Raw genomic sequence first — 57,671 nt, 5'->3', positions numbered from 1 at the left:
CGAGGTCGGACACGCGTTCATGCACGGCGCGTCGTAGCAGAAATAGCAGCGATCGGATTCGACCAGCGCCTCATGGTGATCGAGCGGTGGATGCAGGTCGGAAAAATTGTCCGCATACTGGTCGGCCTGAAGGCGGCCGCCGGCAATACCCTCTTTGAACTGGCCTTCTGGCATCGTCAGTTCCCCATGTTTTTCGTTTTGGGGAAGGCTAGCACGTTTTATTTTTTTATCAATTGGTCAATTTTCGGCGCAAGAGACTGAAAAGGCTGAGTAATAATATGATTTTTTTACTCATGTTATGACTTGAGTGGCTGCTCTTGCCGGATGACCGAGCTGGCTGGATCGAGGGCCCGAGCATGGATGATCCGGACCTCGTCCGCGACCAGTTCCTGCAATCGCCACAGATTGCGATCATGAATGCCGAACGCTTCGAGATGGCTGACGGTATTGTAGAGATATTCGGCTCCCGAGCCGATATGCCCACAGGCCCTGGCCAGCACGCTTGCCACCCTGTCCAGCGGCTGGCTCAGCGACGTACCTCTGCCCTTCACGCCGACCCAGAAGCCGAGCGCCCGCAGCGCGCCTTGCGGCGTATGCACGGGCAGCCACCTGACAGAGCTGACGCTCTCATGATCATTGATCTCGCGCCGCAGCAGTCTTTCGATCTGAGCCGGTTTCTCGCCCTCCGGCAAGCGGCAGATCACGCCGTTGCAGCGTCCGCCCCGTTCGAGCGCCATCATCAATCCCGGTTGCGCGGCGCTGCCGCGCCAACGCACCATGTCGAGACAGAACGAACGGTGCCAGCCATAGGCCGTGGCGAGCCGTTGTTCGACGGATTCGAATTCCGGTTTCCAGATCAGCGACCCATAGGCGAACACCCACAGCGGTCCCTCGTCCGCCTCGTCGGAGAGCCGCAAGGCAAGGGTCCGGAAGTCACCGTCGTTCATCTCGGTCCAGCTCGGATCGGGACCCGGATCGGCCTCTTCCCGATGGCACAGCGCGACAAGCTCGGGCGTAAGCGACATAAGGCGCATGGACGACAACCCCCTCGTCACCGCAGAGAAATCGAAAACCGCCGGATGCGCAACCGGGGAACGCCTGGCATCTAAAGACATTGTTGTTCGGGCGGGTGTCGGATTTCCGTCGTGAAGATCGTCCTAGGATGGATCGGACGACGATCGACGCAAAGGTGAGGAGACCCGAAATGCCAAAATCCCCGATGCCCTTCTTCTGGTACGAGTTGATGACATCAGACCTCGATGCAGCCGAGGCCTTCTACACCAAGGTTGTCGGCTGGACGGCGCAGCCCTTCGACGCGGCTCCCGGCATGCCGCGCTACATCGTCATGAATGTCGGTGAGCGTGGCGTCGGCGGCCTGATGACGCTGCCCGAGGATGCGGCCAAGATGGGCATGCCGCCGGCCTGGCTCGGCTATATTCATACAACGGATGTCGATGCCTCCACGGCATCGCTGGAGAAAGCAGGCGGCTCCGTTCATCGCCAGCCCGACGACATTCCAGGCGTTGGCCGCTTTGCCGTCGTTGCCGACCCGCAGGGCGCGACCTTCATGTTCCTGCAGCCGAACGGCCCCGACCAGCCTGTCGTGCCGGCCAGCACGCCGGGCCATATCGGCTGGCACGAGCTCTACACCAGCGACTGGAAGGCGGCGTTCGATTTTTATTCCGACCAGTTCGGCTGGGCCAATGCCGGCGACTTCGACATGGGTCCGATGGGTACCTACCAGACCTTCACGGCCGGCCCCGAATCCGGCGGCGGTATCATGAACAAGCCGCAGCAGATCCCGGTGCCGGTCTGGCAGTTCTATTTCAACGTCACCGGCATCGACGCGGCGGCCAAACGCGTCACCGACAATGGCGGCAAGATCCTGATGGGGCCGATGGAGGTCCCCGGCGGCAGCTGGATCGTGCAATGCCAGGATCCGCAAGGCGCGCATTTCGCACTGATGGCGCCGGTACGGTAAGCGCTGCATACGGAAACTTGCCAACTTCTGAAGGCTAGCACCCCCTTGTTGCCCCCTCTGTCCTGCAGGACAGAGGGGGCACTGTCCCGCAGACTCCTGCTATTGTTGAACGACCTTTCGTAAGGTCACTCCGGCGTCAGCACCGCAACCTTCAACTCAGCCTTTTTCGCTCCGCTGAACTGCACGGTGGCCGGACCGGGCGTAAGCTTGAAGCGCACGCTCTTGCGGATGGCGGGGCAGGTTTTCACGCCACTATAGCCAGCCGATTTGATGGCGTGGCCGTCCTGAATGACATCGACCCAGGCCTCGCCCGACAGGCTTATCTGTATGACCCCGTCCGGCGGCACCTCCACGCTGGCGACAGCGCCGAACGTGCCTTGTGCCGGGGCACGTTCGGGCGGCAGCGTAAAGCCGGCCTTCTCGACCGGCACCAGCCCCAGGTCCGCCGCGGCACCGACCGCCAGGGGCGCGCCTGAGGGTATCGCAGGTGGCGCGGCAAACAGCGCCTGTTCCCGCGTCACCGGCCATTTGAAGGCCTCGCAGCCGGCGTCCTCGGCCATGGCGAAGCTGGTTCCTGCAAGGAGAGCGAAGAGGCTGACGACGACTTTTTCCATGGCAAAGGGAACCCTCATTTTTACACTGTTCACGCTAATACAACCATGGCGATAGGAATGCAACCCTTGCGGGAACAATATGAAGGATCAAACTGGGGAACATTACCAGTCACCCATTGTTGATGGCGTGCCACGGGAAGTGAATGGTTCATCGCCGGCTGATAATCTATGGCCGGGCGGACTGAAAAATGGAGTCATCATGAAGCTTTTCGAAAGCCTCTCCAGATACCAGCGGCAGGCGCTCGGCGTGTTGCGCATCATGACCGCCCTGCAGTTCATCGAGCATGGCAGCCAGAAACTGTTCAACTTCCCAGTCAGCGCCGATCCCCACGCCCTCTCCGGGCTGTCCACGACCGCCGCCATCCTCGAATTCGCCGGCGGCATCCTGCTGGCACTCGGCCTATTCACTCGGCCCGTTGCCTTCCTCCTGGCCGGCGAGATGGCGATCGCCTATTTCATGGCGCACATGCCGCGCGATTTCTTCCCGGTCAACAATGGCGGCGATGCGGCGATCTCCTTCTGCTTCATCTTCCTCTATCTGTTCTTTGCCGGCCCCGGCGCGTTCGCGTTGGACAATCGCCGCAACGCTTGATGCGCGACAAGGGGGTGGATTTCACCCCCGCATCCGCTCGAAATTCGCATCGAACAGCGGCGTGGCCTGCATGCGCGCAGCGTGGCGCTTGCCCAACAGCTCGATCTCGAAGCCGTCACTCTCCTCGGCGATCTCCTTCGGCACATAGCCGACGGCGACCGACTTTTTCGAGTGATGCGCATAGCCGCCCGACGTCACCCAGCCGCGCACGGCACCGCCGAACCAGATCGGCTCGTCGCCGATGACGTCGGCGTCGTCGGCATCGACGATGAAGGCGCGCAGCCGCAACTTGCCGCCTTGCTTGCGCTCGGCCAGCGCCGCCGCCTTGCCGATGAAGTCCGCCTCCTTGCCGTAGGCGACGAAGCGGTCGAGCCCGGCTTCCAGCGGTCCGTAGATCGGCCGGTATTCGCGCCCCCATGAGCCGTAATTCTTCTCCAGCCGCAAGGCGTTCAGCGCCCGCGAGCCGAACAGGCCGATATCGAATTCCTCGCCGGCCGCCATCAACGCGTTGAATGCGGCACGCTGGTATTCCGGCGCCACCCAGATCTCGTAGCCGAGATCGCCGGTGTAGCTGACGCGGCCGACCAGGCACGGCGCCATGCCGATATCCATTTTTGCGACGGCCATGAACGGAAACGCCGTGTTGGACACGTCGGCGCGGCTGACCTTGGCCAGCACATCCCTCGCCTTCGGCCCGGCAATCGCAAGGCCGGTGAGTTTCGCTCCCTGCGCCTCGATGCGAACCGAACCATCCCCGGGCAGATGCGCCTCGAACCATCGCATGTGATACTGCTCGGCAATGCCGGAGCCGGCAAGGAACCAGCCATCGCCGCCCAGATTGGCCAGCGTGAAATCGCCGATCAGCCTGCCGTCTTGCTTCAGCATCGGCGCCAGCGTCATGCGGCCGGGTTTGGGCAGTTTGCAGGCAAGCATGCGGTCGAGCCATGCGGCCGCCCCCTCGCCGGTCACCGTGTATTTGGCGAAGCTCGAAATCTCCGACAGTCCAACGCCGTCGCGAACCGCGGCGACTTCGCCGGCAACATGGGTAAAGTCGCTGGAACGCCGCCAGGAGAACTCGTCCTTGACGCCTTCAGGCGCATACCACAGCGGCACCTCCAGCCCGTAGGCAACGCCAAACTGCGCGCCCTTGGCCGACAGAAGGTCGTAGACCGGCGTCGTCTTCAGCGGCCGCCCGGCCGGCAATTCCTCATTGGGGAAGCGGATCGAGAAGCGCCTGGAATAGTTTTCGCGCACCTTGGCGTTGGTGTAGGCCATCGTCGCCCAGTCGCCGTAGCGCGCGACATCCATCGCCCAGATGTCGGCGCCGGGATCGCCCTCGATCATCCAGTTCGACAGCGCCAGGCCGACACCGCCGCCTTGGGAGAAGCCCGCCATGACACCGCAGGCAACCCAGAAACCGGGCAGGCCGCGCACCGGCCCGACCAGCGGGTTGCCGTCCGGCGCGAAGGTGAAGGGGCCATTGATGATCTGCTTGATACCGGTGTTCTGGAAGGCCGGGAAATGCCGGAAGCCGACTTCCAGCGACGGCGCGATGCGATCGATATCCGGTTCCAGCAACTCGTGGCCGAAGTTCCACGGCGTCTGGTATTCGGACCAAGGCTTGTTGGCCTTCTCGTAGGTGCCCATCAGCATGCCGCCGCGCTCCTGGCGCAGGTAGAGCTCTCCGTCGAAATCCACTGCATGGATGATTTCGGTGCCGGTTTTCTGGTTCCATGCGGCGACCTCCGGCATGTCCTCGGTGATCAGGTACATGTGCTCCATGGCCAGTACCGGCAGCTCCAGCCCGACCATACGGCCGACCTCGCGCGCCCACAGGCCACCGGCATTGACGACATGCTCGGTCACCACCTCGCCCTTGTTGGTGATGACGCGCCACATCCCGTCGGGCCGCCGCACGATGTCCTCGACCTTGGTGAAGCGCTCGACCTCGGCGCCCAGCTTGCGCGCCGCCTTGGCATAGGCGTGGGTGACGCCCGAGGGGTCGAGGTGGCCATCCTCCTTGTTGCGGACGGCGCCGACGAACTGCTTTGGGTCGAGCAGCGGCATCAGTTCGGCCGCCTCTTTAGGCGAGATTTCCTCGAGATCGATGCCGAGATAGCGGCCCTTGGCAACGACACCGCGCAGCCAGTCGAGCCGCGCCTCGGTCGCCGCCAGAAGCACACCGCCGGTCAGGTGCACGCCGGTCGCCTGGCCGGAAAGCTCCTCGATCTCCTTGTAGAGGTTGATCGTGTATTTCTGCAGCTTGGCGACGTTGGGATCGCCATTGATGGTGTGCATGCCGCCCGCCGCATGCCAGGTCGAGCCCGAAGTCAGTTCGTCGCGCTCAAGCAGCACCACATCGGTCCAGCCGTGGCGGGCAAGATGGAACAACATCGAGCAGCCGACGACGCCACCGCCAATGACCACGACCTTTGCATGCGATTTCATGGGTTTTCTCGTAATTTCAATGGATTGAAGAGACAAAGTGAATCGAAAAGGCAGCGCCGCGCGCCGATGTTGACAAAATCACGGTTCGCCCTGCCCGATCGCTTCCTTGCGCCTGGCCACATAGGCCTCCAGCGCCTCGCGCACGGCGATATCCATCGCCGGCTCGACATAATCTTCCAGCGCCTTCTTCCACAGCCGCGTCGCACGCGCGGTGGCGTCGAGCCCGCCGGCCTCCTGCCAGGCTTCGAAATTCTGCCAGTTGGATAGCATCGGCTGGTAGAAGGCCGTCGCATAGCGCTCCAGCGTATGCGGCTCGCCGAAGAAATGGCCGCCGGTCGGCACCGCGCCCAGCGCCTTGATGGCAAGCTCGGCCTCGTCGACCACGATCGGGCGCAGGAACTCCATCATGTGCTGGATCATCTCGACATCGATGATGAACTTTTCGAACGACGCCGTCAGCCCGCCCTCCTGCCAGCCAGCGGCGTGGTAGACGAGATTGCCGTGGCCGAGGACCGCGCCCCACAGCGCCATCAGCGTCTCGTAGGCGCCTTGCGCGTCGGCGGCGTTTGAGGCCGAGCCCGGTGTTGTGCGGTATGGCAGCCCATAGCGCCGCGCCAACTGTCCCGAGGCGATGTTGGCCTTGGTGTTCTCCGGCGTGCCGAAGGCCGGCGCACCCGACTTCATGTCGACATTGGAGGTGAAGGCGCCATACATGACCGGTGCGCCGGGACGCACGAGCTGAGTCAGGACGACACCGAACAGCGCCTCGGCATTCTGCTGCGCCAGCGCGCCGGCCAGCGTCACCGGGCTCATCGCCCCCATCAGCGTGAACGGCGTCACCGCCACCGACTGGCCGAACTCGGCCATCGTCATCAGCCCCTCAGCCATCATCTCGTCGAAGCGTCGCGGTGAGTTGACCGAGATGATGGTGGCGATGCCCGGGTCGTCAGCCATCTGGTCCAGCGTCAGCCCGCGCGCGATTGCCATCATCTCTATGCCGTCCAGCGCCCTGCCCCGGCCGATCGCCGAGACATGGAAACTCTTGTCGGTCAGGGTCAGATTGGTGAAATAAGTGTCGAGATGACGCGAATTCGCCGGCAGCTCGACCGGCGCGCAGACCTGGTTGCCGAGCATGTGGACACAGTTGAAATGCTGCGCCAGCCGTGTGAGATCCGCATAGTCGCGCAGATTGCCCGCCCGGCGGCCACGCTCCATGTCATGCACATTGGGCGGCCCCGCGACGAGTGTGAAATTGATGGTATTGCCGCCGAGATGAATGGCATTGGTCGGGTTGCGCGGTGTCAGCGTGTAGCTGGATCTCGTCGTCCTCAGCGCTTCGTCGACCATGCCGCGATCGATGCGGACATTGGCCGAGGCGTGGTCGACCCTGGCGCCGGCTTTCTCGAAAAGCGCCAGCGCCCGCGGGCTCATCACCTCGATGCCGAAATTCTCCAGTATATGCATCGAGGCCTGATAGATCGCCTCGATCTGGTCTGGAGACAGCAAGGCCATAGGCGGATAGGGATTAACGACGCGCCTGAGCGGCAACTGTGGAATGGGCGCCGGCCCCCGGTTGCTAGTGCGCTCGGCGCCGCGTTTGCGTCTTGGTTCGTTCATGCCGGCATCAAAGCCTCGGCAAACCGGCCAAGCTGTCAGAAATACGCCGTTTGCGGGCGTGATTTTAGCCAAGGCGGCATTGCTGCAATAGGAATTTAGAAAAAGCGACAGAACAAGTCGGATTTTCAATATGGCATTTTCCGAAGCGCTCGCGCCGATGAGGCGTTAACGGACACAGCAAGATTCCCTTTATGATTTCGGCCTATTGATCTGCCGATGGGCAGGTCGAGTTTTAGTAAAATTGTAGCGATTGGCGTGCTGCTGGCGCTTTCGGCCTGCGCGACGGCGCCCAGCCGCATCAACAATGTCTGCGCCGTCTTCGACCAGAATGACGGGTGGTTCGACAATTGGCAGTCGGCGGCCGAGCGCACGCAGCAGAAATACGGCGTACCCGTGCCCGTGCTGATGGCGACGGTGCGCAAGGAATCCGGCTTCAAGAGCAACGCCCGGCCGCCACGCACCAAGCTTCTCGGCTTCATCCCGTGGAAGCACGTCTCGTCCGCCACCGGCTTCTCCCAGGCGCTGGACGGCACCTGGTCGCAATATCAGAACGAAACCGGCAACTGGGCGGCACGGCGGACGAAATTCGCCGACGCCGTCGATTTCGTCGGCTGGTACCATTCCAAGACCGCCGACACGTTCGGCGTCGCGCGCAACGACACCTACAATCTCTATCTCGCCTATTATCTCGGCTGGACCGCCTATGGCCGCGGCAACCGTGGCGACGCCGGCGTCCAGGGCTATGCCCGGGCCACGGAGAAAATGGCCCGCGATTACGCCGTTCAGTTGCAGCAATGCGGCAATTGACTTTGCCGGGGCATTTCACGGCCAAGTGAAATCAGCTGCCGCTACGGAAAAGCGAGATTGCCCTGGGGTCGCGATAGACCTCAGCGATTCATTCGCTCGGGATCAGATGGAGGATCGTATTGCCTCCCTTTACCGCCGCCGTCGACAGCTTTCGATCAAAGGTCGCCAATTTGCCGCCGCGCGCCTTGGCCAGCCCCAGCAGATAACTGTCTGTTACTTGTGCCGAGGTTAGGATCCTGGATGCATCAATGTCGCTGAAGCTGACGAGGCTGATGTTGTCCGCCCAGAACTGATGTCCTGCAAGGGCATGCAACTTGCCCACAATCTGCGCAACGACAGCGGGCGAACCCGGAGAATTGGGGTATTTCGGGTTGCTCAAAATCCTGATGACACCATTTTCGGTAATGGGACATGTAGCCCATGACAAATGCCCTGTGGATTGGAACCACCGATGGGCATCTTCATGCGCGACATGAGCCGGATCGATCAAGGCAATCAAGACATTGACGTCGAACAGGAAGGTCACGGCAGTTCGTCGCGAAGCGCATTGACCATTTCGAGATCGACTATCGGGCCGTCGGACCGCGACGAAAGTAACGGGATACCGTTGCGTTCGCCGCCAGCCTGCGGCCTGCGCAGCGAGTGGCGAGCCAGATCGGAAATGACCTCGCCAATGCTGCGATCCTGCTGCCGCGCCATGGCCTTGGCTGCAAGGAGGACATCGTCATCGATTGCAAGCGTCGTTCTCACAATACGTCTCCTTGCCGCGCATCAAACATCACGCATCACATAAGGCAGTGGACGGAGATATTCAAGGGAACGTCGCCTGTCGTCCCTTGACACATATGAGATGTGACGAAGCTGCGGAGCAATGCACCAGCAAGCGATATTGCCCCTGTGCTGGTCAGCTCGGCTTCTTGCCGCGCGGACGCTTCGGCGGCGTGCCGGCAAATCCTGGACCCTCGCCATGCGGCGCGTCGTCCGGAACGCCTTCGTGGGCGGCATGTTCCTTGTCGAACTTGATCACCGGCTCCATCGTCGCAAGCACATCGTCGGAAAGCCAGCATAGGCTCATATGGCCATCGCCCAGATGCTTGACCGGCGGTACCTTGGTCTCGCACAGATTGTCCGGCACCAGCTTCTTGTAGCCGCAGCGTGTCTGGAACGGGCAGCCGGATGGCGGGTTCATCGCCGACGGGATGTCGCCTTCGAGTACGATGTGCTTCTTGATCACACTTGTGTCGGCGATCGGGATCGCCGACAGCAGCGCCTCGGTATAGGGATGGTAAGGCGGCGCGAAGATCTGGTCGGTCGTGCCTTGCTCGACGATATAGCCCAGATACATGACGACGACGCGGTCGGCGATGTAGCGCACCACGGAAAGATCGTGGCTGATGAACAGCATCGTGGTCTTGTTCTTGCGCTGAATGTCCATCAAGAGTTCGGTCACCGCCGCCTGCACCGACACGTCGAGCGCCGACACCGGCTCGTCCGCCACCACCACCTTGGCATCGCCGGCAAAGGCACGCGCCACGCCGATGCGCTGCTTCTGGCCGCCCGAAAGCTGGCGCGGCTTGCGCGTCTCGAAGGCACGCGGCAGCTTCACCAGGTCGAGCAGTTCCAGCATGCGCTTGCGCCGGTCGGCGACCGTCTTGCCGACATTGAATTTCTCGAGCGTGCGGATGATCTGCGAACCGACCGAATGGCTGGGGTTCAGCGTATCGAATGGGTTCTGGAACACCATCTGGATCGAGGACACGGTGTCGACGCTGCGGCTCTCGATGCCGGTCGACTGGATTTCCTTGTTGCCCAGCGTCACGCTGCCGGAACTCGCCGTCTCCAGCCCGAGCAGCACCTTGGCCAGCGTCGACTTTCCGCAGCCGGACTCGCCGACGATGGCGACGGTCTCGGACTCGCGCGCCATGAACGAGATCGTCTCGTTGGCCTTGACGACACGGCCCTCGCTCGAGCCGAACACCTCGCTGCCGCCGACCTTGTAGTATTTCCTGAGATCCTCGATCTTGAGCACCGGCGCGCCGGGCACGACGCGCTCGTTGACCTTCTTGGCGCCGGGCGGCAGGGCTTCCCAGTCGATTTCGTTGAAGCGCACGCAGCGCGAGAAATGGCCTTCGTGGCCCGCGACCTCGACCATCGGGATTTCGGCCGCGTTGCAGACGCCCTCGACGAAATGGTGGCAGCGCGGGCCGAAATTGCAGCCCTTCGGCCGCTCATGCGGCAGCGGCAATTGTCCCGGGATCGAGATCAGCGGCCGCGAATTCTTGTCCGCACCCGGCAGCGGGATCGAGCGGAACAGCCCTTGCGTATAGGGATGGCGCATCCGGTCGAACACATCCTTGATCTTGCCGGTCTCAACCGCCTCGCCCGAATACATCACCGTGATGCGGTCGCAGGTTTCCAGGATCAGGCCAAGATTGTGCGACACGAAGATCATCGAGGTGCCGAACTTCTCGCCCAGCCCCTTGACCAGATCGACGATGCCCGCTTCCACCGTCACGTCGAGCGCCGTGGTCGGCTCGTCGAGCAAAAGCAGCGCCGGCTTCGACAGCAGCGCCATGGCGATGACGATGCGCTGCTGCTGGCCGCCTGAGAGCTGGTGCGGATAGGAGCGCATCATGCGCTCGGGATCGGGAAGCTTGACCGAGCGCACCATTTCCAGCGCGCGCTTATAGGCCTCTTCCTTCGACACCTTGTCGTGGATCAGCGGCACTTCCATCAGCTGCTGGCCGACCTTCATTGCCGGATTGAGGCTCGCCATCGGCTCCTGGTAGATCATGGCGATCTTGTTGCCGCGGATGGCGCGCAGCTCCTCGTCGGAGAGCTCGCCCATGTCCTTGCCCTGGAACTTGATCTTGCCGCCGACGATCTTCCCGATGTTGGAGAGGTCGCGCATGATGCCGAGCGACACGGTCGACTTGCCGCAGCCGGATTCACCGACGATGCCCATCGCCTCGCCGGGCATGACCGTGCAGGAAAAATCCATGACGGCCGGTATCTCGCCCTTGCGGGTGAAGAAGGAGATCGACAGGTTCTCGATCTCGATGATCGGCCCGTTGGTCGGATTAGCCGGATTTCGAACTGCCTCGTTCATGGGTCGCTCCAATCCTAGTTCTTAGCCAAGTGGGATCTGGGATCCCACCGTCAATCCTTCATCGATTGCTCACGCAGGGAATCGGCGAGCAGGTTGAGCCCCAGCACGAAGCTCATCAGCGCGATCGTCGGCGGCAGCGCCGGATGGATAAAGGAGCGCAGCAGCCGGCTGGCATCCTTGATCGCCGTGCCCCAGTCCGGGCTCTCGGGTGCAAGACCGAGGCCAAAATACCCCAGCGTGCCGAGCAGGATCGTGGTGTAGCCGATGCGCAGGCAGGCATCGACGATCAATGGTCCGCGCGCATTGGGCAGGATTTCCCACAGCATGATGTACCAGGGCGATTCACCGCGCGTCTGCGCCGCCGCCACATAGTCGCGCGTCTTGATGTCCATCACCAGGCCGCGCACGATGCGGAACACGCCGGGACTGGAGGCGAACACCACGGCCACGAATATGTTGAGCTGGTTGGGATCGATATGGACGATCTTCAGCGGATCCCGGTCGAAGACAAGGCCGAGATAGATCCAGCCGCCTATGATGAGCGTCAGCCCGAGCAGGATGTAGATCCGGTCCGGCCGGTTCTTGTAGCGTGTCCAGAACAGCACGCTGAAAAAGATGATCGGAAACAGGAAGAAGACGCCGGCCAGCGCATAGGGGATCGGCGTGTCCATGATACCCGGCGTCACCAGCAGGTAGAACAGCAGGATCACCGGGAAAGCCAGCACGAGGTTGGCCAGGAACGACAGGATGGAATCGATCTTGCCGCCGTAATAGCCGGCCGGCAGCCCGAGCGTGATGCCGACCATCAGCGCGAACCCGGTCGCCGCGGGTGCGATGATCAGCACGATCTGGCTGCCATAGACCATGCGCGAGAACACGTCGCGCGCCAGCTTGTCGCCGCCGAACAGATAGACGAGACCTGACTGCGGTTCGATGGCGCCGGGCAAAGTGTCCTTCATGATCGGGATTTGGCCGAGCGGATCGAAGGGCGAGATGGTCGAGGCGAAGATCGCCGTGAACAGCCAGAACAAGCAGATGAAGACGCCCGCGATGCCGACGCCGCTATCGAACAGCTGGCCGTAAAGGGCCAGCTTCTTCTTGTAGAGGAAGCTCGCCCCCATGACGATGACGAGCGCGACCCAGACCGGCCAGAAGCGCCAGAGCACTTCGAGGATGATGGTGGAGGCGCCGATATATTGAGCTTGCATTGCGCCTTCTCCCTACTGAACCCGGATGCGCGGATTGAGGAACGCGTAGCCGACATCGGAAATGAGCTGCGTGATCAGGACGATGAACACCGAGACCAGCGAACAGCCGAGCAAAAGGTCGATGTCGTTGTTGCCGGCGGCCTCGACCAGCGTGTAGCCGAAGCCCTGGTAGCGGAACATCACCTCGACGATGACGACGCCGGTGAGCAGCCAGGGAAACTGCAGCATGATGACGGTGAAGGGCGCGATCAGCGCGTTGCGCAGCGCATGCTTGACCACCACGTTGCCGAACGACAGGCCCTTGAGCCGGGCGGTGCGGATATATTGCTGCGTCATCACCTCGACCATGGAGGCGCGCGTCATGCGCGCGATGTAGCCGATGCCGTAGATCGCCAGCGTGATCACCGGCAGCGTGAAATTATAGAAGGTGATGCCCTGGCTCGCCGATGCCGCCGAACCGTTCAGCCAGCCGAGCCACGAGGCGAAGATGACGGTGAAGATGACGCCCGACACATATTCAGGCGTTGCCGTCGAGGCGATCGAGGCGACCGAAAGCACCCGATCGGTGCGCGAACCCTCGCGCATGCCGGCGAGAATCCCGATCAGCAGCGAGACCGGCACCATCACGACCAGCACCCAGAACATCAGGATGCCGGTGGCCCCGAGCGCCGGAAACAGCTTGGCCGCGACCGTGGTCTTGAATTTGGTCGAACAGCCGAAATCGCCCTCGATCACGCCCGAGAATGTCGGCACGGCGGGGTCGTTGCAGAAGGAGAAACGCTGCGTCGTCTTGCCGGTCGCCGGGTCCGTGATCGGCTGCTTGGGCAGCACGCCCAGCCACTGGCCATAGCGGACGAAGAAGTTCTGGCGATAACCGTGATTGACCAGCCAGCTTTCGAGTTGCTCGGCCGATGTGTGCATTTCGGTCTGGCTGATCGCCAGCTTCTTCAGATTGGGTTCGAGATTGACGAGGAAGAAGACGACCAGCGTCAGGCACAGCATCGTGAGCAGAATCGTACCGACGCGTCTGATTATGAATGAGAACATTGTGCCCCCCTGCCGGCCGGGTTGGGGTCAGATATGGTCAACCCTGTTTCGAAAACCTTGCAACGTCACGCCGCCGCTGCACGAATGCAACGGCGGCGATCCCGCGAATGCGAGGGGCGGTGCGCCCTTCGCATTCGTCAAGCTGTGGGTCACGCCTGATCGAGCCAGACCTTGCCGAAATCGTGCTCGTAGGTGGGGTGCATCGAGTGGTTCTTCACCTCGGGCTTGATGTTGATGTAGAGCTTGCGCCAGTAAGGCTGGATGATGATGCCGGATTCCTGCAGCATCGTCTCGATTTCCTTCATCACCACCTTGCGCTTCTCTGCATCGGCGATCCCGAGCGCCTCGTTGACCTTCTTGTCGAAGTCCGGATTGGCGTAGGCCGTCTCGTTCCAGGCTTCGCCCGAGCGGTAGGCGATGGCGATGACCTGGATGCCAAGCGGACGCATGTTCCAGTTGGTTTCCGAGAACGGATACTTCGTCCAGTCGTTCCAGAAGGTCGAGCTCGGCAGCACGGTGCGCTTCACCTTGATGCCGGCCTCGCGCAGCTGGGCCGCGATCGCGTCCGTGGTGTTCTTGTGGTAGTCCTCGTCGTTGCTGATCAGCTCGTGCTCGAAATCGATCACGCCAGCTTCGGTCAGCATCTGCTTGGCCTTGGCCATGTCGCGCGGAATCTTGGGCAGCTCGACGTATTCCGGATGGATCGGTGCGACATGGTGGTTTTCCGCCGGCGTGCCGGCATTGCCGTAGCCTAGCTGGAGCACCACCGAATTGTCGACGGCCAGGCACATCGCCTGACGCACCTTCTGGTCGCCGTAGGGCTTGGCATTGACGTTGAAGCGCGAGACCACGGTCGCCGCGGTCACCACTTCCGAAGCCGGCGCGCCGACGTCCGAGATAATCTTGACGTAGTCGGCGGTCGTCTCATGGTTGGTCTGCACTTCGCCCGACTCGAACGCCGAAACCGTAGCAGCCGGATCCGTGCCGTAGTCGATGAACTCGACACCATCGAGGAAGGCCTCGCCCTGCCACCACTTGCCGGTCGTGCGGCGCTTGTAGACGACCTTCTGGCCGACATCGTAGGAAACGAGTTCGAACGGGCCGGTGCCGATCGGGCAGTTCTTGAAGTTCGCGCCCTTCTCGTCGAAGGTCTTGTGCACGATGAGGCCGGGATAATCGCACAGGTTCGGGATGATGGCGATATCGGGCTTGGTCAGCTTGAGCTTGACCGTCATGTCGTCGACCTTGACGACCGAACCTTCGCGCAGCTTCTTGGTCGTGTCGTCGACGAGACTGCCAAGGCGTCCCGGCATCGAGTTGCCTTCCGCCGACTTGTCGGCCCAGCGGGTGAAGTTGTAGATCACGTCGTCGGCGGTGAACTTGTCGCCGTTGTTCCACTCGACACCAGGCCGCACATGCAGCGTGTATTCGGTGGCGTCGTCATTGATATCCCAGCTCGCCAGCAGATACGGCGCGAAGGTGTATTCCTTCGTGTATTTCACCAGCGGCTCGAGCGCCTGGCGTTCCGCGTTGGAAATCTCAGACCAGTCGGCGGTGCGCGGATCCTTGGGATCCTTGACCGACATGGCGACTTTCAGCACGCCGCCCTTCTTGCCCTGCACGTCCTCGGCCTTGGCCGAGGTCGGAGCGGCAAGGCCGAGCAGGCCGTAAGCCATGGCCGTCGACGCGCCGAAGACGCTGGCAAGCGCCAGGAATTCGCGGCGATCCACCGTTCCTGCCTTGGCTTCTTTGGCCATGGCCAGGATGTGATCCGGAACGCTGTCGCCATTACTCTTATAGATTGTCATGACTAACTCCCATTGTTGGCTTTCCGCCGATTAACATTCCGCATCCAGGCCATGATGTCAAAGACGGCTTGGATTGGGAACATGTTAGCGAATGTGCAACTTTGAAAAGAGAGCGGTACGCGCGATAGCGACAGTCTTGACGCAAAATTGCTAGTGCGCCCAGATTCCGCCAAAATCTCTTCGGGCGATTAGACTGAGACATTTGCCTCGCTTCTGACAGCGCCAGTCCTGGCCACGGTGAAGGGCCAGACCGTCAGTATTCCTTCTCATAGAAGATGCCGCCCTTGGCTTCGCCGGCGTCCGTCGCCTCGCCGCGCAATTTGACGCCGCGACCGACATTGAGGTCGATGGTCGCCTTGCCCGAACCTGGCTTGTCGCCCTTCTGGATCGTCACATAGGTGCGGTCGTTCAGGTACTTGCCTGCGGAGACAGCGGTGCCGCCCTTGTCGTCGGTGGTGACGTCGAGATCATCGACGCCAATGGCGCTGCGCAGGTTTTCAAGCAATGACGTCGAGCCGCCGACGCCGGCCAGTTGCCCCGCCGCTTCAGCCAGCTGCGCGATCTGCAGCGGCGACAGGTTCGACATCGAGCGACCGAAGATCAGTTGCGCCAGCACCTCGTCCTCGGGCAGCGCCGGCACCGAGGAGAAGGTGAATTTCGGATTGGTCGCCTCGCCCGACACCACGATGGTGACGGTTGCGCCGGTCGTGGTCGTTGTCGCGGTCAGGTTGAGATAGGGCACCAGCGAGCCGGAAAAGCCGACCGTGCCTTCGGTGAAGGTCAGTCGCTTGCCGAGTATCGAAAGCCGCCCGCGCTGCAGGGTGAAGGTGCCGATCGCTTGCGGCGACGAGGCCGGGCCGGTGAGCTTGAGCGAGCCGCCGAGTTCGGCATCGACGCCCCTGCCCTGGATGAAGATCTGGTTTGGCGCGCTGACGGTGACGTCCAGCGCGAGGCCGCTGCCGCCGCTCTTGCCGCTGGTCGTCGCCGGGCGCAGCGCCTTGTCCTGCGCCCGCACCGCACCGGGGGCGTTCTTGTGCTTGACATCGAGCGCTGCGAGCGAGCCCGGCAATTTATCCGGAACCGTGATGACGGTCTTGGCGAGGTTGACGGTGCCGGCGATCGCCGGAGCGGAAACGAGCGGCCCCTTGATCGTCAGGTCGCCGCCCAGATTGGCGGTCACCACGCGCCCGTCCGTGTAGCGGCCGTCGGTGAGTTTGATCGACAGGTCGGCCGGAAAGCCCTGCGCCGGATTGATGCCGACCGTGCCGCTGGCCGAAAGGCTGCCACGCGTCGACAGCGTTCCGGTCAGCCGGTTGATCCTGGCGAGGCCGCCGCCGATCGAGATGTCGGCCGCGATATCGTTGACGGCAAGGCCCGAGCGCGCATCGACCAGCCGCGCGCCGGAGGTGCTGACGCTGCCACTGATGACAGGCGATGTCGCCGGGCCGCGCACCTGGACTTTGACGTTGGCGGTTCCCGTCAGCGACAGGCCTTGCGCGGCAAGCTTCTGGCTGAGGATGCCGAACGGCACGCCGCCATTGAAATCGAGCGCCAGCGCCGGCGTGCCCGCCGTCGTCACCGTGCCGCCACCCTTGAGGCCAAGCCCGGCGCCGTCGCTGACATTGGCATTGAAGGTCAGCTTGTTGCCGGCAAAGGTGCCGGACGATGAAACGCTCACCGCACCAACACCCGCGCCGCGGGTCTGCGACGTCTGCACGCCGGCCGCGTCGATGTTGAAGGCGACAGCCGGGCTGGCTGGGGCACCGGTCACCTTGACCGTGCCCGAAATCGACCCGGCGGCATCGAGCCCGGGCGAGAAACTGTTGGCGAGCGACATCGGCACCCGCGCCAGCGCCGCGTTGATGTCGAGCGCTTGCCCAACCTTGCCGGTCACCGTTGCCGTGCCGCCGCCGAGGTTGAGCACCAGCCGGTCCAGCGTCGTCGTGCCATTGGCGATACTGACCGTCGAGGCCTGGGCGATGGCTGCCTTGATGCCCTGCACGGTCGCCTGGCCGGAAGCGAGTTCGATGGTCGTCGTGCCATTCGCCACTTTCACCCGGCCGGCGGCCTTGGCCGGAATGCCCTTCACCGTGGCCCCGCCGGAAAAGCCGGTCCAGTCGCCGTCGCGCTTCAAATCGACATCGATGCCGCTGATGACGGTGCCGCCCGAGGTGACGGTGTCAGCGCGAATCTTGCCCGAGATCACCGGAGCGGCGAGATAGTTGGCGATCAGCGCATCGATGGAAACGGCTTTCGCCTGGAGATCGCCGCGCGTGATCGAGGCGGTCGTCGCCTTGACGGCGACCTGGGGCGCTGCGCCGTTCTTCGAGAAGGCGATGGTGCCCTGCACATCGCCTTCCGCCTTTTCCAGCGCGAGTGCGGCGAGCGGGCCGATATCGGGCAGGTCGAGCGAGATGGTGCCTTCAGGCACGAACTTGTCGTCCAGCGCCAGATCGCCTGAAATCCTGTTCTTGCCCAGCGACAGGAGCAGGCGGTTGATGGCGCTCTTGCCGTCCGCCGTCGCCAGCACCGCACTGCCTTGCAGGGCCTGACCCGCGACATTGCCGGTCAACTGCACGTTCGCCGCCGGATTGGCGGCATCCGCCTTGCCGGTGGCCGTGAGCCTCAGCCCAGTGATCTCGCGCGCCGCCACCGACAGCCTGTCGCTATCGACGGTCAGTGACAGGTCGGGTGCGGTGGCCGGCCCCTGGGCGCTCAGCCCGAAGGCGATGGCGCCCCTGGCATCCTTCGACAGCAGCGAGATGTCGCTCAGCGCGCCCTTGATGTCGGCCGCCACCCTGTTGTCGGCAAGGCTCGCCTGCCCGCCGGCGGTGAGCGCGCCAGAGGTCAGCTTCAACGCATCGATGTTTATACTGCCGTTGGGGTCGCGTTTCAGCGTGGCGCTGATTTGCGCACGTTCGCCAAGCATGCCGCGCGCCGCAGCGGGCAAGGCCGATGACGGGGCGTCCGCATTCAGCTTGAGGTCGACGGCGCCGTCACGCAGCGATACCTGGCCGGCGACCTGGCTGTTGAGTGCATCGCTCTCGAGCGAACCGCTGTCGATGGCGACGGCATCCGATGTCAGCCGGGCACTGAGGGCGGCCGTGATCTTGCCGGCGATCAGCGGTGCGATCATGGGATTGTCGAGCCCGACCTTGTCCGCCGACACCGTGCCGGAAACCGGTCCGGCGCGGTTCTTGAGATCGAAAGCGTCCGAGTGCAGCGCCAGCACAAGACCGTCCACCTTCGCCGGGCTGGTGGCGATCGAAGGGACGATCGCGGACACGTCGAGGCGGGCTTTCGTGCTTTCCCCCGCAACTTTCGCCGACAAGGACCGGATCTCGATCCTGACCGGGCTTTCGGTGCTGCCGACTGTCAGCGGCAGGCTGGGGCCGGATGAAGTGAGATCAAGCGCAAAATCGCTGGCGCCGTTGGGATTGATGGTGCCGGAGGCCGTGCCGGAAATCTTGTCGCCGGAAAGCGTGGCATGATCGAGGGCGACGCCGTCGGCCATGGTGTAGGCGCCCGCTGCATCGACAGCGAGCGGTCCGAGCCCGGCCTGGCGGGTCTGGCTGGTCTCGACGCCGGCAAGCTGCGCGTCGAAGTGGACCTCTGGAGCAGCCGGCGTTCCGGTCACCTGCGCTGTACCGCCGAGCGTACCCACGGCATCGAGCCCGGGCGCAAAATCATTGGCAAGGGCGGCAGGCAGCGCGGAGAATTGCGTTGTGAGATCGAGAGTCTGGCCGGCGCTGCCCGACAGCGTCACCGAGCCGCCGCCGATATCGAGCGCCAGTCTTTCGATGCTGGCCGTGCCATTGGCGATGGTCAGCGCCGAGGCCTGGGCGATGGCCGCCTTGATGCCACGCACCGTGGCCTCGCCCGAGGCGACCTCGACGGTCGTGGTACCCTCGGCGATCTTGACCCGTCCTGCCGCGGTCGCCGGGATGCCTGCTATCGTCGCGCCGCCGGTGAAATTGGTCCAGTCGCCGTCACGCTTCAGGTCGACGCCGATGCCGCTGATTTCGGTGGCTCCCGAAGTCACCACCTCGGCCTTTATAGTACCCGAGATCGCCGGCGCCTTGAGGTAGTTGGCGACCAGCGCGTTGACGGTGATCGCCTTGGCCGTCACCTCGCCTCGCGCGATCGACGTGCTCTTCGCGTCGATCGCGACGGACGGCCCGTCGCCCGCCTTGGCGAGGTTGATGGTGCCGTTGATGTCGCCGGTTACCGCTTGCCCGGCGAGTGCCGCCAGTTGGTCGATTGCCGGCGCGGCGAGCGTCAGCGTGCCCAGGGGCATGAACTTGTCATCCAGCGCCAGGTCGCCCGAGACCTTGTTGTCGCCCAGCGAAACCAGGAAGCCGTTGATCGAACGCTTGCCCTCGCTCGTCATCAGTGACGCCTTGACGTCGAGCGGCTGGTCGTTGACGGCACCGGTCAGCGAGATATCGGCGGAGGGGTTTGCTATGTCGGCTTTGCCGCTCGCCGTCAGCTTGATCGTCTTCACCGTGCGGCCCGAGGCGGTCAGGCTGTCGCTGTCGGCGGAGACGGTGAAATCCGGCGCGGTCAGGGCGCCACTTGCCGACAGCGCGAAACCAACGCCGCCAGCGACCGGAACGCCGACCGTCGGCGACAGCACCGAAACGTCGCCCAGTTTGCCCTTGATATCGGCCTGGATGTCGGTGCCTTGCATGCTGGCGGTGCCGCTGGCGCTGAGCGAACCGGACGTGAGCGAGATCGAATTGGCGGCGAACGCCCCTTGCGGATCGCGCGTCGCGGCGGCCGAGAACTTCACGCGTCCACCGAGCACCGAGGCGATCTGGGGCGGGAAAGCTGTCGCCACCGCATCGGCATTCATCTTGAGCTGCATCGACAGATCGGCGAGCGCCACCGTGGCCGTCAGCGACGCGTTGACCGCATCGGAGCGCAATGTGCCCTGATCGATGGCGATGGCGTCCTTGCTGACCGACCCGGCCAGGTCGACATTGACCTTCCCGGTGATCAACGGCGCCAAGGTCGCGACGTCGGTTTTCAAGCCGCCCGCCTCCAGCCTGACCGTGACCGGCCCGGCGCGGTTCTGGATGTCGAAACCGTCGGAATGTACCTGCGCCGCCAGATCGTCCAGCCGCGTGCCGCCGACGACGATCGAAACGAAGGAGGCGCCGATGTCGACGATCGGCGCCTTGCCGTCGCCAAACGCCCTGGCGGTGGCATTCTTGATCGCCAGTGTAATCGGTTGCGCCTTGCTGCCGACGCTGATCACCACGGGCGGCCCCTTGGCGGCGAGTTCGACGGCGAGATCGCTGGCGCCGGCGGGATCGACGATGCCGGTCGCCGTGCCGTGCACGGCGTCGCTCTCGACATTGGCCCGGTCGACACTGAGACCGCCGGCCGAAGTGGCGGTGCCCGCCACGTCGAAGCTGGTCTTGCCGGCAAATAGCGGCTTCAGGTTTTCCGGCAGGAAGGAAGCGAAGTCACCGTCACCCTTGGCTTCGAGGTGGTGGCCCTTGTCGGTCAGCTGATGGCGGCCGGTGAGTTGGGTGACGATCTGATGATCGACGAGGAAGGTGCCGACACCGCTCCAGTTGGCCAGCGGCCCCGTGCCCGAAACGACGATATCGACCGGCGGCGCATCCGGCAGGTTGAGCAGATTGGCGATGATGCCGCCGGCCGGCTCCGATGCCTTGAGGTCGAGGTCGAGCTTGTTGTCGGCCGGAGCGAAATGGACTTTGGCATCGACATTGCCTTGCTTGCCGTCATGGCGGGTGACGTTGAGCACCGTGTCGACCGCCAGCGGCGCGGCATCGGCCTTGACCGACCCCTTGGCCGCAAGCTCGGCGATGCCGCTGCCGGCCAGTTGCTCGCCGAGCGCGATTTCCGGCAGGTCGATCTGCTTGATGTCGATGGACACCGGCAGCGTCGTCGTGCCGCTCGGCGCCGGCTGTTGTTGCGTGCCGGCCACCGGCAGGCGCGCCAGTTCGATGCGCTCGGCCGCGATGCGCTCGGCGCTGAAGCTTTTCGACAAAAGCGCCGTCGGCGACCAGTCGACGGCCACCTTGCGCGCCACCAGCCAGGCGCCGTTGCGGTCTTCCAGCACGACATGGTCGACGCTGAGACTGCCCGACCAGATGCCGTCGATGCCGCTGACGGTGACCTTGCGCTCGTCGCTCGAGGCGAGCCGCGAGATGATGCCGGCGAGATTGTCGCGGCCGCGCTCGGTCTTGGTCAGCACGACGAGCGCACCGATTGCGCCCGCGACCACGATCAGCAGCGTGTAGAGGACAATGCGAAGGATGCGCCAGACCGTCTTCATGTCAAAACGCCTGGCCAATGCCGGCATAGATGCCGAAACGCGGATCGCCGGGGTCACGGTTGAGCGGCACGGCCGCGTCGATGCGCAGCGGCCCGAACGGCGTCACATATCGCAGGCCGACGCCGGCGCCGACCTTGACGTCGGAGAAGTTGGGAACCGACTTCTCCGATACCGTGCCGGCATCGACGAACGGCACGATGCCGATCGTGTCGGTGATGGCGATGCGCATCTCCACCGAGGTTTCGAAGAAGGACAGGCCGCCGATCGGCTGGCCGGTGAAGTCCTTGGGGCCGATGCCCTGATAGGCATAACCGCGCACCGAGCCGCCACCGCCGGAATAGAAGCGCCGGTCGGCCGGGACGTTCTGCAGGCTGGTGCCGACGATCGAGCCGATCGCGACGCGTTCGGCCAGAACGAATTTCGAAGCCGTATCCAGCGACTGATAGGCCGATCCCTCGCCCTTGAGCTTGAGGAAGGCGGCACCGCTCAGAATATCGTAGCTCGGCTCGGCATAGGCCAGCACCCGGAAGCCCCTGGTCGGGTTCAACCGATTGTCCCTGTTGTCGTAGACATATTGCAGCGGGATGCTGGCGATCAGGTATTTGTGCTTGCCGAAGGCATCGTGGATGCGTGAGTAGTCGAGCGCGAACTCGGCCGACACCGTCTGCTTCTTGGTCAGCTCGTAGGACAGGCCGGTGCTGCCCTTGATCGAGAAATGGTCGTAGGCGTCGGGATGTTCGAGCACCGTCTTGATGCCGGCGAAGAATTTCGACGCCGGGCCGATCACGCCGGGTTTCTCGAACATGATGCCGGCATTGTAGTTCAGCTCGGACAGATCGTTGCTACCGATGCCGCTGATGGCGCCGTCGATGCGCAGCTTCTCGGCGTGACCAAACAGGTTGCGATGCCCCCAATAACCTTCCAGGCCCAGCCCCTCGGTGTTGGAGAAGGTGCCGCCGAGGCCAAAATAACGCGGTTTGCGCTCGCTGACCTGGACGCCGATCGGAATGTTGCCGTCGGCGTCGAGCTTGTCGGCTTCCTTGAACGTCACGCTGTTGAAGACCTCGAGCGCAAGCAGCCTGTCGCGCGCGTCGCTGATCTCCTGCGGCGAGTACTGCTTGCCGCGCTTCAGCCCGGTCATGTATTCGGTGAAGTCGCGGTCGACCTTCTCGGTGCCTTCAACCGTGGTCGCGCCATAGCCGGCGACCGGTCCGGCGGCGACCGTCAGCGTCACGTCGAGCGTCGAGGTGGCATGGTCGGCGACGATCTGCCGGTCGGTCACCGTGGCCAGCGGCCTGCCCTGCTCCTTCAGCGTCCGCACGATCAGCGCCTCGGCCTTCAGCACCGCACCGGACCCGGCGTCGCCGCCCGCGATCAGGCCGTAATCGGCGCTCATCAGACCCGCCGCGTCGCCTTCAAGCCTGATCGTGCCAAGGGTGAATTTGGGGCCGGCGGCGATGTTGACGACCACCGGAATGGGCTGCGGGCCCTTGAATTCGGCGTCCGGCGGCAATTCGTCGAGCGGCTTGCCGTCGATGGTGATGGTGACCACGCCTTCGTAGCGGGCATCGGCATAAAGCGCGGCGACGAGCTGTTCGCGGTCGCTGCGCGCCTTGGCCATCAGCCCAAGCGAGCCCGAGACCGGCCGATCCTCGTCGCTTTTCAGCGCCGAGGCGTTTTCGAGCTTCTTGACGAGATCCTTGTCGGCATCGGGGGCGGAGATGGTCACGGCGTAGCGCAGCGGATCGACGATATCGGCGTCCTCGTCGTTGGAGGAACCCCACAGTTTGATGCCGAAAAGCTCGAACGCAGCCGCGGATCTTGATTCGGCGACCAGCGCGGTCGAGCACATCATGGCGAAAAGCAGGGCGCGCGGAAGCACGCGCCCTGGCGCGATCCTTCCTGACATCTGCCTTTCATGCGCCGGCATTAAAACACCCTAGTTCACAAAACTAAAATTGGAATGAAGTTCTGAAGCGCTCGTAAAGGGGCCACAATCCAATTGTCTGAAATAGGACGGGCTTGGAATTCACACCTTCTGCGTTTCCGCAAGAATGCGTGATCCCCTGTCCTATGGAGATTACTGTCCCGCATACCGGTCCTTGGCCGGAAAATAAACCGTTGGCAGGCGGAACCTGCCGCGTCCGCGCGTTGACAAGCCTGGCTGAAGCTTGAACATGCCCGGACGTCTGCAATTGTCTGGAGGGGTGTTATGGCAATGCGCGCGGCTCGTGGTCTGTCGATTCTTCTGCTTCTCTTCTTTGCCTGGGGCAATGCCCTCGTCTGGAACGACCCCGCGCAAGCGGCCGAAGCGCGCAGAATCGCAACGACCGACAATTCCGACTATTTCGGTTTCGATCTCAGGTCCGACCAGAATGTCACGCTCGACCAATGCAAGACGACGTGCCTTGGCGATCCGGCCTGCCGCGCTTTCACCTACAACACCAAGGCCAAATGGTGCTTTCTCAAATCCGACTACAACCAGATGAAACCGTTCAGCGGCGCCGTCGCCGGCAAGGTCGTCAACATCGACGGCGACCCCGATATCGGCGCGCCGCCGGAACTCGCCTTCTTCCCCAACTGGATGGCCGACCAGGCCCAGCAATACCGCACCAAGCTGCTCGGCCCGGCCTATGACAAGCCGGCCGAGGGCATGGCGGCACTGACGAAGGCCGCCGAACAGGCCGTCCAGACCGGCGACCATCGCTCGGCCATGCTGAAATACGAGGCCGCCGTCTCTGTGATGCCCGACGATGGCCAACTCTGGCTCAACCTGGCGCGCGAAACCTTGGCCGTGCAGCCCACGGCCAGCACCGCGGAAGTCTCCACCTTGCCCATGAACGGCACGTCGGCTGCTTTCAACGCCTATAAGCTCTTGCGCACCACCAAGACGCGCGCCGACGTGCTGGCGCTGCTCGGCAACGGCCTCGACAAGCGCGATCTCTACCGCCCCGCCCTGCAGGCCTATGAAGCCAGTCTTGCGCTGATCGCCTCGCCGGCGGTCCAGGCGGAGTATGCCGACCTCAAGGCGCGCAAGGGTTTCCGCGTCGTCGACCACAGTGTCGATGCCGACACCAGCGCGCCGCGCATCTGCGCTCAGTTTTCCGAGGATCTGGTCAAGACCGGCGTCGACTACGCGCAGTTCGTCACCGTCGACAACGCCCCGCCAAAGGGCGTCGAGGCCAAGGACAAGCAGATCTGCGTCGAAGGCCTCGAACACGGCCAGCACTACGATGTCACCTTCCGCGCCGGCCTGCCGGCGGCGATAGGCGAAGTAACCGCCGCCCCCGTGGTGCTGTCGATCTATGTGCAGGACCGCGCTCCGTCCGCTCGCTTCACCGGCGACAGCTTCGTGCTGCCGGCCGGCGCGCGCCGCGGCATCCCGGTCGTCACCGTCAACATGAACGCCGCCGAGATGAAGCTCTATCGCGTCGGCGACCGGTCGTTGGCGCAGCTTCTGTCGGGCTACCAGTTCCTGCACCAGCTCGACGGCTATGACATCTCCAACATTTCCGAGCAGATGGGCGCGCCGGTCTGGCAGGGCCAGCTCGACATCTCCAACGACCTCAACAAGGAGGTCACCACTTCCTTCCCGGTCGATGAGGCGCTGCCACAACGCAAGCCCGGCGTCTATGTGCTGACCGCCCAGGCCGTCAACGACAAGAGCGACGACTATGGTTCGATGGCCACGCAGTGGTTCGTCGTCTCCGACATCGGCCTGTCGACCTATACCGGCCAGGACGGTCTCAATGTCTTTACCCGCTCGCTGGGCAGTGCCAAGCCGATAGCAGGCGCCGAACTGACGCTGGTTGCCCGAAACAACGAGGTTCTCGGCACCGCGACATCCGATGCCGACGGCCATGCCGTCTTCAACCCCGGCCTGACCCGCGGCGACGGCGGCATGGTGCCGGCAGTGCTGATGGCCAAGCAGGGCGACAATGATTTCGTCTTCCTCGACATGTCCAAGGCCGGCTTCGACCTGTCGGATCGCGGCGTCACCGGACGCGCCGCGCCCGGCGCGCTCGACGTCTATGCCTGGACCGAACGCGGCATCTACCGCGCCGGCGAGGATGTCCATGTCGCCGCCCTTGCCCGCGACGGCGCCGCCAAGGCGGTCGAGAACCTGCCGCTGACCTTCATCTTCTCGCGCCCTGACGGCGTCGAGGACCGACGCATCGTCAGCGACGGCGCCTCGGCCGGCGGCCATGCCGTCGACCTGCCGCTCGAACCCAACGCCATGCGCGGCACCTGGTCGGTGTCGATCTACACCGATCCCAAGCAGCCGGCGGTCGCCAGCCAGATGTTCCTGGTCGAGGATTTCGTGCCGGATCGCATCGAATTCGACATGAAGGCCGACAAGCAGGAGATCGCGCAGGGCGAAACCGCCAACATCAACATCGACGGCCGCTTCCTCTATGGCGCGCCGGCGGCGGGGCTGGCGCTGGAAGGCGAACTGACGCTGTCGACGTCCCGCGACTGGGACCGCTTCCCCGACTTTGCCTTCGGCCTCGCCGACGAGCAGTCGGCCGAGCCCACGGTCACGCCGCTCACCGGTCTGCCGGTGGTTGGCGATGACGGCAAGGCGACCTTCCCGGTCTCCGTCGATCAATTGCCATCGACCACCAAGCTGGTCGACGGCAAGGTGACGGTGCGCATGCGCGAAACCGGCGGCCGTGCCATCGAGCGCTCGCTCAACATCGGCATCCGCCCGCAAGGCCATATGATCGGCATCCGGCCGGATTTCACCGATGGTGAAGTGCCTCAGGGTGGCACTGCGAAGTTCAGCCTGATCGCCGTCGATCCGGACGGCAAGCGCGAGGCGCTGAAAGGCGCGCAGTGGACGCTGGTCAAGGTCGAACGCAATTACCAGTGGTACCGCTCCAACAATTCGTGGAACTACGAGCCGGTCACCTTCACCAAGTCGATCGCCAACGGCCAGGTCGACCTCGGCGCCGATGGCGACGCCACGGTCTCCGTACCGGTGGACTGGGGCCAATACAGGCTCGAAGTCGAGACCTCGGATCCCGAGGGACCGGCGACCAGCTACGAATTCGACGCCGGCTGGTATGTCGCCTCGACCACCACCGAAACCCCCGACGGCCTGGAAATGGCCCTCGACAAGGACAATTATGCCGCCGGCGAAGTGGCCAAGCTGAAAATCTCGCCGCATTTTGCCGGCGAGCTCCTGATCAACATTGGTTCCGACAAGCTCTTGAAGACCATCACGGCGACCGTGCCGGCCGGCGGCAGCACCGTCGACATCCCGGTCGGCGACGACTGGGGTGCCGGTGCCTATGTCACGGCAACCCTGTTCCGGCCGGGCGATGCGCAGGAAACGCGCATGCCGGCCCGCGCCATCGGCGTGAAATGGCTGAAGGTCGATCCGGGCTCGAAGAAGCTCGCCATCACCTTGACGCCGCCGGACAAGACCATGCCGCGCCAGCAGCTGTCGATTCCGGTTTCCGTGGCCGGCGTGCAGCCAGGCAGCAATGCCTATGTCATGGTTGCCGCCGTCGATGTCGGCATCCTCAACCTGACCAACTACAAGGCGCCGGATCCCGAGAACTGGTTCTTCGGCCAGCGCATGCTGGGCATGGAAATCCGTGACATCTATGGTCGCCTGATCGACGGCTCGCTGGGCACCACCGGCAAGCTCAGGACCGGCGGTGACGGCGCCAACATGCAAGCGCAAGGCAGCCCGCCCACTGAAAAGCTGGTTGCCTTCTTCTCCGGCCCGGTCGAGCTCGACGCCGACGGCAAGGCACGGATCGACTTCGACATCCCGCAGTTCAACGGCACCGTGCGCGTCATGGCCGTCGCCTGGACCAAGGATGCGGTCGGTCAGGCCCAGTCGGATGTCATCGTGCGCGATCCCATAGTCATCACCGCCGGCCTGCCGCGCTTCCTGGCGCCTGGCGATGACGCCGTCATGCGGCTCGACGTGGCCGACACCGACGGCCCGGCCGGTGACTATGCGCTGTCGATCGACACGACAGGCGACCTGTCGACCGGCGACAAGCCCCTGCCCCAGAAGCTGACGCTCGCCCAGGGCAAGCGCCAGACGCTGACCGTGCCGCTGATCGCAAAGACGGCAGGCAACGCCTCGCTTACCATCAAGCTCGCCCATGCCGACGGCACCAAGGTCGAGCAGACGCTCTATGTGCCGGTGCGTCCGGCGCAATTGCCTATCACCACACGCCTCGTGGTCGACCTCAAGGGCAATGGCGGCGCGCTGCGCGTCGACAAGGAACTGTTGGCGGCAAGCCTGCTCGACGGCGCTTCCGTCAGCGTTGGCGTTTCTCAAGCCGCGGCCTTCGACGTGCCCTCGCTCTTGATGACGCTCGACCGCTACCCCTATGGCTGCGCCGAGCAGACGACCAGCCGGGCCATGCCGCTTCTCTATGTCAATGACATGGCATCGGGCATCGGCATGCAAAGCGACCCCGATCTGCATGGCCGCATCCAGGATGCCATCTACAAGGTCCTGAGCTATCAGTCCTCGAGCGGCAGCTTCGGCCTTTGGGGTCCTGGCTCCGGTGATCTGTGGCTCGACGCCTATGTCAGCGAGTTCCTGACCAGGGCGCGCGAGCAGAAATACGACGTGCCGGCGCTGGCCATGAACCAGGCGCTGAGCAATCTGCAGAACTCGCTCGGCTACGACCAGAGCGTACAGGACCGCGGCAGCGAGATCGCCTACGCCCTCTACGTCCTGGCCCGCAACAAGAAAGCCTCGATCGGCGACCTGCGCTACTACGCGGATACCCAGCTCGAAGCCTTCTCGAGCCCGATGGCCGTTGCCCAGCTGGCGGCGAGCCTGGCGCTCTACGGCGACACCCAGCGCTCGGAAGCGACGTTCAAGACCGCGCTGCAGCTCGCCAAGTCGGCGACCGACTACGACTACTACCGCTCCGATTACGGCTCGCCATTGCGTGACGGCGCGGCGATGCTGGCGCTGGCGGCGGAATCGAAACCGGTGTCGACGATCGTGCCCGAGCTGATCAGGCTGGTGACCAGGGAACGCGCCGAAGCCCGCTGGACCAGCACCCAGGACGATTCCTGGATGCTGCTGGCGGCCCGCGCGCTGAAGGAGGGCAATGATTCGATCACGCTGACCGTCAATGGTGCGCCGCATTCGGGCGGCTACTCCAACCAGGTCAACGGCTCCGAGCTGGCCGACAGCCCGCTCGAAATCGCCAACACCGGCACGACCCCGCTGCAGGCCGTCGTCACCACCGTGGCGTCGCCGATCGAACCTCTGCCGGCCGGCGGCGACGGCTTCACCGTCAGCCGCACCTACTACAAACTCGATGGCACCGAAGCCAATGTCACCGAGGCCACCCAGAACGAACGCTATGTCGTCGTGCTCAAGGTCACCGAACAGAACAGCTGGCCGTCGCGCCTGCTGGTCACCGACCTTCTGCCGGCCGGCTTCGAGATCGACAATCCCGGCCTGGTCTCCAGCGCGCAATTGTCGAACTTCTCCTGGCTCGCACAGACCGACGCCGCCCACCTCGAATTCCGCGACGACCGTTTCGTCGCGGCATTCAATCCGGCCGACGGCGACCACGACCACAATCTGACGCTCGCCTATGTCGTGCGCGCCGTGACGCCGGGCACCTACGCCCATCCGGCCGCAACGGTGGAGGACATGTACCGGCCGCAATATTCGGCCCGCACCGCCACCGGCATGATGGAGATCAAGGCGCCGTAAGGCGCCGATGGTGGCGATCATGAAAATGGCGATTGCGCTCATGACAGCGTCCTTCTCCCCGTCTCTATACGGGGAGGTGAGCCGTGGTCCGCGCAGCGGACGAAAAGCCAATTGCTTGGCTTTTCGAACGGCGAACGCCCGAAGGGCCGTCGTGCCGGCAGGCGGATGAGGGGCAGCGCCATGCTCTCAAGAAAATTCGTCCGCCGCACCGCCATCGCCGCAGCTTCCTGCGCCGGCGTCCTCGCTCTCGCCGCAGCCACCCTCTGGGAACTCGACCGCGCCTTCCCGCCCCCACTCCCGGCGGAACTCACGGTCTCCACAGAAGTCCAGGACCGCGACGGCCAGCTGTTGCGCGCCTTCGCCACGCCGGACGGCTACTGGCGGCTCGAAACCCGGCTCGACCAGGTCGACAAGCAGTTCGTCGATATGCTGGTGACCTATGAGGACAAGCGTTTCTGGGACCATGAGGGTATCGACGTGCTGGCGCTGGCGCGTGCCGCCGGCCAGTTCGCCACCAGCGGCCACATCGTCTCCGGCGGCTCGACGCTGTCGATGCAGCTTGCCCGGCTGATCGAGCCGCGCGAAAGCCGCAGCCTTGGCTCCAAGATCAAGCAGATGCTGCGCGCCATCCAGATCGAGCGGCGGCTGTCCAAGCGCGAGATCCTCGAACGCTATCTCACGCTGGCACCCTATGGCGGCAACCTCGAAGGGGTGCGCGCCGCCTCGCTCGCCTATTTCGGCAAGGAGCCGAAGCGGCTGAGCGTTTCCGAGGCCGCCCTGCTCGTCGCCCTTCCTCAATTGCCGGAAAAGCGACGGCCCGATCGCAACCTCGGGATTGCCCACGCCGCCCGCGACCGCGTGCTGACCCGCATGGTCTCGTCGGGGCTGCTCGGTGAACGCGAGGCCGCGCGCGCCGCTTTGGACGATGTGTCGGGCCTGCGCCGCACCTTGCCGGCGCTCGCCGCGCATGCCGCCTATGCGCTGCTGCCCAAGGCGGTTCCCGGCCAGCCGCTGAAACTGACGATCCGCAAAAGCGTGCAGGAAGGCCTGGAACAGGTGGCCAGGGATGCCGCCACCAGGCTCGGCCCGCGTCTCTCCGTCGCCATGGTGCTGGCCGATGCCCGCACCGGCGACATTCTGGGCGAAGTCGGCTCGGCCAATTTCTTCGACGCCAGCCGCTCCGGCTGGATCGACATGACCAAGGTCGTGCGGTCGCCCGGTTCGACGCTGAAGCCATTCATCTATGGCCTTGCCTTCGAGCAGGGGCTGGTGGCGCAGGAAACGCTGATCGAGGACAGCCCGGTCGATTTCGGCGGCTACCGGCCGAAGAACTTCGACATGGGTTACCAGGGCGATGTCAGCATCCGCCAGGCGCTGCAACTGTCGCTCAACGTGCCGGCGATCCGTGTGCTCGATGCGGTCGGGCCGGCGCGGCTGACGGCGCGCTTCCGCCAGGCCGGCGTGAACCCCATCCTGCCGGTCAACCAGGCGCCGGGCCTGGCCATCGGCCTCGGCGGCGTTGGCGTCACGCTCCGCGATCTGGTCCAGCTCTATACGGGGCTCGCCAATGGCGGCAAGACGCACACGTTGCGTGACGGCACCGAGCCGGCCAATGCCGAAAGCGCGACCACCACCATCCTCAACGACCAGGCGAACTGGCAGATCATCGACATATTGTCCAGCGTCAAGCCGCCCGAGGGCGCCTTGCAGCGCGGCATCGCCTATAAGACCGGCACCTCCTACGGCTACCGCGACGCCTGGTCGGTGGGCTTCGACGGCCGCTATGTGCTGGGCGTCTGGGTCGGCCGGCCCGATGCCGGCGCGGTACCGGGCCTCTCCGGCTACGTCTCGGCGGCTCCCATCCTGTTCGAAGGCTTTGTCCGCTCGGGCCTTGCCACGGTGCCGTTGCCGGGCAAGCCGCCGGGCGTTTTCAGCCCCAAGCGCGAGGATCTGCCGGTGACGCTCGCCCGCTTCGGAGCCGGCGCGGACGGCCTGGTGCAGGCGGCACCGACCGAACCAGCGCCGACCATCATCTTCCCGCCGAATGGCGCGCGCGTCGATCTCGGCACCAACTCGGCCGATGCATCGCCGCTGGTGCTGAAACTGCAGGGCGGCCGCGCGCCGTTCCGCTGGCTGGCCAACGGCAAACCGCTGGTGGGCATCGACCGCCGCCGCACCGCGACCTGGCAACCGGACGGCGCTGGTTATTCGACGCTGACCGTGATCGACGCGGCGGGGCGGGCGGCGAGTGTGAAGGTATTCGTTGAATAGACCGAGCCAAACGATTCATAGAATTGGTCTTCTGAAAACTCAGCGAATAGCGAGATATACCTTCTGATGCTAGTCGCGAGGCGCCCCCCTCTGTCCTGCCGGACATCTCCCCCTCAAGGAGGGAGATTGGATGTCCTTGCCGCTTTCGCCAATTATCGATGGTTGAGCAAGACGCCAAAGCTGCCAATCTCCCCCCTTGCGGGGGAGATGTCCGGCAGGACAGAGGGGGGCGCCTCGCCCAAGCCTCGACTGCCAGTAGCCTCAATGCTGGCAGCAATCCTCGTCGCGACAATCCCTCTCCCCGCACACGCCGGCCCCCTCCCCGCTGGTTTCGTCCGGCTCGCCGATGTCGATCCCACCATCGGCCAGGACATCCGCTACGCCGGCCACGAGAACTTCCTTCACCGCAAGGCGAGCGGCTATGAAGCGCCCGTCTGCATCCTGACCGAACAGGCAGCAAACGCACTCTCCGGCGTCCAGAAGGCAATTGCCGCCGATGGCCTGACGCTGGTCGTCTTCGACTGCTACCGCCCGGCGCAGGCCGTCACAGACATGGGCAAATGGACCAGAGAGGGCGGACCACCCGATCCGCAATGGTATCCGAAGCTCAAGCGTAGCGACCTCATCGCCAAGGGCTATGTCGGTGAACTGTCCAGCCATTCGCGTGGCTCGACGCTCGACGTCGCCATCGCGCGAGCCGACGGTCCGTCCGCGTCGAAACCGGCCTGCGGCGCCATCGATGCGGTTACACTCGATTTCGGCACCGGCTTCGATTGTTTCGATCCGTTGAGCGAGACGTCGCACCGCCCGCTCGGCCGCGAAGCGGCGGCAAACCGCAAATTGCTTGTCGATGCCATGCGCGCCGGCGGCTTCAAGAACTATGCCCGCGAATGGTGGCACTTTACGTTGGCGAATGAACCATTCCCGATCCAGCGCTTCGATTTTCCGGTCAGCGCCAGGTAACTTGCCGGATCGTCCAAAGCGCTCTTGCCTAGCCACCATGCATCTCTAGATAGCCGGATGGCGGGGATCAGAGGGCCTTGAGCGTCGAGAGGAAGAAATTTCTCCGCAGCCCGAAATCTCATCTAATATTTTCTCCAGGAGGACGAAAAAGGCAACATTCAATGCATCTAATTTCTATCAATTCGGTAGATTTGGCGCGGGTTCAACGGAGGCAGAAATGACCAAACCTCATTTCAAGAAACTGCTCGGCGTACTGGTCGCCGCATCTGTCCAGTTCGGCACGCTCGGTTTCGCGTTTGCCGACACCACCATTCTCAACGTGTCCTACGATCCGACACGCGAGCTCTACAAGGCCTATGACGAGGCCTTCGTCGCGCACTGGAAGGCCGAGACCGGCGAGACGGTCACCATCCAGCAGTCGCATGGCGGATCGGGCGCCCAGGCGCGCGCCGTGATCGACGGCCTCGAGGCCGATGTGGTGACGCTGGCGCTCGAGGGCGACATCAACGCCATCGCCTCGAAGTCGAAGAAGATCAATCCCGACTGGCGCAAGAAATTCGAAAACAATTCGGCGCCCTACACCTCGACCATCATCTTCCTGGTCCGCAAGGGCAATCCCAAGGGCATCCACGACTGGAACGACCTCGTCAAGGACGGCACCCAGGTGATCACGCCCAACCCCAAGACCTCCGGCGGCGCCCGCTGGAACTATCTGGCGGCCTGGGCTTACGCCAACGCCAACGATGGCGGCGACGAAGCCAAAACCAAGGCATTCGTCGGCAAGCTCTATGCCAATGCCCCGGTGCTCGACACCGGCGCGCGCGGCTCGACCGTGACCTTCGCGCAAAAGGGCATCGGCGACGTGCTGATCGGCTGGGAAAACGACGCCTATCTGGCGCTCGATGAGTTCGGCGCCGACAATTTCGAGATCGTCTATCCGCCGACATCGATCCTGGCCGAGCCGCCGGTGGCGATCGTCGATGCCAATGTCGATGCCAAGGGCACGCGCAAGGTCGCCGAAGCCTATCTCGGCTGGCTCTATTCCAAGGAAGGCCAGACCATCATCGCCAAGAACCATTATCGTCCGGCCAAGCCCGAACTGGTGGCGCCGGCGGATCTGCCCAAGACCCCCGATATCAAGCTGATCTCCATCGACGATCCGCTTTTCGGCGGCTGGAAGAAGGCACAGCCTTATCATTTCGGCGACGGTGGTATATTCGACCAGATCTACAAGCCGGCCCAGTGAGGTTCGGTAGTGCCGAAGAAGCCCGCGAATGGGCTTCTTCGAAGTCTGGCTGAGTAAGAAGGGACGATCCAGAACTCCATGACCACAGCACCCGCGCAGGCGGGGTGGCGGTTCAGGCAGCCGAGCGTCATTCCGGGTTTCGGATTGACGCTCGGCTTGTCGCTTGCCTACCTCACCCTCATCATCCTCATCCCGCTGTCCGGGCTGATCTGGCGCTCGGCCGCGCTTGGCTGGACCGATTTCTGGGCGATCGCCACCGACCGCCGCACCATCAACGCGCTGGAGATCAGCTTCGGCACCGCCTTTGTCGCGGCGATCGTCAATGTCGTCTTCGGCACGCTGGTCGCCTGGGTGCTGGTGCGCTACCGCTTTCCCGGCCGCCGCATCGTCGATGCCATGGTCGACCTGCCCTTCGCCCTGCCGACCGCGGTCGCCGGCATCGCGCTGACCACGCTCTATGCGCCGAACGGCTGGATCGGCAAGCTCCTGATGCCGCTCGGCATCAAGGTCGCCTACACGCCGCTCGGCATCGTCATCGCCCTGGTCTTCATCGGCCTGCCCTTCGTCGTGCGCACCGTGCAGCCGATCATGGAAGAGATCGACAAGGAGGTCGAGGAAGCCGCCGCCACGCTTGGCGCCAGCCGCTTCCAGATCATCACCCGCGTGCTGTTCCCGGGCCTGGCGCCGGCCATCATCACCGGCTTTTCGCTGGCCTTTGCCCGCGGCGTCGGCGAATACGGCTCGGTCATCTTCATCGCCGGCAATTTGCCTTACAAATCCGAGATCGCGCCGCTTTTGATCGTCATCCGGCTCGAGGAATACAACTATCCGGCGGCGACCGCGATCGCGGCGATCATGCTGGCTCTGTCGTTCGTCATGCTTCTGGTCGTCAATCTGGTGCAGACATGGAGCCGCAAGCGCTATGGCTGATCCCGAAATCAAATCCTGGGAACCCTACCATGAGAGCCGCTCGGCGGCGGTGACCGAAAGCCGCCCGGCGCAGGCCGTGCTGATGGCGATCGCCTTTGCCTTCCTCGGCGTCTTCCTGCTCTTGCCGCTGATCATCGTCTTCCATGAGGCGCTGGCGAAAGGCGTCGGTGCCTATACGCAGGCCCTGGGCGAAGCGGATGCGCGCTCGGCCATCCACCTGACATTGCTGGTCGCCGCGATCTCGGTGCCGCTCAATGTCGTCTTCGGCATCTCCGCCGCCTGGGCGATCGCCAAGTTCGAATTCAAGGGCAAGGCCTTCCTGACCACGCTGATCGACCTGCCCTTCTCGGTCTCGCCGGTGATCTCGGGCCTGGTCTATGTGCTTTTGTTCGGCGCGCAAGGGTTGCTCGGCGAGTGGCTGAAGGGACATGGCATCCAGATCCTGTTCGCCGTGCCGGGCATTGTGCTGGCCACCGTCTTCGTCACCTTCCCGTTCGTCGCCCGCGAGCTGATCCCGCTGATGCAGGAACAGGGCAATGGCGATGAGGAGGCAGCGCTTTCGCTCGGCGCCAATGGCTGGCAGACCTTCTGGTTCGTCACCTTGCCGAACGTCAAATGGGGCCTGCTCTATGGCGTGCTGTTGTGCAATGCGCGCGCCATGGGCGAATTCGGCGCGGTGTCGGTGGTGTCGGGCCATATACGCGGCCTGACCAACACCATGCCGCTGCATGTCGAAATCCTCTACAACGAGTACAACGCTGTCGGCGCCTTCGCCGTCGCCTCGTTGCTGGCCGGGCTGGCGCTGGTCACGCTGGTCTTGAAAACACTGCTCGAGATGCGCTACGGCGCCGAACTCGCCGCGACGCGCGGGCATTGACAATGCATGTCGCCCAAAAGTGGAATCCGGTTTTGGGGCAACGACATGCATGAACCAAAAGATATGTCGCCCAAAAGTGGGAACCGGTTTTGGGCTGAAGACATGCATCCATTACAAAGGGGCTGTTGATGGAAGTTCGCGTTGCCAATGTGCGCAAGGAATTCGAGCGGTTTCCCGCGCTCCACGACGTGTCGCTCGACATCAAGTCGGGCGAGTTGATCGCGTTGCTGGGGCCGTCCGGCTCCGGCAAGACGACGCTGCTCAGGCTGATCGCCGGGCTGGAGCGGCCGACGCGGGGAAAGATCTTCTTCGGCGACGAGGACGCCTCGCAGAGATCGATCCAGGAGCGCAATGTCGGCTTCGTCTTCCAGCACTATGCGCTGTTCCGGCACATGACGGTGGCCGACAATATCGGCTTCGGCCTCAAGGTCCGGCACGGGCCATCGCGGCCGCCGGCGCGGGAAATCCGCCGCCGCGCCTCCGAGCTTCTCGATCTCGTCCAGCTCTCGGGCCTGGAAAAGCGCTATCCGGCACAACTCTCCGGCGGCCAGCGCCAGCGGGTGGCGCTGGCACGCGCCATGGCGATCGAGCCCAAGGTGCTCTTGCTCGACGAGCCGTTCGGCGCCCTCGATGCGCAGGTGCGGCGTGAACTGCGCCGTTGGCTGCGCGAGATCCATGATGCCACCGGCCACACCACCGTCTTCGTCACCCACGACCAGGAAGAGGCGCTGGAGCTTGCCGACCGCGTCGTGGTGATGAGCCAGGGCCGCATCGAGCAGGTCGGCACCGCCGACGACATCTACGACACGCCGAACTCGCCCTTCGTCTACGGCTTCATCGGCGAATCGAGCTCGCTCCCCGTCAAGGTCGAGAACGGCGAGATCTGGCTCGCCGACCGTCCGATCGGTCTTGCCGCGCCGCACGCGCCAAAAGGCGAGGCGACGCTCTATTTCCGCCCGCACGATGTCGAACTGCTGGACGGCTGCAGCGGCTGTATCGCCGGCACGGTGGCCGCCAGCCGCCGCGTCGCCGGCACGCGGCGCGTCGAGCTCGAGATCGGCGGCGAACGCCGGCGGGTCGAGATCGAGTTGCCGGTCGATCACCCGGCGGCGCAGAAGAGCCGGGTGGCTTTCCGGCCGGGGCGTTGGAAGCTGTTCCCGGCCGCTTGATCCCTAGGGTCAGGCGCTATTGTGCACAGGCGGATCGTTAATCGCGGGAAAGTCGTCTTCAGGGCCGAGCGGTGGCTCTTTCGCCCATTGGGCGAGCAGCGCGGTAAGCCCGGCTTTGACAAGGCGGTTGCCTTCGCGACTGACCATAACCTTACCGCCGGGCAGCCCGAACTCGACAGGAATGCGCACCGCCTGGCCGCAGTTGTTGCGGGACAGTTTCGCCTCCTTCGGTGGCGTTGTTGAATGACCATGCCGGGGCATGATTGCCTCCTTGTATGCCATTTGTAAATGCTGCCCGACGCTGCAATGCAAGAAGGTAGAAACCGAAGGCAAGAGGGGGCTGACTGGAACAGAATTCCAATGAAAGGCGTTTCTGACGATGTATTTTCGCACAGCAATGCCATCGGTCGCCTCGCATGCCTCGCCGCGCACCGTGCGTCGCGGCTATGGTCGGGCTATTACCGCATTGCATCGGAGCCTGTTTTCATGAAGCGATTTTTCCTTGGCGTTGCCACCGTCGCCGGCCTGTTCCTCGCATCCTCCCAAGCGTGGTCGGCCGACAAGCTGCTCAACGCCTCCTATGATGTTGGCCGCGAACTGTTCGCCCAGGTCAACAAGGCCTTCGTCGAGAAACATCCGGGCGTCGCCATCGACCAGTCGCATGCCGGCACCTCGGCGCAGGCGCGCGCCATCGCCGAAGGCCTCGGCGCCGATGTCGTCACCTTCAATCAGGTCACCGACGTCGATTTTCTGGTCAAGAAGAACCTCGTCTCGGCCGACTGGCAGAAGGACTTTCCCGACAACGCCTCGCCTTTCTATTCGCTGCCTTCGTTTCTCGTCCGCGCGGGCAACCCCAAGCACATCAAGGACTGGAATGATCTGGTGCGCGACGACGTGCAGGTGATCTTCCCCAACCCGAAGACGTCGGGCAATGCGCGCTACACCTATCTGGCGGCAACCGCCTACGCCAAGGAAGCCTTCAAGGGCGACGACGCCAAGGTGAAGGAGTTCATCGCCAAGCTGTTCAACAACGTGCCGATCTTCGACACTGGCGGCCGCGCCGCGACCACCACCTTCGTGCAGCGCGAGATCGGGGACGTGCTGATCACCTTCGAGTCCGAAACACGCGGCATCCGCAAGGAGTATGGCGACGACAAGTTCGAGCAGGTCACGCCTTCGGTCAGCCTGCTTGCCGAATTCCCGGTTGCGATCGTCGACAAGGTCGCCGACGAGCACGGCACGCGCGATCTGGCCAAGACCTATCTCGACTTCCTCTACACGCCCGAAGGCCAGGATATCGCCGCCCGCAACGGCCTGCGGACCCGCGATGCGGCCGTGGCCGCCAAATACAAGGCCGATTTCCCCGATATCCGCCTGCTGACAGTGGAAGATGTGTTCGGCGGCTGGGACAAGATCCAGAAAGAACACTTCGCGGCCGGCGGCCTGCTCGACCAGGCCTATGGCAGCCGCTGACGGTTACAGGATCTGAACGCGATGAAAGAGCCGGCGCCTTGCCGGCTTTTTCGTTTTTGCGCCGGCGAGCCGGTTTCCAGCACAATATCGGCGACCTTCGTGCAAAACGTTACAAAGAATCAACGCGTTTGTGCCTAACGTGCCATTTGGCGTCTTGTTGTCGCCAAATACTGTCGCGCGGCGATACCGTCATTATTTGCACACAAACAGCCGCCAGATGCGGGTGGTTGGGGCTTCAATGGGTTGATCAGGGCATGCTGACAAAAAAAGGCAAATACGGCCTCAAGGCCCTCGTTCATCTTTCCAGTCTTCCGGTCGGCCAATTGGCCTTCGTCAACGACATCGCGGTCGCCAACAACATCCCGAAGAAATTCCTCGATGCCATCCTGGGCGAATTGCGCAATGCCGGCTTCGTCCAGAGCCGCAAGGGCAAGGAAGGCGGCTACCGCCTCGCCCGCCCGGCCTCCGAGATCAAGATCGGCCATGTCGTGCGCGTCCTCGACGGGCCGCTGGCGCCGATACCCTGCGCCAGCCGTACGCAGTACCAGCGTTGCGAGGATTGCGACGAGGCGACCTGCCAGGTCCGGCACATGATGCTGGAGGTGCGCCAGGCGATCGCCGAGGTGCTGGACAACCGCAGCCTCGCTGCCATGCGCGATGCCGACAACGATGATTTCCCGGTCGAGTTGACGTCGCAGATCTAGGCCACGGCCTGATGCGCGGCATTCGCTATCGCGGTTGCGCGACCCATATCGACGCAGTAAAGCGGTCTTGAACAACAGGCTGGACCGATGAGGCTGTCGTGGTTCGCAAAGTCCCGCAACCGCAAGCCGCCGTCCGCGGCCGCCTTCCGCATTGACATCATCGCCGACGTTCGCGTTCCGGAACGGGCGGAGGATGTGCGCTTCTTCAGCCGCAAGCTGATCCGCCCAGGCAGGCCGCGCCGTTTCTCCAACAGGGACCCTCGCGAAAGCCTGCTGGCCATCCTGTATCTCGTGGTCGCGGCGGCTTTGCCCATACGCTGGTGGGCGCCGGTCTGCCAGCTCGTGTCCAGACTTGGCCTAAAGCGGCATCTGCGCAAGGAGTTCTCACCCTACGCCGAAGCCGTCCACGCAGTGCTTGGCGATGATATCGATGCGCGCGGCCTGTTCGAGGCCTTGCTTGCAGCGCGCCATCGCCGCCGCCTGCAGCTTGCCGCGCATCTGGTCGCCAGACGCTGGTCGCCAACGACCCGGCTGGAAGGGCTCGAGGGACTGCGGGCCGCCTTGCGACGCGGCCACGGCGCCATGATCTGGTGCGATCAGTTCACCTCGCAGACCATCTTCGGCAAGCGCGCCCTGCACGAGGCCGGCATCGGGGCCTATCAGGTGAGCGTCAACGCGCATGGAGTTTCCGAGTCTTCGTTCGGCCTGCGCTTCCTGAACCCGCCGCTGGTCAATGTCGAGAACCGGTTCCTGAAGGGTCGCCTCGTCTTCGACCGCGACGATGTCTATCAGCTCACCATCCGCATCCAGAAGGTCTTGAAGGAGAATGGCGTGGTGCTGATGACCAACAACATCCACGCCGGCTCGACCTTCACCGAGGTCGCTCTGGGCGACAGCGGCTGGACGCATCTTGCCTCGGCCCCGGCGAATTTCGCCGCCAGGGGCAAGGCGGCGCTGTTTGCCATGTCGACCTTCGAAGAGGCCCCCTTCAGCCAGTACCGGGCCGTCCTGAGCCCCGAGCTGGTGCCCGCGAACCCGCCAACGGATATGACTAGGGATGGAGCCAAGAACACGGTCCTGCAGGCAAGCTACATCCTGCTCAAGCGTGATTGTCTGCTGCAGGCACTCAAGCATTGCCCCGAGCAGATGATGTCGTGGTCCCGTCGCCAACGCCTGACCGAGGGTCGACACAGCGTCGGTGCCGATGAAGGCTCATGACCGGCGCAGCAAACGGGTCACATCCGTGACGAGTTCGGCGACCGGGCGCGTCGCATCGAGCGTCAACGCCTGCTCATCCATTCCCGGCGGCTCGAGGATGGCGAATTGGCTGTCGACCAGGCTTGCCGGCATGAAATGGCCCTTGCGGCCGGCGACCCGCTCGCTCGCCGTCGCCGGATCGATCTCGAGGTAAAGGAAGACGATGTCGCGGCGGAAGCCGCGCAGCCGTTCGCGGTAGCTGCGCTTCAGCGCCGAGCAGGCAGCGACCACGCCCTGCCCTTGGCCGACCGACACGACGATGCGCTCGCCGATCGCGTCGAGCCAGCCTTCGCGCAGCTGGTCGGTGAGCGGCTCGCCGCTTGCCATGCGGGCGACATTCTCCGGCGGATGCAGCCTGTCGCCCTCGATGAAGATCGCGCCCAACGCCTCCGCCAGAGCGGTTCCGACGGCCGACTTGCCGCAGCCGGCGACGCCCATCACCACGATCGCGGGGGGCGCCGAACCGGAGACGCCCGACGGCGCCTGCGCTGCCTTGTCGTCCACGGTCAGCGGCTTGCCGGCGCGCGGCCGTAGAGCAACAGCATGGCGACGATGACCACGCCGTAGATGATCTGCCGCCCCGCTTCCGGCATCTGCATGACCGACAGGATGGATTGCAGGAGCGTGATCAGGATGACGCCGGCGACGGTGCCGAGATAGGAGCCGCGCCCGCCGAGGATCGAGGTGCCGCCGAGCACCACGGCTGCGATCGACGGCAAGAGATAGGCGTCGCCCATCGACTGCGCCGCCTTGGAGGCATAGCCGGCCAGCAGCACGCCGCCAAAGGCGGAGAGCCCGCCGGAGACGGCGAAGGCGATCATCACCACGCGCCTCGTGTCGATGCCCGAGAGATAGGCGGCGCGCTCGCGGTTGCCGATACCGTAGACGGTGCGGCCAAAGGCGGTGCGGGTCAGCACGAACACCATCGCGGCGCCGATCAGCGCCCAGATGATCACCGCATTGGGCACCGCCGGAATGGCAAAGCCCGTGGCCAGGTAGCGCATGGCGCCGGTGGCCGAATCCTGGGGCGAGAAGCCGCCGGTGTAGACCACCATCAGCCCTTGCGCGACGGCGTTGGTGGCAAGCGTGATGATCATCGAGGGGATGCGCAGATAGGCGACGCCAATGCCGTTGACGACGCCGATCAGCACGCCGCATAAGATGCCGAACGGAATGGCCAGCGCCACGCCGACCGGACCGTAGGCAGCCGCCGCGCAGGCCATCATCGCGCCTGCCGCCACCGACCATGGCACCGACAGGTCGATCTGGCCGAGCAGGACGACCAGCATCATGCCGGTGGCGATGACACCGAGAAACGATGCCACTTTCAGCTGCTGCAGCAGGTATTCAGGCGACAGGAAGCTGCGCGAATAGAGGCTGCCCAGCAACAGCAGCATCACGATGCAGGCAAAAGCCGTCAGCACCGCCGGATCGGCGCGGCGGATGAATTTCGGCATGCGGCCGGCAATGCCGCCCAAGGTCGTCTCGCTCACAGGAACCACTCCAGCCGGTTGCGGACCCGAAACAGGGCGAAGGCGCCGAGGCTGACGGCGACCAGCAGGATAACCCCCTGAAACAGGGGCTGCCAGAGCGGATCGAAATCAAACACGAACAACAGGTCGCCAATGGTGCGGAAGGCAAGCGCGCCGAAGATCGCGCCGATGGCGCTGCCCTTGCCGCCGAACAGCGAGACGCCGCCCAGCACCACGGCGGCGATCGAAAACAGCGTGTAGGCGTTGCCGCTGGCATAGGCCGCCTCGCCCGTATAGGTGAAGAAGGTCAGGAACAGGCCGCCAATCGCGGCCAGCAGCCCGGCCAGCGCGTAGGCAGCGAACTTGCCGCGCCTTATCGGCACGCCGGACATGTAGGCGGCCGTCTCCGAGGATCCGGCCGCGTAAGCCGCCCTGCCGAGCACCGAGCGGCTGAACGGCACCCAGACCACCAGCACGACGGCCAGCAGCACGACAAGGCTCGCCGGCACCACGCCGAAAACGCGGCCGGTCAGCGCATCGGCCAGATCCTCATTGACCGAACCGCCCGGAAAGGGCCGCAGCAGAAGGCCGATGCCGTAGTAGACAGCGCCCGTCGCAATGGTGGCGACGATCGGCTGCAGCCGCCCGTAGATCACGATGGCGCCATTGACGGCGCCGCACAACAGCCCGACCACCAGCACGGCGACGACGCCGAGCGCCGTCTGCATCGGCGTGCCCACCACCAGCCAGGAGGCAAGACAATTGGTAAGCAGGAAGATCATGCCGACGGACAGGTCGATGCCGGCGGTGATCACCACCAGTGTCTGCGCCATGGCGACGAAGGCGAGCAGCACGCCTTTGTTCGCCGCCGTCTGCACGACGTTGGCGCTGAAGCCGGCCGGATGGTTCGCGCTGTAGATGGCGAACATGACGATGAAGATGCCGAGCGCCAGCAATGTTCCGCGCTGCTCGGCCAGCCAGTAGCGCCAATCCTTCACGCACTTGCTCCCAGGCCCACCGGGCTTTCTTTGCCATCAATGTTGAGCGCGCTCGATATCAGCGCCCGCTCGGTGATCTCGGCGCCGACCAGCTCGCGCTTGACCGCCCCATCATAGAGCACCAGCACCCGGTCGCAGCAGCCGATCAGCTCGTCATAGTCGGTCGAATAGAACAGGATCGCCGCACCCGCATCCGCCAGCTTGCGCATCAGCTGATAGAGCTCCTGCTTGGTGCCGACATCGATGCCGCGCGTCGGATCGTTGAGCAGGATGATGCGCGGCTGGCGCATCAGCCACTTGGCGATGACCACCTTCTGCTGGTTGCCGCCCGACAGCGCGCCGACCGGAATATCGAGCCCCGCCGTCTTGATCGCCAGAAGGCCGACCATGTCGTCGATCAGCCGCTGCTCGGCCGTGCGGTCGATGATGCCGCCCCTGGACAGACGGTCGAGCGCGGCGAAGGACAGGTTCTCGCGCACCGTCATCGGCAGCATCAGCCCTTCCGTCTTGCGGTCTTCGGGGATGAGCGCCATGCCGATGCCGTCATCGCGGGCGGCCGATGGACTGGCGATCGCCACCGGTTTGCCGTCGATCAGGATTTGACCGGACAGCCCGCGCAGCACGCCGAAGAAGGCGAGCAGCAATTCACGCTGGCCCTGGCCGTCGAGGCCGCCGAGGCCAACCACCTCACCCGCCCTGACGGTCAGCGAGATGTTGTCCAGCCGGTCCGCCCAGGAAAGCTTGCGGGCTTCGAGCCTGGGGGCGGCGGTGGCAGGCACCGCCGCCGGCTTGGGCGGGAAGATATGGCTGTATTCGCGGCCGATCATCAGTTCGACCACCTCATTGTCGCTCTTCGAGCCGGCCTTGTAGCTGGCGACATTGCGGCCGTTGCGAAACACCGTGCACTGGTCGGCCAATTCGGCGATCTCGTTCATGCGGTGCGAGATATAGAGCAGCGCCAGCCCTTCCGAGCGCAGCCGCTTGAGCACCTCGAAAATCCTGGAGACATCCGCCGCCGTCAGCGCCGAGGTCGCCTCGTCGAGGATGAGGATGCGTGGCTTGCGCGCCAAGGCCTTGGCGATCTCGACCATCTGCCGGCGCGACAGCGGCAGATCCTTCACCAACGCCAGCGGGTGGATATCGGCGGCCCCCGCGCGCGCCAGCGCATCTTCCGCGATGCGGCGCTGCGCCTTGCGGTCGATCATGCCGAAGCGTTTGGGCGGATCGGAAATGACGATGTTGTCGGCGACGCTGAGTTCGGGGATCAGCGACAATTCCTGGAAGATGCAGACGATGCCGGCCTTGTTCGCCGCACCCGGCGACGCGAAGGTCACCTCGCGTCCGTCCAGCATCATGCGGCCCTCGTCGGGCGCCACGACACCGGCCATGACCTTGATCAATGTGGATTTGCCGGCGCCGTTTTCACCGAGGATGGCGTGGATGCTGCCGGCGGAAACCGACAGATCAGCCTTCTCCAGCGCCCGTACGCCGCCATAGCGCTTGGATATGCCTTCCACGCGCAAGAGCGGAACCGCGCCGTCCATCAACCCTCCCCAAGGGTAATTGCGATTGGAACAAGCGGCCGATGCCGCGGGATTTCTCCCGCTGCATCGGCCGGTCGGATTATTTGTTTTCCTTGGTCTGGCCCATGATCTCCTGGGCCGTGAAATTGATGCCGCAGGTCGGGAAGGAATTGCCGACGAAGAAATTATCGGACTGGTCGGGGAAGAAGTCCTGGCCTGCCTTGAAGTTGGGATCCTCGACGATTGCCAACGGCAGCTTGACCGACTGCGGCACGACATTGCCTTCGAGGGCCGCTATCGCCGTCTTGATGGCGACGGCCACCTGGGCAGGACCAGTGCCGGCCGATGAGCATTTGAGCCCATCCGCCGCATGCGCCGAGCAGAATTTGCGGAAGCCATTCTCCGTTTCGCCGCCGAACGGAACAAATGGATGCTTGGCGTCCATCATCGCCTGCACGATTCCGGTATCGCCGCCCTGCCCGGTGATGCCGTCGAAAGGTCCATTGGTGGCAATCGCGTCGGCCGTCGCTTTCTGGGCCACGCCGTCGTCCCACTTGCCGACCACCTCGGTGACGGCCCACTTCTTGCCGGAACCGTCGAGCACTTCGTGGATACCGGCATGGCGGTCGGTATCGACCGAGGTGCCGGCAACGCCGCGCACTTCGAGCACCTTGCCGCCGTTCGGCACGTGCGACACCAGCCACTTGCCCCACAATGCGCCAAGGCCCTTCTGGTCGACATTGACGTTGATGGCGTCCTTGGTGTCGAGGATGTTGTCGAAGGCGACCAGCACCACGCCGGCTTCCTTGGCACGCTTGATGACCGGTCCGAAGGCGGTCGGATTCTGCGCATTGACGACGATCGCATCAAAGCCGGAATCGATGAAGTTGTTGATCGCGGAGATCTGCGCCGGAACGTCCTCGCCGGTCGAGACGACCTTGAACTCCTTCAGCTTCTTGGCGACATCCGCCTGTGCGGCATAGGCCTTGGCGGTCTGCACCATCTGGATGCGCCAGGTGTTGGCGATATAGCCATTGGCGAGCGCAATGCGGTATGGACCGTCCTTCTTGGGGAATTTGAAGAATTGGGTATCGGCAGCCCAGGGCGCAAAACAGTCCGGCTCGGCGGCCGGTCCCTTGACGACCTCAGGCCCCGCGGCCATCGCAGCCGAGCTCAACATGACGAATGCAGTGGCGGCAACGATGCCACCAACGAGTGACTTGATCATCGATATTCCTCCCATTTGCAGTTCTGATTTATCTTTTGGCTGCAGTACAATTGACGCGCTTGCTCAAGCACCTCCTGCCTTGGCCCGCCGCTGTTTCAGGCGGTCAACGCCGACCTGATCCTCTCCCTTGTCGCTCCCTCAAGCGGCTACGAAAACTATCATATTATCCATAATAAACAAGAAACATTCTGTCGCTTATGGATAATAAACAGAGTTGTTCCTCTTGCGAGTTTTCGCGAGCGCGGGATGGTAGCGCTACCAAGAAAGGCTGTAAAGTCTCATTTCAGCGAACTCTAAGATACTCAGCGGGCAGTGCTCTCGCGGCGCTTGAGCTCGAAGCCGAGATCGACGACCCGCTGCTGCGGCCTGTCGCCGCCGATCGCTGCCAGCGCCATGGCGACAGCACGCCGGCCGATTTCATAGCGATGGGTGCGGATGCTGGTGACCGAGGGAAACGCCACCTGCATCATGTCGAGGTCGTTGAAGCCGACGATGCCGATGGTCTTTGGAACGTCGATCGCTGCGCGGTGGCATTCGAACAGCACGCCGAGCGCGATGTCGTCATTGTTGCAGAACACGCCCTCGAGCGTCGGAACCTTGGCAAGTGCATCCCGGAACAGTTCACGGCCAAGCGACACGCTGGACGGCACCGGCGTGGTGGTGATCAGGCGCGGATCGAACAAGCCGGCTTTTTCCATGGCGATCCGGTAGCCGGCAAGGCGGCGCTGCGAGCGCGGATCCATGCGGGCGCCGATGAAGCCGACACGACGATACCCCATCTCGATCAGGTGCTCGGTCGCCGTTCTGCCGCCGTCGAGATGCGAAAACCCGACCATCATGTCGACGGGATCGGGGCCGGTCTCCATCACCTGCACCACCGGGCAACCGGCATTCTCCAGCAGTCTTCGTGAACTCGGCGTCTGGTCGATACCGGCCACGATCAGCGCTGCAGGCCGCTGCGAGCCGAACAGTTGCAAGAGCCGCTCCTCCTCCAGCCCGGAATAGTGCGTGTTGCCAAGCTGGATGCGGAATGGACTGTCCGACAGGCTGTCATAGATGCCGCGCACCACTTCGGCGAAAACGTTGTTGGTGAGCGAAGGCACCAGAACGCCGAACACCTCGGCGCGCGCCGAGGCCAGCGCCCTTGCATTGGGGTCTGGGACATAGCCGAGTTCATCAACCGCTGCCTGAATCTGCCGGCGCAAATCCTGGCTGACGCGCTCCGGCTCGCGCAGCGCGCGCGACACGGTAATGGCACCCACGCCGGCCTTGCGCGCGACATCGGATATGGTCGGGCGGCCGCCGCCTCGGCGCGAGCGCGGCTTGATCAAGGCCATGGCCCATGCGCATGTCCGCCGAAGCGGACCCGCAATACGATCATCTGAGTTGTCGACATGTCACCGGCCCGTTGCCGCACCCTTCGGCCTTTGGCGTCGCGCAGTGCCTGTCCGTTGTCAAGCCGAGGCGCTTAGCAGCCGCACCACGCCCTTTATCTCAGGCAGCAACGGCGGCCCTATGCCTCGCCTTCCACATGAACAGGCCGATGGCCAGTATGTTCAATAAATTCCAGGCGATGCCGTTGAGGAATGCCGCGGCGTAGGAACCAGTCAGGTCGTAAATCCAGCCCGACATCCATCCGCCGATCGCCATGCCGAAAATCGTCGCCATCATGACGATGCCAATACGCTGGCCGGCCTCCTTGGCAGGCAAATATTCGCGCACGATGATCGCGTAGCACGGCACGATGCCGCCTTGCGACAGACCGAACACCAGCGACACGACATAAAGCGAGGCCAGCCCGTCGAACGGAATGTAAAACAGCAGCGACAGGCATTGCAGCACCGAACCGATAAGCAAGGTTTTCGCGCCGCCGATGCGGTCGGCAATAAAGCCCGAGGCAAGCCGGCTGACGACTCCCGCCGCCATCATGATCGACAGCATGTCGGCGCCATGCGCCACCCCGTAGCCGAGATCCATGCAATAAGCCACGATATGCACTTGCGGCATCGACATCGCTACGCAGCAGCCGAGACCGGCGACGACCAGCAGCGCCTGCAACGCCGCCGGCGACATTGGCATCGGCTGCACCGGGCGGCTTCCCGGCGAGCCGGCGGCCGCGGCCTCCGGAGCGCCGCGCCGCAGCATCAACACCAGCGGCACCATCGTAACCAGGCAAAAGATGCCGATGGCTGCATAGGTGAAGCGCCAGCCTTCCGCTTTCATCACTGTCGGCATGATGGTCGGCCAGATCGCTCCGGCAAGGTAATTGCCTGCCGCGGCGGCTGTCACCGCGACGCCGCGCCTACGGTTGAACCAGTGCGAGATGTCGGCGATCAGCGGCCCGAAGATCACCGAGGTGCCGACACCGATCAGCACTCCCTGGGCAAGGGTGAATTGCAGGATCGAGGTCGACAGCGCGGCGAGCAGGAGGCCTGCGGATAGTGCCACGGAAGAGATCAGCGCCGGGATCCAGTAGCCCATGCGATCGATGGCGCGGCCGACCAGCACATTGCCGGCGGCGAAGCCCACCATGGTTGCGGTGTAGGGCATCGATGCAGCGGCGCGGTCGACGCCGAACTCGGCCTGCACGGCGGGCAGCACCACGACGACGGCCCACATGCCCACGGCGCCGATCGTGGCCAGCAGCATGGAAATGGCAAGGCGCATCCAGGCGTAGGAACTGTCGATGCCGGGGCTCGGTCCGCTCAAGTCTGTTCGGGTCAAAAGGCGTTTCCTGTCGGCGATCTCGAAAATCGGCCGCCGTTCGCTCCCACTATCGGCGCATTCTGGGACCGCAGCAGCGCCACGACAGGCAAATCCGTGGCTCCAGAATGGACAAGAATGCGGGAACCGACGCCAATATGTGGAGTTTTCCGGTCAGCAACCCCGCAAAGGAGTCCCAGCCATGACCGCTGCCAAGCAAAAATGGTCGGCCGAGGTGACCGAGCACAGCAACGCGATGGATCTCGAGGATCATGTCTTCGAATCCGACGATGCCAAGAAGATCGCTGCCTCGCTCAAGCGATCGGCCGAACACAGCCACAGGCGCAAGGCCGAGCCGTTTCAGTCCGCCATGTCGATGCTGAATTTCTACATCAACCGGGCCGGCAAGAACCTGCCCGCCACGCGCAAAAAGGTGCTCGAGAACGCCAAGGACGAACTGCGGGTGGCCTTCGGCCGCGAGAAAGAAGGCTAGCGCCGGCCAGGGTGTGTTGAGATTCAGGTCAGGCCGCGCCGAGAATGGTGGTTTTCGAGAACCGGCGCGCAGCGTACGTTTGGTACGTGAGCACCGGAAGCACAGAAAACTGCCGTTCGCAGGCCGGCATCACCTGAATATCAACACACCCTAACGCGACTTGATCACGTCGTCGGTGTTGGCCAGCAATTTGCGCACCGCGTTGCGCGCTGCGTCCGGCCGCTGCAGGCGGATGTTCTTCTCGATCGCCTCATGCAGCTTTTGCGCGTGATTGAGATCGTCGACGGCCCGCGTCGTATAGGTGAAGAGATGATCGAAGGCGGATTCGATCAGCACGCCGAGCGGAACCAGCAGATCGTTGCCCGAGGCGCGCAGGATGGCAAGATGGAAGTGCGTGTCGGCGCGCGTGCGCTCCTGCAGGCTCGTCGCTTCCCCCATCTCGCGGCAGGCCTGGCTGATCTCGGCCATCTGCTCGTCGGTCCGCCGCATGGCGGCAAAGGCGGTCGCTTCCGGCTCGATGATATGACGGAACTCCTGCACCGTCTTCAGGAACACCTCGCGGTCCGGCGACGTCGCGTACCAGGCGAGCACGTCTCGGTCGAGCAGGTTCCAGCGCTCCTTGGGCTCGACCCAGCTGCCGATCTTGGGGCGTGAGGCCAAAAGGCTCTTGGCCATCAGCATCTTGATCGCCTCGCGGACCGCCGAACGGCTGACGCTGAAGGTCTCCGACCATTTGGCTTCATTGGGCAGGATGGTGCCCGGCGGATAATCGCCGCGCACGATCCGCAGACCAATCTCGCTGGCCAGTGATGTGTGCACGCTGGAGCCGGGAATGCGCGCCGCGTCGGACCGCCGAACACCGGCCGGGCGCTCAGCGGCTGTAGCCTTTTTCGGCGATCTTTCCTTGTTCGGCTTTGCGTCCCGCATGCACTTCAGAAAGGCCGGTTTGCGGAAGCTGTCAAGCACTGTCGGGCGGTTAGGCCGTAAAGCCCGCAGCTATGCACAGCCCAGCCCGTTCAGCTGCTCGATTGCATATGTTGAGGTTCAGGCCGGCATCACCTGAACCTCGACCTGCCTCAGGCGGTTTTGACGTATTTGCGCCAGCTATGCTCCGGTCGGAAACCCAGCATGTCGCGCGCTTTGCGGTTCGATAGCAGCGTCTCGTATTCGCCGAGTTCCGCCTTGACCGGCACATCTGGATAGAAACGCTTCAAAAGCTCCGCCGTCGGCAGATCCGACGACGTGTCGTCATTGGCGGCGTTGAACACCTGGTAGCCGAGCCCATCCTTCTCGATGGCGCGCAGCGTGATCTGGCCGAGATCGCGCGCGTCGACATAGCTCCAGGCGATGCGCTTGCGGAAGCCCGGATCGGCGAACCATTTCGGGAACAGCGAATACTCATGCGGTTCGATGACGTTGCCGATGCGCAAGGCGTAGATGTCGGTGCCATTGCGCTGTGCGAAGGCCCGCGCCGTCTTCTCGTTGACGATCTTGGACAGGGCGTAGCTGTCCATCGGATCGACATCATACTCCTCGTCGAGCGGGAAATATTTGGGGTCCCGCGGCTCGTTGGCGAAGACGAGGCCGTAGGTCGTCTCGCTGGATGCGACGATCACCTTGCGGATGCCAAGCTTCACCGCGGCCTCGATGACATTGTAGGTGCCCATCGCATTGATGCGGAACACCTCATTGTCGGGCGTGATCATGATGCGCGGGATGGCGGCGAAATGCACCACCGCATCCACCGGCTGCGGGCGCAGCGACGGGTCGAATTCGTGCAGGCCCATATAGCTCGACAGCGCGTTGAACACCTGCCCGCTGTCGGTGATGTCGGTAATCAGCGTGCGCACCTTGGGATTGTCGAGCGGCTTGGTGTCGATGTTGAGCACCTGGCAGCCCTGCTCGACAAGATACTGCACGACATGACGCCCAGCCTTGCCGCTGCCGCCGGTGAACATGATCCGCTTCGTCATTGTGGTCTCCATGACAGGCTCTGGAATTCCCGTGTATTGTCAGACAATATTGCTTTCTGCAACCGCGTAAGGCTAAAACGGCGGCGCTATTATCAATAATCTGGGATAGGACTGATAACATGAACACGACTGTCGCGCGCGAGACGATCGGCTTCATCGGCCTTGGGCTGATGGGACACGGGATCGCCAAGAACATCGTCGACAAGGGCTACCCCTTGACGTTCCTCGGCCGCAAGAACCGCAAACCGGCGGAAGATCTTCTGGGCCGTGGCGCCAAGGAAGCCTCGACCTCGCGCGATGTCGCCGCGGCATCGACGATCGTCTTCATCTGCGTCACCGGTTCGCGCGAAGTCGAGGCCATCATCCGCGGCCCGGGCGGCCTCAAGGAGGGGTTGAGAAAAGGCTCGGTCGTCGTCGATTGCTCGACCTCCGATCCGGTCTCGACCGTGGCACTGGCGACCGAACTCAAGGCGCTGGGCATCGATTATGTCGACGCACCGCTGAGCCGCACGCCGAAGGAAGCCTGGGAAGGCACGCTCGACGCCATGGTCGGCGCGCCCGACGTTCTCTTTGCCAGGGTGAAGCCGGTGATCGAAACCTGGGCCGGCCGCATCGTCCACATCGGCGACACCGGCGACGGCCACCGTATGAAACTGCTCAACAATTTCATCTCGCTGGGCTATGCCGCGATCTATTCCGAAGCGCTGGCCCTGGCGCAAAAGGTCGGCATCTCACCGCCGCGTTTCGACAGCGTCATCCGCAACGGCCGCATGGATTGCGGCTTCTACCAGACCTTCATGCGCTGGACGCTGGAAGGCGACCGCGACGCGCACAAATTCACCGTCGCCAATGCCTTCAAGGATCTGACCTATCTGGAATCGATGGCGGGTGCCGCCGGCATCGCCAACCCACTCGGCAACGCCACCAAGAACTCCTTCGCCGGCGCCCATGCCACGGGCCCGGCCGAGCAGTTCGTACCGATGCTGGCCACCCATATCGGCAAGGTCAACGGCGTCGACCTGATGCCTATGAAGGACGGCAAGAAGCAGACGATTTGAGAGAACAGCTTTCCTGGGGAAAGTGCGTCAAAACAAGGAGTTGGAGCAGCTAGGCGGGGCCTTACCGCCGCCGCCCTCGTCCAATCCCTTCATCGGTGTCGGCAAGCAGCTTGTGCACCGCATTGCGCGCCGCCCCCGGGCGCTGCAGGCGAATGCTTTTCTCGATCGCTTCGTGCAATTTCTGCGCTCGTGGCTGGTCGCCGACCTGCCGCGTGGTGAAGACGAAGAGATGGTCGAGCGCGGACTCGATCAGCACGCCGAGCGGCACCAGCAGGTCGTTGCCCGAGGCGCGCAGGATGGCGAGGTGGAAGCGTGTATCGGCGCGGATGCGTTCCGGCAGGTTCGCCGCCTCGCCCATCTCGCGGCAGGCCTGGCTGATCTCGGCCATCTGCTCGTCGCTGCGCCTTATAGCGGCAAAGGCAGATGCTTCCGGTTCGATGATGTGACGAAACTCCTGTACGGTGCGCAGGAACGCTTCGAGGTCGGGTGCGGTCGCGTACCAGGCAAGCACGTCACGGTCGAGCAGGTTCCAGCGCTCCTTCGGCTCGACCCAGCTGCCGATCTTGGGGCGTGAGGCCAAAAGGCTCTTGGCCATCAGCATCTTGATCGCCTCGCGCACCGCCGAGCGGCTGACGTTGAAGGTCTCGGCCCATTTGGCTTCGTTGGGCAGGATGCTGCCGGGCGGATAATCGCCGCGCACGATCCTGAGGCCGATCTCGCTGGCCAGCGAGGCATGGACGCTGGATCCCGAAAAGTGCGCGGCATCCACTCTGCGCGTCGCCGGATCGCGATTGGTTTGCACCTTGGCCCGGCTGGCTTGTTTCTTTGCCTTTTCGTCCGGCATTCACGTTCCAATAGGTCGGCCGACTGTCGTCCGGATCGATCCGGATCCGCGCGCCGATCCCGTTGCCGAATTCAAACTCTGGACGCGTCAAAGCTGGAGCCAATCGCCCCGGCCACCGCGTCTTCCTGAAGGTTCGATGGAACGGGGCGCCCGTCGCCGGGCGCCCCGAAGTTGCAGCCTATTTCTGGATGCAGGTGTCGACCGTGTCCTTGGTGCATTCGTCGAGGCCGGTGAAGACCGGATCGTCGACCTTCTTGCCCTCGATGAGGTCGATCATCACCGATGGCGCCTTGTAGCCCATCTCGAACGGCCGCTGACCGACCAGCGCGGTGACAAGGCCGTCTCTGGCGATCGCCACCTCGTCGCCGATCGTATCGGCGGCGCCGATGACGAAGTCGTTCTTGGCCAGCCGGTCCTTGAGCGGGCCGATCAGGTCGCGATAGGGCTGCGGCGCGCCGAACAGCGGCCAGCCGCCCATGATGCCGAACGCATCGAGCTTGGGGTTGGCGGCGAGGATGTCGGTCATCGCCTGAACACCCTTGGCGCCGTCGTCATTGGTGAACACCGGGCAGCCTGCGACTTCGGTCCAGCCACCTTCGCCGGCAAGCGCCGAGAGCCCTTCCTTGCCCGTCAGTGCGTCGCGCATGCCTTGCGCGCGGCGCAGGATGTTGTCGGCCGCCGGATTGCCCTCGATGGTGCAGATCGTGCCACCATTCGGCTTGGCCTTCTTGATGTATTCGCCGATCTTCTTGCCCATCAGATAGTTGTCGGTACCGAGATAGGTCTTGCGAAGCGCGGCGTCGTCCTTGGAGAGGTCGGCGTCGACCGTCATGATCGGGATCGTCGGATTGGCGGACTTGATCGTCTGCGCGATCAGCGGCGCGTTGGACGGCGAGATCGCCATCGCGACCGTGTCGGCCTTGCTCAGCATGTCCTGGACGATCTGTGCTTCGCCGGCTTCGTCGGAAGTCGACGCCGGGCCGGTGTAGAAGCATTCATATTCCGAGCTGGCGTTTTCCTTGTTCCACTTCTCGCAGCCTTGGTGGATGGCCTCGAAGAACGGATTGTCGAGACCTTTCACCACGATGACGAGCTGCTTCTTGGCCAATGCCGGCCCGGCGCCCAACGCCATGGCGGCGACGGCGGCGAGCAAAAGTGTTTTCCTCATGTCAGTCCTCCCTTGGAAACAGACGGGCACGGCGTGCCCGCCACACAAACCAGCCCGGATGCAAGATGACGAAGGCGCGAGCGCTCGTGCCATCAAGCCAGGCCGATAAGCATTTTCAGATGCGACCGGGCCGGCATTCGCCGGCACGGTCGATAATAACCTCCAGCCGCTCCCGTCGCCAATGATGGCGTCAAGGGGACCAGCCTATCTTCCTCCGGCTCCCAGCTAATAACGGCGGACGGCCAACGTCAATTGCAATTTGTCCTACAAAACTGATTTTTCAAAACAGCACGAAACTATTCGTCTGACAATTGGATTTTCTTGTGCATCCGACAATTGACGCCCGCGCGGCCATTCGCGTAAATGCCGGTCATCGCTGGTTCCGGGAGGATCTGGGAGCGCGACGTGAAGGCAGCACCCTAGCTTGGGTATGCGGCAAACATGGGAGGCAATAGGCTGGTGGCGGTTCTCGAACTCACCAATATCTCGAAGCATTTCGGCGCCATCCAGGCGGTCAACGACGTGTCGCTGTCGATCGAGCCCGGCCAGGTCGTCGGCCTGATGGGCGACAATGGCGCGGGCAAGTCGACATTGGTCAAGATGATCGCCGGCAATTTCCACGCGAGCCATGGCATCATGCGCATGGACGGCAAGGAATTGATCCTGAACAAGCCGGCGGAAGCCCGCCAGCACGGCATCGAGATCGTCCACCAGGACCTTGCGCTCTGCAACAATCTGACGGCCGCCGCCAATGTCTATCTCGGCCGCGAACTGCGGCGCGGCGTCGGCCCATTCCGCATCCTCGACTATGCCGCCATGTACAAGCGCGCCGGCCAGCTCTTCGCCGAATTGAAATCCGAGACCCGCCCGCGCGATCTCGTCAAGCAGATGTCGGGCGGCCAGCGCCAGGCGGTGGCGATTGCCCGCACCATGCTGTCTCAAGCCAAGATCGTGCTGATGGACGAACCGACGGCGGCGATCTCGGTCAGGCAGGTCGCCGAAGTGCTCAACCTGATCCGCCATCTGCGCGACCAGGGCATCGCGGTGGTGCTGATCAGCCACCGCATGCCCGACGTGTTCGACGTCGCCGACCGCGTCATCGTCATGCGGCGCGGACGCAAGGTCGCCGACAAGACAATCGCATCGAGCTCGCCCGAGGAAGTCACCGGGCTCATCACTGGCGCCATCGAGCAGGTCTCGTAAGCGCGGCTAATTTCACCAGGCTGGCGCGTATCGCAGCCGGCAGGAAAGGTCGATAATGGCAGTCACCCTTGACCAGACGATCGCACAGAAGCAGCACAGTTTCCTGTCGCGGCTGTTCTCCACCCAGACCTTTTGGGTGGTGATCGCCGTCATCCTGGCCTGCATTTTCCTGTCGTTCGCAACCGACGCCTTCGCCACATCGAAGAACCTCTACAACATCACCCGAAACATCACCTTTGTCGCCATCATCGCGCTCGGCATGACCTTCGTCATCATCACCGGGGGCATCGACCTGTCGGTCGGCTCGGTGCTGTGCCTGTCGTCGATGGTGCTGGCCGTCACCATGCATGCCGGCTACTCGATCGAGGTCGGCATCCTGGCTTCGATCGCCACCGCGCTCGCCATCGGCGCCTTCAACGGCATTTTGATCGCCTATCTCGGCTTTCCGCCCTTCGTGGTGACGCTCGGCATGCTATCGATTGCCCGCAGCCTGGCCATGGTCGCCTCCAACAACACCGTCGTCTTCCAGTTCGGGCCGGACCACGACAAGCTTCTGGCACTCGGCGGCGGCGCCTGGGTGTTCGGCATCGCCAATCCGGTGCTCTACATGATCCTGCTGGGGCTGATCACCGGCTTCATCCTGCGCTGGACCAAATTCGGCCGCCACATCTTCGCCATTGGCGGCAACGAGCATGCGGCAACGCTGACCGGCGTCCCGGTGAAGCAGATCAAGGTCGCTGTCTACATGATCTCGGCGCTTTCGGCAGGCATTGCCGGCATCATCCAGACCGGCTGGCTGGGCGCCGTCACCACCAATCTCGGCACCGGCATGGAGCTTCAGGTGATCGCCGCCACCGTCATCGGCGGCGCCAATCTGGCCGGCGGTGTCGGCACCGCCTTCGGCGCCATCGTCGGTGCGGCCCTCATCGAGGTGATCCGCAACAGCCTTGGCCTGCTCGGCATCAATGCCTTCTGGCAGGGCGTGTTCATCGGCGGCGCCATTCTGATGGCCGTGCTGTTCGACCGCATCCGCAATTTCAGACGCAGCGACTGAAACTCAAGCGCCCGTCCTTCTCCCACAAGGGACCGCCCTTCTCCCACAAGTGAGAAGGGCGAAGCGTTATTCGTTCTGGTTCCTATCCTTCAGTCTGAAAATCGGCTGAAGCGGCCCGCCATGGCTATCGGCTAACAACCGATAGCTTGACGGAGGCGGACAACCGGCCGCACAATCCTGGATGCAGGCGAAGGGAGGCCAGTCGCCTGCGGGAGGATATACCCATGACGGAAGCGATCAGGCTCTACTGGGGCCGGTTCGGACATGTTTCTGTCCTGAATGTCGCGAGCGACTTCGTCACCCATGCCCATGTCGAGGCCCATCTGATCATCTGGCTCGAAGGCACCGCCGGCGAGATGACCATCGGCCGCGAGACCGTCCGGCTTGGACCATGCACCGCCGCTGGCATCAATTCCTTCCAGCCGCACAGCCATGTCCTGTCGCACAACGGGACGCCCGGTCTGTTTCTCGCCTTCTACATCGATCCCGACTGGGCGCGCCGCCGCCGCGACCTGCCCTCTTCCGCGCCGCTGTTTTCGCAGGCGGCAATCACGCTGGAACCTTGGTTGCACCAGGCTGCCGCCAGCCTGCTCGACCATCTGACCGACAATGAAAGCATCGACGACGTCGCCAATTACGAGATCGAGCGCTTCATCGACAGTGTGCTCGATGCCGCCGACGCCTCGGCGCCGCAGGAGGCGCGCGCCCGCATCAGCACCATGCAGGATTTCCGCGTCCGCAAGGCGATCCAGCTGATGAAGGCTAATGTCTGCGAGCGCATCTCCTTCGACGACGTGGCGCGCAGCGTCGGCCTGTCGCGGCCCCATTTCTTCGCTTTGTTCAAGGAACAGACCAATTTGACGCCTAATGTCTACTGGAACACGCTGCGCATGGAGGAAGCGGTGCGGCAGTTGCAGTGGTCGCAGGAGCCGCTGATTTCGGTCGCCTGCAACCTTGGCTTCACCACGCAGGGCAATTTCTCGCGCTTCTTCCGCGACCATGTCGGCGTGCCGCCGACGCTCTACCGCGAGGCCGCGCGCGCAACTGCCTGAGCCCCGACGCCTGTTTTTCAGACTCCTTGATACGCGCCCAAGACGCATTGATAAGCGCGCTTGAAATGGCCGCCCTACCCTTGCCCAGCTGTCGCATTCGCAAGGGAACATCATATGCCGAAAATCACCATCTCCAGCGTCATCGACGCGCCGGTCGAAAAGGTCTGGGCGCGCATACGCGACTTCAACGGCCTGCCGGGCTGGCATCCGCGCATGGTCGAGAGCCATATCGAGGACGGCAAGGACGCCTCGACGATCGGCTGCGTGCGCAACTTTCAACTCGCCAGCGGCGCGCGCCTGCGCGAAAAACTGCTCGACTTCTCCGATGACAATTTCCTCGTCAGCTATTCCATCCTGGAAACGCCGCAACCGCTGACCAACCACAAGGCAACGCTGCAGCTCAGGCGCGTCACCGACGGCGACCGCACCTATGCCGAATGGACAGCCAGCTTCGACGCCGCCCCCGAGGATGCCGACAAGCTGGCCGAGGGCATGGGCACCAATGTCTTCCAGGGCGGCTTCAACGCCCTGAAAAGCCATTTCGCCGGCCAGAACTGAAGGAGCGGGCCATGGCGCTGGCACTGCAGACTTTTGCAACGGTAAAGGATGCGAACGCGGCGCTGAAGGCGGCCGGCACCCGCTATCTCGGCGGCGGCACGCTGGTTATCCGCGCGGCCAATGAAGGCGACGTCTCGGTTTCCGGCCTTGTCAGATCGACCGACCCGGCCCTGTCGGCCATTGCGGTCGCCGGCGGCAAGGT

The 57,671-nt window shown here is 63.7% G+C and carries 45 protein-coding genes (2 of these 45 cut by a window edge); 20 read left to right on the top strand and 25 right to left on the bottom strand.

The features are described from left to right. Positions 1-174: the beginning of an NAD(P)-dependent oxidoreductase gene (locus tag AC0NIH_RS16080; RefSeq protein WP_473469220.1), read on the bottom strand. Its footprint begins 1,182 nt before the window's first position; 174 of the gene's 1,356 nt are visible here — the first part of the coding sequence; the start codon lies at positions 172-174; its stop codon lies off the left edge, out of view. A gap of 122 nt (positions 175-296) precedes the next feature. Next, complete coding sequence (locus AC0NIH_RS16075) at positions 297-1,034, bottom strand: gamma-glutamylcyclotransferase (protein WP_473469217.1); 738 nt, start codon at positions 1,032-1,034, stop codon at positions 297-299. Between the two features lie 170 nt (positions 1,035-1,204). Between AC0NIH_RS16075 and AC0NIH_RS16070 the strand changes: the two genes are divergently transcribed. Beyond that, positions 1,205-1,981, top strand: coding sequence for a VOC family protein (locus AC0NIH_RS16070; RefSeq protein WP_473469215.1), 777 nt, complete (start codon positions 1,205-1,207; stop codon positions 1,979-1,981). 125 nt (positions 1,982-2,106) lie between these two features. Here AC0NIH_RS16070 and AC0NIH_RS16065 read toward each other — a convergent pair whose 3' ends face one another. Next, a complete protein-coding gene (locus tag AC0NIH_RS16065) occupies positions 2,107-2,595 on the bottom strand; it encodes a hypothetical protein (RefSeq protein WP_473469213.1) in 489 nt (162 codons plus the stop codon). A 199-nt stretch (positions 2,596-2,794) separates the two neighbouring features. Here AC0NIH_RS16065 and AC0NIH_RS16060 point away from each other — a divergent pair, with 199 nt between their 5' ends. Next, positions 2,795-3,187, top strand: coding sequence for a DoxX family protein (locus AC0NIH_RS16060; protein WP_473469211.1), 393 nt, complete (start codon positions 2,795-2,797; stop codon positions 3,185-3,187). A 21-nt stretch (positions 3,188-3,208) separates the two neighbouring features. Here AC0NIH_RS16060 and AC0NIH_RS16055 read toward each other — a convergent pair whose 3' ends face one another. Both AC0NIH_RS16055 and AC0NIH_RS16050 read right to left on the bottom strand, forming a co-directional pair. Then, positions 3,209-5,635 (bottom strand): GcvT family protein, encoded by a 2,427-nt coding sequence (locus AC0NIH_RS16055; RefSeq protein ID WP_473469208.1) that lies wholly within the window; start codon positions 5,633-5,635, stop codon positions 3,209-3,211. Positions 5,636-5,713: 78 nt separating this feature from the next. Then, entirely contained in the window at positions 5,714-7,252 is a 1,539-nt protein-coding gene (locus AC0NIH_RS16050) for a trimethylamine methyltransferase family protein (protein ID WP_473469206.1), read from the bottom strand. A gap of 216 nt (positions 7,253-7,468) precedes the next feature. Here AC0NIH_RS16050 and AC0NIH_RS16045 point away from each other — a divergent pair, with 216 nt between their 5' ends. Beyond that, the gene (locus tag AC0NIH_RS16045; protein WP_023765198.1) at positions 7,469-8,059 is read left to right on the top strand and encodes a transglycosylase SLT domain-containing protein; all 591 of its coding nucleotides are present in this window, start codon (positions 7,469-7,471) and stop codon (positions 8,057-8,059) included. Positions 8,060-8,147: 88 nt separating this feature from the next. Here AC0NIH_RS16045 and AC0NIH_RS16040 read toward each other — a convergent pair whose 3' ends face one another. The 8 genes from AC0NIH_RS16040 to AC0NIH_RS16005 all read right to left on the bottom strand — a co-directional run bounded on the left by AC0NIH_RS16040 (position 8,148) and on the right by AC0NIH_RS16005 (position 23,471). Continuing rightward, entirely contained in the window at positions 8,148-8,585 is a 438-nt protein-coding gene (locus AC0NIH_RS16040) for a TA system VapC family ribonuclease toxin (protein WP_473469204.1), read from the bottom strand. Continuing rightward, entirely contained in the window at positions 8,582-8,809 is a 228-nt protein-coding gene (locus AC0NIH_RS16035; RefSeq protein ID WP_023765200.1) for a hypothetical protein, read from the bottom strand. The genes AC0NIH_RS16040 and AC0NIH_RS16035 overlap by 4 nt, the downstream gene beginning before the upstream one ends. A 154-nt stretch (positions 8,810-8,963) precedes the next feature. After that, positions 8,964-11,168 (bottom strand): dipeptide ABC transporter ATP-binding protein, encoded by a 2,205-nt coding sequence (locus AC0NIH_RS16030; RefSeq protein WP_473469202.1) that lies wholly within the window; start codon positions 11,166-11,168, stop codon positions 8,964-8,966. Positions 11,169-11,218: 50 nt separating this feature from the next. Further along, a complete protein-coding gene (locus AC0NIH_RS16025) occupies positions 11,219-12,376 on the bottom strand; it encodes an ABC transporter permease (RefSeq protein ID WP_023765202.1) in 1,158 nt (385 codons plus the stop codon). A gap of 12 nt (positions 12,377-12,388) precedes the next feature. After that, on the bottom strand, positions 12,389-13,423 hold the full coding sequence (locus tag AC0NIH_RS16020) for an ABC transporter permease (RefSeq protein ID WP_013894591.1): 1,035 nt from the start codon (positions 13,421-13,423) through the stop codon (positions 12,389-12,391). A 149-nt stretch (positions 13,424-13,572) separates the two neighbouring features. Beyond that, complete coding sequence (locus tag AC0NIH_RS16015; protein WP_352714917.1) at positions 13,573-15,231, bottom strand: ABC transporter substrate-binding protein; 1,659 nt, start codon at positions 15,229-15,231, stop codon at positions 13,573-13,575. A 253-nt stretch (positions 15,232-15,484) separates the two neighbouring features. Further along, entirely contained in the window at positions 15,485-21,541 is a 6,057-nt protein-coding gene (locus AC0NIH_RS16010; RefSeq protein WP_473469199.1) for a translocation/assembly module TamB domain-containing protein, read from the bottom strand. Between the two features lies 1 nt (position 21,542). Beyond that, positions 21,543-23,471, bottom strand: a complete 1,929-nt coding sequence (locus AC0NIH_RS16005; protein WP_023777976.1) for an autotransporter assembly complex protein TamA — start codon at positions 23,469-23,471, stop codon at positions 21,543-21,545. Positions 23,472-23,753: 282 nt separating this feature from the next. Here AC0NIH_RS16005 and AC0NIH_RS16000 point away from each other — a divergent pair, with 282 nt between their 5' ends. From AC0NIH_RS16000 to AC0NIH_RS15970, 7 genes are all read left to right on the top strand, one after another. Further along, on the top strand, positions 23,754-29,252 hold the full coding sequence (locus AC0NIH_RS16000) for an alpha-2-macroglobulin family protein (protein WP_473469197.1): 5,499 nt from the start codon (positions 23,754-23,756) through the stop codon (positions 29,250-29,252). Between the two features lie 180 nt (positions 29,253-29,432). Beyond that, positions 29,433-31,523, top strand: coding sequence for a penicillin-binding protein 1C (gene pbpC, locus AC0NIH_RS15995; RefSeq protein WP_473469195.1), 2,091 nt, complete (start codon positions 29,433-29,435; stop codon positions 31,521-31,523). 264 nt (positions 31,524-31,787) lie between these two features. Further along, positions 31,788-32,486: a M15 family metallopeptidase gene (locus AC0NIH_RS15990; protein ID WP_287272113.1), complete on the top strand. Its 699-nt coding sequence runs from the start codon at positions 31,788-31,790 to the stop codon at positions 32,484-32,486. Between the two features lie 217 nt (positions 32,487-32,703). Further along, positions 32,704-33,732: a sulfate ABC transporter substrate-binding protein gene (locus tag AC0NIH_RS15985; protein WP_474025247.1), complete on the top strand. Its 1,029-nt coding sequence runs from the start codon at positions 32,704-32,706 to the stop codon at positions 33,730-33,732. 78 nt (positions 33,733-33,810) lie between these two features. Next, the gene (cysT, locus tag AC0NIH_RS15980; RefSeq protein ID WP_352571176.1) at positions 33,811-34,662 is read left to right on the top strand and encodes a sulfate ABC transporter permease subunit CysT; all 852 of its coding nucleotides are present in this window, start codon (positions 33,811-33,813) and stop codon (positions 34,660-34,662) included. After that, on the top strand, positions 34,655-35,539 hold the full coding sequence (gene cysW / locus AC0NIH_RS15975) for a sulfate ABC transporter permease subunit CysW (protein WP_023765210.1): 885 nt from the start codon (positions 34,655-34,657) through the stop codon (positions 35,537-35,539). Before cysT ends, cysW begins: the two co-directional genes overlap by 8 nt. Before the next feature lie 128 nt (positions 35,540-35,667). Continuing rightward, a complete protein-coding gene (locus AC0NIH_RS15970) occupies positions 35,668-36,708 on the top strand; it encodes a sulfate/molybdate ABC transporter ATP-binding protein (RefSeq protein WP_286438321.1) in 1,041 nt (346 codons plus the stop codon). Between the two features lie 9 nt (positions 36,709-36,717). Here AC0NIH_RS15970 and AC0NIH_RS15965 read toward each other — a convergent pair whose 3' ends face one another. After that, positions 36,718-36,990 (bottom strand): antitoxin, encoded by a 273-nt coding sequence (locus AC0NIH_RS15965; RefSeq protein WP_473562706.1) that lies wholly within the window; start codon positions 36,988-36,990, stop codon positions 36,718-36,720. Between the two features lie 204 nt (positions 36,991-37,194). On the opposite strand from AC0NIH_RS15965, the gene AC0NIH_RS15960 reads away from it, so the two are divergent. The 3 genes from AC0NIH_RS15960 to AC0NIH_RS15950 all read left to right on the top strand — a co-directional run bounded on the left by AC0NIH_RS15960 (position 37,195) and on the right by AC0NIH_RS15950 (position 40,103). Next, entirely contained in the window at positions 37,195-38,181 is a 987-nt protein-coding gene (locus AC0NIH_RS15960) for a sulfate ABC transporter substrate-binding protein (RefSeq protein WP_473465225.1), read from the top strand. 254 nt (positions 38,182-38,435) lie between these two features. Further along, positions 38,436-38,885, top strand: a complete 450-nt coding sequence (locus tag AC0NIH_RS15955) for an RrF2 family transcriptional regulator (protein WP_023768256.1) — start codon at positions 38,436-38,438, stop codon at positions 38,883-38,885. Between the two features lie 87 nt (positions 38,886-38,972). After that, positions 38,973-40,103 (top strand): hypothetical protein, encoded by a 1,131-nt coding sequence (locus tag AC0NIH_RS15950; RefSeq protein WP_473465228.1) that lies wholly within the window; start codon positions 38,973-38,975, stop codon positions 40,101-40,103. On the opposite strand, the gene AC0NIH_RS15945 is transcribed toward AC0NIH_RS15950, so the two are convergent. From AC0NIH_RS15945 to AC0NIH_RS15915, 7 genes are all read right to left on the bottom strand, one after another. Further along, on the bottom strand, positions 40,098-40,646 hold the full coding sequence (locus tag AC0NIH_RS15945) for a gluconokinase (RefSeq protein WP_473465231.1): 549 nt from the start codon (positions 40,644-40,646) through the stop codon (positions 40,098-40,100). The two genes, AC0NIH_RS15950 and AC0NIH_RS15945, sit on opposite strands and share 6 nt — an antisense overlap. A 2-nt stretch (positions 40,647-40,648) precedes the next feature. After that, positions 40,649-41,635 carry an ABC transporter permease gene (locus AC0NIH_RS15940; protein WP_224690540.1) on the bottom strand — a complete coding sequence of 329 codons (987 nt, stop codon included), beginning with the start codon at positions 41,633-41,635 and terminating at the stop codon, positions 40,649-40,651. Beyond that, entirely contained in the window at positions 41,632-42,612 is a 981-nt protein-coding gene (locus tag AC0NIH_RS15935) for an ABC transporter permease (protein ID WP_473465234.1), read from the bottom strand. The genes AC0NIH_RS15940 and AC0NIH_RS15935 overlap by 4 nt, the downstream gene beginning before the upstream one ends. After that, a complete protein-coding gene (locus AC0NIH_RS15930; RefSeq protein WP_023768261.1) occupies positions 42,609-44,156 on the bottom strand; it encodes a sugar ABC transporter ATP-binding protein in 1,548 nt (515 codons plus the stop codon). The genes AC0NIH_RS15935 and AC0NIH_RS15930 overlap by 4 nt, the downstream gene beginning before the upstream one ends. 79 nt (positions 44,157-44,235) lie before the next feature. Further along, positions 44,236-45,363, bottom strand: a complete 1,128-nt coding sequence (locus AC0NIH_RS15925; protein WP_023768262.1) for a sugar ABC transporter substrate-binding protein — start codon at positions 45,361-45,363, stop codon at positions 44,236-44,238. A gap of 302 nt (positions 45,364-45,665) precedes the next feature. Further along, complete coding sequence (gntR, locus tag AC0NIH_RS15920) at positions 45,666-46,700, bottom strand: HTH-type transcriptional regulator GntR (RefSeq protein ID WP_023768263.1); 1,035 nt, start codon at positions 46,698-46,700, stop codon at positions 45,666-45,668. A 157-nt stretch (positions 46,701-46,857) separates the two neighbouring features. Further along, positions 46,858-48,087 (bottom strand): MFS transporter, encoded by a 1,230-nt coding sequence (locus AC0NIH_RS15915; protein ID WP_473465238.1) that lies wholly within the window; start codon positions 48,085-48,087, stop codon positions 46,858-46,860. 181 nt (positions 48,088-48,268) lie between these two features. Between AC0NIH_RS15915 and AC0NIH_RS15910 the strand changes: the two genes are divergently transcribed. Continuing rightward, complete coding sequence (locus AC0NIH_RS15910) at positions 48,269-48,559, top strand: DUF3175 domain-containing protein (RefSeq protein WP_473465241.1); 291 nt, start codon at positions 48,269-48,271, stop codon at positions 48,557-48,559. Positions 48,560-48,709: 150 nt separating this feature from the next. On the opposite strand, the gene AC0NIH_RS15905 is transcribed toward AC0NIH_RS15910, so the two are convergent. Continuing rightward, positions 48,710-49,486, bottom strand: coding sequence for a FadR/GntR family transcriptional regulator (locus AC0NIH_RS15905; protein ID WP_473465243.1), 777 nt, complete (start codon positions 49,484-49,486; stop codon positions 48,710-48,712). A 149-nt stretch (positions 49,487-49,635) separates the two neighbouring features. Then, positions 49,636-50,532, bottom strand: coding sequence for an NAD-dependent epimerase/dehydratase family protein (locus AC0NIH_RS15900; protein WP_013894569.1), 897 nt, complete (start codon positions 50,530-50,532; stop codon positions 49,636-49,638). A gap of 119 nt (positions 50,533-50,651) precedes the next feature. On the opposite strand from AC0NIH_RS15900, the gene AC0NIH_RS15895 reads away from it, so the two are divergent. Beyond that, positions 50,652-51,590: an NAD(P)-dependent oxidoreductase gene (locus tag AC0NIH_RS15895; RefSeq protein WP_473465247.1), complete on the top strand. Its 939-nt coding sequence runs from the start codon at positions 50,652-50,654 to the stop codon at positions 51,588-51,590. Between the two features lie 61 nt (positions 51,591-51,651). Here the strand turns inward: AC0NIH_RS15895 and AC0NIH_RS15890 are convergent, their stop codons facing one another. After that, positions 51,652-52,434, bottom strand: coding sequence for a FadR/GntR family transcriptional regulator (locus AC0NIH_RS15890; protein WP_473465249.1), 783 nt, complete (start codon positions 52,432-52,434; stop codon positions 51,652-51,654). A gap of 178 nt (positions 52,435-52,612) precedes the next feature. Next, entirely contained in the window at positions 52,613-53,602 is a 990-nt protein-coding gene (locus AC0NIH_RS15885; protein ID WP_023779834.1) for a sugar-binding protein, read from the bottom strand. A 459-nt stretch (positions 53,603-54,061) separates the two neighbouring features. Between AC0NIH_RS15885 and AC0NIH_RS15880 the strand changes: the two genes are divergently transcribed. The 5 genes from AC0NIH_RS15880 to AC0NIH_RS15860 all read left to right on the top strand — a co-directional run. After that, entirely contained in the window at positions 54,062-54,805 is a 744-nt protein-coding gene (locus AC0NIH_RS15880) for an ATP-binding cassette domain-containing protein (protein ID WP_031258459.1), read from the top strand. A 55-nt stretch (positions 54,806-54,860) separates the two neighbouring features. Further along, on the top strand, positions 54,861-55,859 hold the full coding sequence (locus AC0NIH_RS15875; RefSeq protein ID WP_023768273.1) for an ABC transporter permease: 999 nt from the start codon (positions 54,861-54,863) through the stop codon (positions 55,857-55,859). 224 nt (positions 55,860-56,083) lie between these two features. After that, positions 56,084-56,911 carry an AraC family transcriptional regulator gene (locus AC0NIH_RS15870; protein ID WP_023768274.1) on the top strand — a complete coding sequence of 276 codons (828 nt, stop codon included), beginning with the start codon at positions 56,084-56,086 and terminating at the stop codon, positions 56,909-56,911. 114 nt (positions 56,912-57,025) lie between these two features. Then, positions 57,026-57,469: an SRPBCC family protein gene (locus AC0NIH_RS15865; protein ID WP_023768275.1), complete on the top strand. Its 444-nt coding sequence runs from the start codon at positions 57,026-57,028 to the stop codon at positions 57,467-57,469. A gap of 11 nt (positions 57,470-57,480) precedes the next feature. Continuing rightward, positions 57,481-57,671: the beginning of an FAD binding domain-containing protein gene (locus AC0NIH_RS15860; RefSeq protein ID WP_473465252.1), read on the top strand. The gene runs 604 nt beyond the window's last position; only the first 191 of its 795 coding nucleotides appear in the window; the start codon lies at positions 57,481-57,483; the stop codon falls past the right edge of the window.

The organism is Mesorhizobium sp. WSM1386 (assembly GCF_055901595.1).
The sequence above is the reverse complement of the archived record's forward strand: the minus strand, read 5'-3'. Positions and strand labels throughout refer to the sequence as shown.

Bases quoted from the DNA above. Each gene is read 5' to 3' on its own strand.
- AC0NIH_RS16065 (WP_473469213.1), bottom strand. From the start codon at position 2,595: ATGGAAAAAGTCGTCGTCAGCCTCTTCGCTCTCCTTGCAGGAACCAGC.
- gntR (WP_023768263.1), bottom strand. From the start codon at position 46,700: ATGGCCTTGATCAAGCCGCGCTCGCGCCGAGGCGGCGGCCGCCCGACC.
- AC0NIH_RS16010 (WP_473469199.1), bottom strand. From the start codon at position 21,541: ATGAAGACGGTCTGGCGCATCCTTCGCATTGTCCTCTACACGCTGCTG.
- AC0NIH_RS15925 (WP_023768262.1), bottom strand. From the start codon at position 45,363: ATGATCAAGTCACTCGTTGGTGGCATCGTTGCCGCCACTGCATTCGTC.
- AC0NIH_RS15910 (WP_473465241.1), top strand. From the start codon at position 48,269: ATGACCGCTGCCAAGCAAAAATGGTCGGCCGAGGTGACCGAGCACAGC.
- AC0NIH_RS16015 (WP_352714917.1), bottom strand. From the start codon at position 15,231: ATGACAATCTATAAGAGTAATGGCGACAGCGTTCCGGATCACATCCTG.
- AC0NIH_RS16070 (WP_473469215.1), top strand. From the start codon at position 1,205: ATGCCAAAATCCCCGATGCCCTTCTTCTGGTACGAGTTGATGACATCA.
- AC0NIH_RS16055 (WP_473469208.1), bottom strand. From the start codon at position 5,635: ATGAAATCGCATGCAAAGGTCGTGGTCATTGGCGGTGGCGTCGTCGGC.
- AC0NIH_RS16060 (WP_473469211.1), top strand. From the start codon at position 2,795: ATGAAGCTTTTCGAAAGCCTCTCCAGATACCAGCGGCAGGCGCTCGGC.
- AC0NIH_RS16020 (WP_013894591.1), bottom strand. From the start codon at position 13,423: ATGTTCTCATTCATAATCAGACGCGTCGGTACGATTCTGCTCACGATG.
- AC0NIH_RS15970 (WP_286438321.1), top strand. From the start codon at position 35,668: ATGGAAGTTCGCGTTGCCAATGTGCGCAAGGAATTCGAGCGGTTTCCC.
- AC0NIH_RS15905 (WP_473465243.1), bottom strand. From the start codon at position 49,486: ATGCGGGACGCAAAGCCGAACAAGGAAAGATCGCCGAAAAAGGCTACA.
- AC0NIH_RS16025 (WP_023765202.1), bottom strand. From the start codon at position 12,376: ATGCAAGCTCAATATATCGGCGCCTCCACCATCATCCTCGAAGTGCTC.
- AC0NIH_RS15865 (WP_023768275.1), top strand. From the start codon at position 57,026: ATGCCGAAAATCACCATCTCCAGCGTCATCGACGCGCCGGTCGAAAAG.
- AC0NIH_RS15875 (WP_023768273.1), top strand. From the start codon at position 54,861: ATGGCAGTCACCCTTGACCAGACGATCGCACAGAAGCAGCACAGTTTC.
- AC0NIH_RS16050 (WP_473469206.1), bottom strand. From the start codon at position 7,252: ATGAACGAACCAAGACGCAAACGCGGCGCCGAGCGCACTAGCAACCGG.
- AC0NIH_RS15900 (WP_013894569.1), bottom strand. From the start codon at position 50,532: ATGACGAAGCGGATCATGTTCACCGGCGGCAGCGGCAAGGCTGGGCGT.
- cysW (WP_023765210.1), top strand. From the start codon at position 34,655: ATGGCTGATCCCGAAATCAAATCCTGGGAACCCTACCATGAGAGCCGC.
- pbpC (WP_473469195.1), top strand. From the start codon at position 29,433: ATGCTCTCAAGAAAATTCGTCCGCCGCACCGCCATCGCCGCAGCTTCC.
- AC0NIH_RS15890 (WP_473465249.1), bottom strand. From the start codon at position 52,434: ATGCCGGACGAAAAGGCAAAGAAACAAGCCAGCCGGGCCAAGGTGCAA.
- AC0NIH_RS16075 (WP_473469217.1), bottom strand. From the start codon at position 1,034: ATGCGCCTTATGTCGCTTACGCCCGAGCTTGTCGCGCTGTGCCATCGG.
- cysT (WP_352571176.1), top strand. From the start codon at position 33,811: ATGACCACAGCACCCGCGCAGGCGGGGTGGCGGTTCAGGCAGCCGAGC.
- AC0NIH_RS15895 (WP_473465247.1), top strand. From the start codon at position 50,652: ATGAACACGACTGTCGCGCGCGAGACGATCGGCTTCATCGGCCTTGGG.
- AC0NIH_RS15950 (WP_473465228.1), top strand. From the start codon at position 38,973: ATGAGGCTGTCGTGGTTCGCAAAGTCCCGCAACCGCAAGCCGCCGTCC.
- AC0NIH_RS15930 (WP_023768261.1), bottom strand. From the start codon at position 44,156: ATGGACGGCGCGGTTCCGCTCTTGCGCGTGGAAGGCATATCCAAGCGC.
- AC0NIH_RS15965 (WP_473562706.1), bottom strand. From the start codon at position 36,990: ATGGCATACAAGGAGGCAATCATGCCCCGGCATGGTCATTCAACAACG.
- AC0NIH_RS16000 (WP_473469197.1), top strand. From the start codon at position 23,754: ATGGCAATGCGCGCGGCTCGTGGTCTGTCGATTCTTCTGCTTCTCTTC.
- AC0NIH_RS15955 (WP_023768256.1), top strand. From the start codon at position 38,436: ATGCTGACAAAAAAAGGCAAATACGGCCTCAAGGCCCTCGTTCATCTT.
- AC0NIH_RS15885 (WP_023779834.1), bottom strand. From the start codon at position 53,602: ATGAGGAAAACACTTTTGCTCGCCGCCGTCGCCGCCATGGCGTTGGGC.
- AC0NIH_RS15960 (WP_473465225.1), top strand. From the start codon at position 37,195: ATGAAGCGATTTTTCCTTGGCGTTGCCACCGTCGCCGGCCTGTTCCTC.
- AC0NIH_RS15985 (WP_474025247.1), top strand. From the start codon at position 32,704: ATGACCAAACCTCATTTCAAGAAACTGCTCGGCGTACTGGTCGCCGCA.
- AC0NIH_RS16005 (WP_023777976.1), bottom strand. From the start codon at position 23,471: ATGCCGGCGCATGAAAGGCAGATGTCAGGAAGGATCGCGCCAGGGCGC.
- AC0NIH_RS15990 (WP_287272113.1), top strand. From the start codon at position 31,788: ATGCTGGCAGCAATCCTCGTCGCGACAATCCCTCTCCCCGCACACGCC.
- AC0NIH_RS16030 (WP_473469202.1), bottom strand. From the start codon at position 11,168: ATGAACGAGGCAGTTCGAAATCCGGCTAATCCGACCAACGGGCCGATC.
- AC0NIH_RS16045 (WP_023765198.1), top strand. From the start codon at position 7,469: ATGGGCAGGTCGAGTTTTAGTAAAATTGTAGCGATTGGCGTGCTGCTG.
- AC0NIH_RS15870 (WP_023768274.1), top strand. From the start codon at position 56,084: ATGACGGAAGCGATCAGGCTCTACTGGGGCCGGTTCGGACATGTTTCT.